The sequence below is a fragment of the Faecalimonas hominis genome (genome assembly GCF_054660755.1).
In genome coordinates, this window is sequence record NZ_BAAHSH010000053.1 from 1 (window position 1) to 46114 (window position 46114).

The following is a 46114-nucleotide window of genomic DNA, read 5'->3' on the forward strand; positions in this document are numbered from 1 at the left end:
TTTCATTTTTTTGAATTTTATTTTTCTCAGTTGTTTTTTCAAAGCGGAGAAAGAGGGATTTGAACCCTCGCGCCGGTTACCCGACCTATACCCTTAGCAGGGGCACCTCTTCAGCCTCTTGAGTATTTCTCCTGAAGTGTTTTTCAATATGATATACACTTGTTGTTCACAGTGCATTATTGATTATACTAGAGGTTTTATAACTTGTCAATGTTTTTTTTACATATTTTTTACTTCTATTTTATTCTTCTCTTTCTACAACTTTTGCAATACGTTTTTTTACTTCAATTGCTATCTCAGTTGTCTTCATATCTTTGTATTCTTCATATAACATAGGTTTTAAAAAATGTACTTCCACATTGACAGGTTTAATTGAATTTGTATCAAACGGTTTAAATGAATTTACAAGTGCAACCGGGACAATAGGACATTTTGCTTTTGTAGCCGCCTTAAAACTTCCGCCCTTGAAGTCTAATAATTTATTTCCCAGTTTGGAGCGTGTACCCTCCGCAAAGATTAGGTAGTTTCTTCCTGATGCCACTTCTTTTGATACGTCGATGATTATCTGCATGGATTGTCTTACGTCATCTCTGTCAATCAGATACGCTTTCATACAGGCAAATACCTGCTTTAAAAACTGAATATTTCCCACTTCTTTTTTAGCCACAACAGAAAAAGGTACATCACATGCCTCAACTATTGCAAGTACATCATACAATCCCTGATGGTTTGGGTAGAACATAAATCCATTTTCTTTTGGAATGTTTTCTTTTCCGAAAACATCAATATGCACATTTCCGCCTTTGTTTGCGCGAAAAACAATAAATCGTAACATATCATATCTCTTCTGCTCCGAATATTTCTCTACATGTGAAGCGTAATAACACAATTTGCACCACATATACGGAACTAATATAATATTTCTGAACACCATTAATAAAATTCTTTTCATTTTATTTATCCTTCTTTATATTCTTCTATTGCCATTTCATACAGATTATTTCCCTCGCTGTCAATTACAACGATAACAGGAAAGTCCTCTACTTCTAATCGTCTGATTGCTTCTGTTCCTAAATCATCGTAAGCGATTACTTCTGACTTTTTGATACATTTTGACAATAACGCTCCGGCTCCGCCTACTGCCGCAAAATATACCCCTTCATTCCTTATAATTGCATCTATAACCTCTTGACTTCTCTTCCCTTTACCTATCATTCCCGAAAGTCCTAAATCCATTAATCTGGGAGCATATTTATCCATTCTGCTCGCAGTTGTAGGACCTGCCGAGCCGATTACTTTTCCTTCTCTGGCAGGAGAAGGCCCCATATAATAAATAATTTTATCTTTTATATTAACAGGCAATTCTTCTTTTCTGTCTAATGTCTCATTCATTCTTTTATGCGCAGCATCTCTTGCCGTATAAATTTCGCCCGTAAGATAAACATAATCTCCTGCTTTTAATTCCCGAATAATTTCTTTTTGAATTGGTATTTGTATCTGCTTTTTCATTTTAAACCTCCCGAATAATATGTCTGTTTACATGACAACAAATATTAACTGCCACCGGAAGCCCTGCGATATGAGTAGGGTATGTGTTAATATGAACTGCAAGTGCCGTAGACGTTCCGCCAAGTCCTCCCGGTCCTATTCCCAACCGGTTAATTTTCTTAAGCATTTCTTCTTCCAATTCTTTTACATATGGTATTTCAGAATGCACTCCTGTTTCTCGTGTCAATGCTTCTTTTGCCATCAAGGCACATTTTTCAAATGTACCGCCAATTCCAACGCCAACTACCATTGGAGGACAGGCATTAGGTCCCGCATCTTTTACTGCTGTCAGTATTGCATTTTTTACCCCTTCTAAACTGTCTGCAGGTTTAAGCATAAATACGCGACTCATATTTTCACTTCCAAATCCTTTTGGGGCAACTTTTATCTTTACTTTGTTTCCCTCTACCATTTTATAGTGAATAACCGCAGGCGTATTATCTTTTGTATTTTCACGGATAATCGGGTCATTTACTACTGATTTTCTCAAAAATCCTTCCTGATATCCCTGACGCACTCCTTCATTTACCGCATCTTCTAATAAACCGCCTTTAAAATGAACATCTTGTCCTATTTCCAAAAAAACTACCGCCATTCCCGTATCTTGACAAATGGGAATCATCTCTTCTCCTGCAATTTCTAAATTTTCCTGTAACTGCTCTAAAATCTGTTTTCCAAGAGGTGAGCGTTCTGTATTTTTTGCATTTTCCATTGCACAAACCATATCCGATGATAGAAAATGATTTGCTTCAATGCACATTTCTTTTATTTGTTTTGTAATTTCATTTACATCTATCGTCCGTACCATATTTGCCTCCTGCTTTTTAATCTATTTAATTTTAATCATAGCATATGTACTTTAAATATAAAAGTCACTTCCTTATTTTAAAAATAATTTGCCTCTATTTACCACGCCATGATAAAATTTGATATAGGAATAAATTTTAAACTTTATTTTATAGGAGGATTTTATTATGACAACAAATATAGATATGCAGGCGTTAAGAAACGATGCTGTTGAAATTTTTAATCATGGATTTGCCTGTTCTGAGTCTGTTATTTACGCAATAAAAAAACATTTTGACTTGGATTTATCCGACGATGCCATTGCAATGAGTTCCGGTTTTCCATGGGGTCTCGGCGGAGGTGGCTGTATTTGCGGTGCTCTTGCCGGCAGCACAATGTGCATTGGCTATTTTTTTGGCAGACGTACGCCTAATGATCCTGCAATTCAGAAGTGTTTTGAATTAACAAATGAATTGCACGATTACTTTAAACAAACCTGTGGCGCTACCTGCTGTAGGATTTTAACTAAAGGATTAGAAAAAAATTCGCCGGAAAGAAAGGCGCAGTGCACACGATTTGTTGCGGATATAGTTCAAAAAACTGCTGAAATCATATTGAGAGAATTGTAAAAAGGGACAGGGTAAAACTTAATTGGGGACGTAGTGTTTTTGAATTTTACTACGTCCCTGTTCACATTTATTCCACAATTTCTCCGCAGGCTATTTTCATTCCTGCGTTTCCCGATGGCTGTGTTTTGAAATCATCTGCCATACCATGTATGATTACTGTTTTACCGACAACTTCTTCAGGGTAAAACCTATCCGTATATACGGCACTCCACGCTATTCCTTCATTTGCTAATAAAGGCGGTAAATCTCCCCTATGTTTTGGGTGTTCCGTTTTGTCCGGATTATAGTGCGCTCCTGCATTTTTAAAGGAATCTTCCATGTCTCCCGTACAATATTCCCCTTCATGTATATGGAATCCGTAAAAATTTCCGTTATCTTTTTCCTCTGTATTTGGCAAACCATAAATTTCCGCAACAACAAGTGTGCCATTATACATTCCGTAAAAATATACATTTCCATATATTTTGGAGTGTGCTGCATCTCCTCTAACCTGTGCGTATGCGTCCGGCATACCGTTTATATTTCGCATCATATTATTCCCTCCCTTATCAGTATATTCTTTAACTATTGATTTGCTAAAAGTTTTTTACCTGCAAAAAGGGACAGGGTAAAACGCAATTGGGGACGTAGTGAAATTTAAAAACACTACGTCCCCAATTGCTATTTATTCTCATTCTCTTTATTTTTTTTATCGTCATATTCGGCTTTACTTATCTTATAACCTCTTACCACACTAAATACAATTAGTACTACGCCAATAACTGCAAATGCAATCATTGCCACAAACAATACGAGTTGTTCTGAACCCGCACTGTCTGATAAGCCTTTAAAGATACTATATGCCATATAAAGAATATAAAGTCCGGCCATGCCATAAATTGCCAGCCTTCCTTTTTCTCTTGCTTTGTCGCTCATAACTTCTCCTATTTACGAACAAGGTATTTTCTCATATCGATTGCACAAGCAACTAAGATAATTAAACCTTTGATTACATACTGTAAGTTCTGGTTGATTGATAAGAAGTTCAATGCTACGAAGATGATACGAAGGATAAATACACCCATTACAACGCCACGGATTTTACCAGTACCACCTACGAAAGATACACCACCGATAACGCAGGCTGCGATAGCATCACATTCATAGTTAAGACCTGTATTTGCCTGGTTTGAACCGATACGTGCTGCTTCAATGAAACCTGTTACAGCATACATTGCACCAGCTAATGTATGTACTAAAATAATTGTTTTTGCAACGTTTACACCAGATACGTTTGCTGCTTCCTGGTTTGAACCAACAGCGAACATGTTTTTACCAAATGAAGTTTTATTCCAAATAAACCACATTAAAATAACAATGATACAAGCGTACCAAACGTAGTTTGGAATCGGAACACCATCAATCTTTAATACACTACCTGTTACAAAGTCTTTGAAAGACTGGTCTAAACCTGATAATGGCTGTCCGTTGTTTCCGTTTAACATAATGTACATTAACAGAACACCATATACGATCAACTGAGTTGCCAATGTAACAATAAATGGGTGTAACTGGAAGTGAGCTACGAAGAAACCGTTAACTACACCGACAATCGCACCAACTAACACTACGATTAAAATAACGAGTGGAATTGGTAATACCGGTAAATCCGGGAAAATTTTTGTTGGATAATCAACAGCCTGTAACAATGATGCTGAAATACATGCTGTAAGACCAACTACACGACCTGCTGAAAGGTCAGTACCTGTAAGTACGATACACCCCGCAATACCAACAGCGATTGGAATATTTGCTGCTGAAAGTGAAATAATATTTACGATAGATGATGTACTAACAAATTTAGGGTTCTGTACTGCAGTGTAAATAACTGCAACGATAATTAAGAAATATAACGCATTGTTTAACGCAAATTCCTTCCAATATGTTCTTTTATCTTTGCTGTCTAAGGCTTTGTAACTTGCCTGACGTTCTTTTATATTTGCAACTAATCTCATAAAAACGCTCCTCCTCTATACAAATTTTGCCGCAAGGGTCATAATCTCTTCCTGTGTCGTCTCTTTTGCATCTACTTCTCCTGCAAGGCGTCCGCCTGACATAACAAGAATTCTATCACAAATTCCAAGTAATTCCGGCATCTCCGAAGAAACTACCATAACGACTTTTCCTTTATTTGCTAAATCAAGTATTAACTGATAGATTTCATATTTAGCACCAACGTCAATACCACGTGTCGGTTCATCAAGAAGAAGAACTTCCGGTTCTGTTAGAAGCCATCTTCCAAGAATAACTTTCTGTTGGTTACCACCTGACAGAGAACGGATTTTCGTTTCCTGAGTAGGTGTCTTTGTATGCATTGCATCAATAGACCATTGTGTATCCTTTTTCATTGATTTCTCACTTAAGTAAACACCGGCCTTTTTATGTTTTTTCAAACTTGAAATAACTGTGTTTTCACGAATACTTAAAATTCCAAAAATACCTGTTGCACGTCTTTCCTCTGTTAATAATGCAAAACCATTTTTAATTGATTCTCTTGAATTACGATTTTTAACTACTTTACCATCTAATTTAATTGTACCTGAATGTCTTGTAGCGATACCGAAAATATTTTCCAATGTTTCTGTACGTCCACTTCCATCTAGTCCGGCAAGACCTACAATTTCTCCTTTTCTTACATTAAAGGAAACATCTTTTAATGAAGAATACTGCGCTGTTAAGCCTTCTACCTCTAATGCAATTTCTCCCGGTTTATTTGTTTTTGGCGGGAACTGGTTTGTCAATTCACGACCTACCATTAATCTGATGATATCGTCCATAGATAATTCATCAGCAGGTTTTGTTGCAACCCATGTACCATCACGCATGATAGTAATTTCATCAGAAATTCTCTTAATTTCTGCCATTTTATGCGAAATATAAATAATACCTACTCCGCGGTCTCTTAACATATTGATAATCTTAAATAAATGTTCTACTTCTTCTTCTGTAAGTGAGGAAGTAGGCTCATCAAATACGATTACTTTTGAATTAAATGAAACTGCTTTTGCAATTTCAACCATCTGTCTCTGCGAAACCGGCATTGTGCTCATAACTCTTCTTGGATCTACGTCAATTTCCAACTCTTTGAAAATATCCATTGTATCCTGATAAATTTTCTTTTCATTTACCATGAGACCGGCAACTTTCGGATAACGTCCAAGCCAGATATTATCCATTACGTTACGTTTCAGAGCCTGGTTCAATTCCTGATGCACCATTGCTACACCGTTTTCCAATGCCTCTTTAGAATTTTTAAAATCTACTTCTTTTCCTTCTAGTTTAATTGTTCCGCCATCTTTTTTGTACATTCCAAACAGACATTTCATCAGTGTCGATTTTCCTGCACCATTTTCACCCATAAGTGCGTGTACAGTTCCCTTTTTTACAGTAAGGGAAACATCATTAAGTGCCTTAACACCCGGAAATTCTTTACTGATATGACTCATCTGCAAAAGAACATCGTTTGCCATGACCATTCCTCCATTCTTTTAGATTTTAGACTTTAGACTTTAAGAAAGCAGCCGTCAACTTTTGGCAGCTGCTTTCAATATTTGTTATTTTACAGTCCCGATTATTTACCTTCACCTGTGTAGATTCCGTATGGAATGTAGATTTTTGTACTAACTTCTTTAGATTTGTTGTATGAATCTGTTCCTTCCATTAAATCTTTTCCTTCAGATGCGTTCTTTGTTAAGTCAGCGATACATTTAGCCATACCTTCAGCGTCCTGTTTGATTGTACCAACCATTTTTCCGTCAGCGATTAATTTCTTAGCTGCGTCTGTAGCGTCTACACCAAATACAGGAATTGTTTTAGCTGCATCACCTTTGTTCCAACCTTTATCGTTTAATGCTGCGATAGCACCTTCTGCCATACCGTCGTTGTTACAGATAACAAGTTCGATCATGTTGTTGTTACCTTCATTGTACTGTGAAAGGTTTGTTGTCATGTAGTTGTTTGCTGCTCCAGCACTCCAGTTACCATCTTGGTCAACCTGGTATTTGTCTTTGTTAGATGCATCAAAGAACTGTAATTCTGGTTTTCCTGCTTCAACTAATTTTTTGTTAGCATCTTCTACAGCGTACTGTGTACGGTAAATTGCTTCAACATTTCCTAACTGTCCCATGAACATAGCGTAAGAAATTTTTCCATCTTTGTTAAGGTCTACTTTGTCATAGTTTTTAACTAAGTAATCACCAATCATTTCACCCTGCATATGTCCTGCTTCAGGAGCGTCTGTTCCAACGAATGCACATTTGTCATATGTGTTAAGAACTACACCTTCTTTTCCCTTAGGATCTTCTACTGCACGGTTGAAGAAGATTACAGGTACGTCTGCTGCTTTTGCTTTTTCAATTACCTGTGTAGAAGCATCATTTGAACCTGATGTTACGATGTTTACGATTAATAAGTTTGTTCCTGACTGAATTGCTGTATCAATCTGTTCGTTCTGTGTTGTCTGGTTACTGTTTCCATCATAATCCTGGTAATCAACACCCATGTCATCTAATTGTTTGTCAAGTGCTGTACGAACTGATGAAATATAAGTATCAGCATATGTGTAATAGAATACACCTACTTTTAAGTCTGATTTCTTTCCTCCATCTTTTTTACCATCGTCAGATGAACCACAACCAACGAGTGTTGCTGCTACCATTGCCACGCAAAGAACAGCTGCTAATAGTTTCTTTTTCATGATTGTTTCCTCCCTTTGCTAATCATTGATGAGGTTATTATAACACGAACTTGTACTTATTCCTATTAAATTATTTATTTTTTTTGTATGATTTTTTACGATTTTTATCAAATTTACTCAAATGCGAACAATGTTTTTTGATATTCGTCATCATACATATTCTCTCGTGTGGCACAAATTGTCTCCGTATCCACCTGTTTCCCCTTTATCGGAATTTCATTTAACAGGTTATATGCACTCTCCACTCCTAAGTATCCCATAGCATATGGATTCTGTACAATCAGTGCATCTACCTCACCTGTTTCCAACATTCCTACGGAGATGACATTATTATCAAAGGCGACTACCTGTATTTTGTCCTGTAGTCCCAATTCTCTGACCGCATATCCTACACCCAAACTTGTCCATTCATTGAAAGTCACAAGTACGTTCATTTCCTGATGTTCTTCCAAAAATTCTTTTGTCTGATTCTTCGCCTGTTCCACTGTAGAGATAACATTGATTGTTTCTACATTTTTCACACGATTGTCTTTTTTAACAAAGTCCTTAAAACCTCTTTCTCTCTCCTGACCGTTTCTTGAATTCTTATCAAAGTTTACAATCCCGATATTTAACTCTTCAGATTTGTTTTCCAATACGGCCTGACCTGCCATTTTACCTGCCTTATAGTTGTTTGTGCTGATTCTGCAATTTACCTTTTTACTGTTTACATCGCTGTCAATGACAATTGTTTTGATTCCCGCATGAGCGGCTTTATCTATCGCCTCAGCATTTGCATTATAGTCTACTGCCGAAAATACAATTGCATCATATTCTTCCTGAATTGCCTGCTCAATCATTTTATTTTGTGTCTTATAATCTTCCTCGTTTTTGGGACCTTCAAATAAAATCTCCATATTGTACGCCGTTCCGGCAGCATTTGCTCCCAAACTTACCGCTTTAAAAAAAGCAGAATCCGTTGATTTCATGATGACGGCAACTTTTCTTTTTTGTATATTTTCACTGTTTTCCATACCGCAGCCGGATATGAATAACATACAAATACAGAAAAAGGCAATTACTTTTTTCTTATTTTTCTCCATAATCGTTCTCCGTTATTTTTGGCATACTAATGGTTACTCTTGTTCCCTCGTCCAGTTCACTCTGTATAGTTAAACCATATTCCTCGCCAAAATAAATTTTGATTCGGTCATTTACATTTTTGATTCCGATTCCCACTCTGTCACCCGCATCTTTGTGTAAAATTTCTTCACACTGTTCTTCTGTCATTCCGACACCGTTATCCTCTACCGTAAAAATAATCCTATCGCCTTTTTGATGAATGCCGATATTTATTTTTCCTTCATCTACCATTCTGTCTATTCCGTGATAAATGGCATTTTCAATAATCGGCTGCAATGTAATTTTGTTACAGAGATAATTTAAACATTCCTCATCTACATCAAACGAATAGGTAAATTGATTTTTGTAACGGAAATTTTGGATTTTCAGGTAACTTTTTGCATGCTGCATTTCCTTTTCGATCGTAATCAGTTCATGTCCTCTGCTTATACTGATTCTAAACAGTTTTGCAAGAGAATTCACCATCTCAACAGCATCTTTATGCCGTTCTTCCTCACACAGCCATGCTATTGCGTCTAACGTGTTATAAAGAAAATGTGGATTAATCTGTGCCTGAAGAGCCTTCAATTCTGTTTTTCTTAACGTAACCTCTTCCTGTCTTACCTTCTCAACCAGTTCTTTAATTTGTACAACCATATGTTCAAAAGATTCTGTAAGGGAAGTGATTTCCGCCGTTCCCTCTATTGATTTGAACTCAAAATTATTTGTATCTTTTTCAAATTCCTGCATGGCATTTGCAAGTTCTCGGGCAGGATTGGAAAAAAGTTTAGAAAAGAAACGGATAATGAGTACCGTAAGTAAAACAACTATAAGAAAAATAACAGACAGTGTCTTCATGATGTGATTGACTTTATTTGTAATCATTTCATCAATATAACAGACACCTATAATTTTCCACTCGCAATTATCAAGCGACCGTACAGAATAAATTGCATCTTTCTCAACATGAGAACCGTCCTTTAAATAATTATATTCCTCTTCTTTTAATCCTGAATAAATCAACTGTTGCTGTGGGTGATAAATAATATCGCCCTTCTTGTCGGCAATGTAGCAATATCCGTGCTGGCCGATTCCTACATCGTCCATATAATTTGCAATCTGCGAAAACTGAATATCCAGCGCCACCTGAATAGTCTCTCCTTCAGAGTTCTTCATGTATTCTGAAATCGTAACAACCCACGGATAATAATCTTTAAACAGAGATTCCACATGCGGTTTTGTAACGTTTAGCATTTCCTCTTTCTCTTTTGGAACATTTGGATTAAAAGAAAGGTTTTCAACAATATTTTCTTTTAATTTTCCTCTGTCAGACCATGCTTTTAATAAATTTCCCTGTTCATCATATGTTGTAATTGCCACGATATCCTTTCGGATACTGATTAAGTTTTTCAGATACGTATCTGTATTTTCTTTTCCCCGGCTAATATTTTTCTGAATCATCTCCATCAAAATTTCCATGTCTTCAGTATAATTTTCCACCGTATTCTTTACCTGTAAAACAGCCTGTTCACTACTTGTAACTACATTTTCTTCCGTTGTGTTTTTGTAAATATTAACGAATGCAAAGAAGAACGTTACAGTCAGTACAAGCACAATCATGACAACAATCCCCGTCAGCATTTGCGAAAGAGAAATTTTTTTCATTATATTTCGTTTATTCTTTATTCTCTTCATAATTTCTCCTGCAGACATTCGGTGACATTCCCGTATACTTTTTGAAACAATAACTGAAGTAGTGCTGGTCGTTATATCCGCATTTTTCCGCTATTTCTCTTATTTTCATTGATGTACAGAAAAGCAATTCCTGTGCTTTTTCAATTCTTTTCTTTGTCAGCAAATCTTTAAATGTACTTCCGTTTTCTCTTTTGATTACCGCACTTAAATAGTTCGGACTTACCGAATTCTCACTGCTGACGTCCGACAAAGATAAATTTGGATCCATATATTGCTCATTGATAATGCGAATTGTATTTTCACATAACACTTCACTGCTCTTTTTTCGCTGTTCCGAGATAATGTTTCTCGCCATTAAACAGATTTCTTCGTAATATTTTAAAGTGGATTTTGTACTTCCGGATAAAACCGGCATACTGTAAAATGCAAAATTTTTCTGTATTCTCTGTACTGCGTCATTTCCGGCAACCGCATATACAACCTGAAAAACAGATGCAATCAGTTGTACAAATATGAAATTAATTGCCACCTTTGTAACCTTCCTCTGTTCGATCAACTTTCCAAAAGAAACAAAATATTCCTGAATTTCTTCCTGACTTCCACTTCTGATCAGATTTTCAATATCCTGAATCGTCTGCTGTACCAGTTCCTGATCCAGCGTATTCATTCTCTCCTCGTCACCGATAAAGTGAATATTTCTTCGGTTTTTCTTAGAATAACTTATGGCATTCATTGCCTCCAAATAGCACTCGTGGATACAGGACAAATCCTCACCCACACGGCTTACACCTATTGTACAGTTTAATTCCATAATACGTTCGACACTCTGGCTGATGTCCTCCACGATAATATGCAAATATTTATTAAATCCCGTTTTTGTCGCACTGAGAAGAGAAACTACTTTTCCATGCATATATACACTGGAATGTTTGACATATTTCTTTAAAATTGAATCAATGGCATTTACGCTTGTCCTGTCCGTACACACTTCCCCATCTTCATTTAAAATTCGTGTGACAAGAACAACATATTTCAGCACATCTAAATTTCCCGGTTCCAATACACCGCATTCCACTGCTTTTTCTACCAATCTCTTTTTTTCTTCCTCAGAGCGTTCTTTCTGAAAACTGTCCAACAATAAAGGCATTAAAAATTCTGATTTTTCCATTTTTTCAGAACTTGGCGTCTTCGTAGCAAACTCTTCAAATTTTCTTTCAATTTTTAATTTGATATTTTTCAGTTCTTTTGTAATGTCCCCCGATGAGATTGGCTTTAACATATAACTTACGATATTGTATTGAATTGCCTGCTGTGCATACGAAAAATCATCATATCCGCTTAAAAATGCAATCTGAATTGTCGGTCTGATTTCCCTTACCTGTCTTGCAAGTTCAATTCCCGATATAAACGGCATCTTTACGTCCGTAAGCAATAAATCCGGTTCCAGTTTTTCCACAAGTTCTAATGCATCTTCGCCGTTTCCGGCCTCTCCCACAACTTTAAACCCAATACTCTCCCAATCAATCTTTCTAATCAGAGAACGTCTGATTTCTTCTTCATCATCTGCAATGATTACTGTATACATTCATTCTTTCCTTTCTTTTTAGGCTGATAAATTTCTGAGCCTATCGCCCCCACAACGATAATAACTGCACCTGCTATCTGTAAAAAAGTCAGATGTTCATGGAAAATAAAAAATCCTACAAGTGTTCCGACTACAACTTCCAGTGCAGAAAGAATACTTGTTGTCGAAGCCTCCACATACTGTGTAGATTTTACACAGGCTGCATTTGCCACCATTGTACATAAAATTCCAATTCCAAATAAATCCCATATTAAATTTGTCATTGGCGTATTTGAAATATGTTCGGCAACCGAACCGAAATCCATTCCAAAAAGCAGTACAGATGCTGCTCCCAAAAATCCATAAACAAGTAACGTATCTCTATCATACTCTTTTGCGAAAAATTTAGGAAGTAAAATTTGCAATGCAACTCCAATTCCGTTAATAATTCCTGCTAAAATTCCTATGGCGTCCAGTTTTATCTCTCCTCCGCCGATAAGATTTGCCACAAGAATTGCACCTATAAAGCAGATGACAATCGTAACTATCTTACTTTTCTGTAATTTTTCCTTAAACATCACCGTTCCTAAAATCACAACCCAAATCGGGCTCATAAACATTAAGACAGTTGCCACTCCAACAGGAATGCGCGACACTGATACGCTATAACTTACAAAACTGATACTGTATGCGACCGCACCGTATAAAACACAGATGACAAGTCCTTTTATGTTAACTTTAAGTGCCGACGGTTTTGTCAGTAACAAGAAGATAAAATACGCTGCCCCCGCCAACGCACATCTAAAAAATGAAATTTCAATATTGGTAAATTGATTGTGAGATAAATCTCTCACAAAAATTCCCATAATCCCCCACATTACGGCAGTTGTGACCGCCAAAACAATTCCTTTACTCCGCTGATTCATTTGTATCTTCCCCATTTTTGTAAATTACTTTATTTTCTTTAATTGTCATCAGTACTTTTATGTCGGCAAGATTTTCTTTCTCTGTCTCCAGGGGATTTTTATCTAAAACAACAAAGTCAGCATATTTTCCTTTTTCGATTGTTCCCTTGTCATTTTCTTCAAAATATTGGTACGCACCGTAACTTGTAATTGCTTTTAGCGCCTCCAAAACGGAAATTCTCTGATTTTCTCCAATACTCTGTCCTGTTCTTGACACTCTGTTTACCGCACAGGAAACTGTACGCATCATATCCGGCGGAACAACCGGTGTATCCTGATGAAATGTATATTTCATTTTCAATTCCACGGCATCTTTTACCGGTGAAATCCGGCTTCCTCTTTTCTCACCAAAATTTTTCAGATGAATGTCCCCCCAGTAATATGTGTGGGCAACGAAGAAACTTGGTATCATTCCCATATCGGCCATTCTCTCTAACTGGTCTTTTCTTACAAGTTGTGCATGAACCATAACCGCACGATAAATATTTTTTTCTTTTCGCTCTCTTAATGCCTGCTCAAACATTGAAATATACTGTTCCGCAGCCGCATCGCCATTACAGTGAGCAAGCAACTGCTGTTTTTTATCTAACGCAAGGCAAATATATTTTTTCAGTTCGTCATTACCGTGAATCGGATAACCTTTATATTCTTTTTCATTCTCATACGGTTTTGTAAGCCACGCTGTTTTTCCCTGGGGTGAACCGTCCAAAAATACTTTAAATCCGCCTAACTTAAAATGATTTTTATACTTTCCGATATACTCCGGTTCTTCTTCAACTAAATCAGATGCCGTCATAATATCTGCATAACCGACTACATCTAACTGCAGTTTTCCCGTAGAGGAAACATATTTCAAAAGTTCAAATAACGGTTTGCCAACCATTCCGTCCTGAACGGTTGTCACCCCATAACCCGCATACATTTTCTGTGTGTCCTGAATACATGAAAGTAATGTTTCAACGGACTGCATCGGAAGTTTAGACTGAAATGTTAAAAACGCTTTTTCCTCCATATAGCCGTCAGGAATATTAGTTCCCTCTACTCTTCCATATCTTCCCCCTGCACAATCTTCTGTTTTCTCATCTATTTGCTGTATCTCCAAACCTTTACTGTTTGTAACTCCCATGTGGGAAGATGCATGGATTAAAAGAATAGGATTTACTTCACTAATCTGATCTAATACATCTTTGTCCGGGTGTCGTCCCTCTTCCAGAAAATTTTGGTCATAATTGCTGCCTATGATCCACGATTCATCAGACAGTTTTCTTTTTTCCTTAAATGCTCTCATTGTCTGAATAATGTCATCAAAATTTTTACAGAAAGATAAGTCACATTGTGTCATTGCATTTGCTGCCCCTACGAAATGTGAATGCGCATCTATGAATCCCGGAAGCATTGTCTTTCCTTGTAAGTCAATCACTTCGTCCGGTTCTTCCTGCAATTTTATAATCTCATTGTACTCTCCAACAGAAACAATACGTCCATTTTCTACACATACCGCCTCCGCATACAAATTTGACTCATTCATCGTAATAATTTTTCCGTTTACATAAAAAGTTTTCATATTCCCTCCGCAGTTCGTTATAGCAGAAAATCAGAGCAGATATAGAAATGTCTTTCTTATCCCCTCTGATTTTTATTTTTTATTCCACTGTTTCCTCTGCGTTTTCTTCCAACTCAGAAGAAGCTTCCCTTACTTTTGCAATACTTGCAACTTTTTCATCGTCATGTAAATTAATCAGTTTTACACCTGAAGTAATACGTCCCAGAACAGAAATGCTGTTACATTCCATACGGATAATAATTCCCTCCGTGTTAATAATCATTATTTCATTGTCTTCACTGACTGCCTTAACACCGACTACATTTCCTGTTTTTTCTGTAATCTTGTAGCATTTCACACCTTTACCGCCACGGTTCTGGCTTGTAAATTCGCTCATTTCCGTACGTTTTCCCATACCTTTTTCAGATACGATCAAAAGATGTTCTCCCTGTGTGTTTAACTGCATTCCAACAACTTCATCTCTGTCTCCCAAGTTCATTCCGCGAACCCCCATAGAAGTTCTGCCTGTTGAACGAACATCTTTTTCATTGAAACGGATACACTGACCGTATTTTGTCACTAAAATAATATCTTTTTCATTGTCTGTCGCTTTTACTTCGATTAATTCATCTTCTTCTCGAAGAGTGATTGCCGCAAGACCTGTTTTTCTTACATTTGCATAGTCTGTAATAGGTGTTTTCTTCACAAGACCTTTTTTCGTTGCCATAAACAGATATTCACCCTGCACATATTCTTTGATTGGGATAATGGCAGTAATTTTTTCTTCCGGCATTAACTGAAGCAGATTAATAATTGCCGTTCCCCTTGCAGTTCTGCCTGCCTCCGGAATCTCATATGCCTTCAGCCTATACACACGTCCCGTATTTGTAAAGAACATAACATAGTGGTGGGTACTTGTCATAAATAAATCCTCAATGTAGTCCTCCTCAAGAGTCTGCATTCCCTTTATGCCTTTTCCTCCTCTGTTCTGGCTCTTAAATGTATCTACCGTCATGCGTTTAATATAACCGAGTTTTGTCATTGTAATTACGACATCTTCTCTTGGAATTAAATCTTCCATGGAAATATCATACTCGTCAAATCCGATAGCCGTTCTTCTCTCATCACCGTATTTATCGCGGATAACAATGATTTCTTCTTTGATCACGCCCAATAATAATTTTCTGTCTGCAAGAATTGCTTTCAACTCTCCGATACGCTTCATCAGTTCGGCATACTCTGTTTCCAGTTTTTCTCTTTCCAAACCTGTCAGAGCACGCAGTCTCATATCGACAATTGCCTGTGCCTGCACTTCCGTTAAATCAAATGCTGCAATCAATCCTTCTTTGGCAATCTGTGTTGTCTTGGAACCTCTTATGATCCTGATAACTTCATCAATGTTATCGAGGGCAATCAATAATCCCTGTAAAATGTGGGCGCGTTCTTCCGCCTTATTTAATTCATATTTCGTTCTTCTTGTCACGACCTCCTCCTGATGTTTCAGGTAGTGGTTTAACATATCAAGAAGATTCATTACTCTCGGCTCATTATTTACTAAGGCAAGCATAATTACACCAAAAGTATCCTGCATCTGTGTATGTTTATATAACTGATTTAAAATGACATTCGCATTTGCGTCACGGCGAAGTTCAATACAGATTCTCATTCCTTCGCGGTTTGACTGGTCACTTAAATCCGTAATACCGTCAATTTTCTTATCACGCACAAGTTCTGCAATCTTTTCAATCAGTCTTGCTTTATTTACCATGTACGGAAGTTCCGTCACAACAATACGGCTCTTACCGTTCTGCATCGGTTCGATGTCCGTCACTGCCCGAACGCGGATTTTTCCCCGTCCCGTACGGTACGCTTCCTCAATCCCTCTTGTGCCGAGGATTGTAGCGCCTGTCGGAAAATCAGGACCTTTCACAATCTGTAAAATATCTTCGATTGTCGTTTCTCCCGTTTCTTCAATCTGGTCATCAATAATTTTTACAACCGCATTGATGACTTCTTTTAAGTTGTGTGGCGGAATATTTGTCGCCATACCGACAGCGATTCCCGATGTTCCGTTTACAAGAAGATTAGGAAATCTTGCCGGAAGAACGGCAGGTTCTTTTTCCGTCTCATCAAAGTTTGGTACAAAATCAACAGTATCTTTATTGATGTCCGCTGTCAGTTCCATGGAAATCTTACTTAAACGTGCCTCTGTGTAACGCATTGCGGCCGCACCGTCACCGTCCACTGAACCAAAGTTTCCATGTCCGTCTACAAGCGGATATCTCGTTGACCATTCCTGCGCCATATTAACTAACGCACCATAGATGGAACTGTCACCGTGCGGGTGATATTTACCCATTGTATCACCGACGATACGGGCACATTTACGATGTGGTTTGTCCGGACCGTTGTTCAACTCTATCATTGAATATAAAATTCTTCTTTGTACAGGTTTTAATCCGTCTCTGACGTCAGGCAATGCACGGGAAGCGATAACACTCATGGCATAATCGATATATGAACTTTCCATTGTCTTTTTCAGGTCAACATCATGAACCTTATCAAAAATATTATCTTCCATTTTTCTTTTCTCCTTCTGATTATCCTAGACGTCTAGGTTCTGGACATATTTTGCATTTTCCTCAATGAATTCTCGTCTTGGCTCTACTTTATCGCCCATCAGCGTTGTAAATGTCAAATCAAGTTCTGAAGATGTTTCCTCGTCCATTGTAACGCGCAGCAATACTCTGTGTTCCGGCGACATTGTTGTCTCCCACAACTGCTCTGCGTCCATCTCTCCAAGACCTTTATATCTCTGAATCTTATTGTTGCCGTCTCTTCCCACTTCTGTAAGAATTTGATTTAATTCATCATCACTGTATGCATACCATACTTTTTTGTTTTTCTCCAATTTGTAAAGAGGCGGCTGTGCCAGATACACATAACCCTCTTTAATTAAATCCGGCATGAAGCGGTATAAGAACGTGAGCAATAACGTACTGATATGTGCACCGTCCACATCGGCATCGGTCATGATAATGATTTTATGGTAACGCAGTTTTGAAATATCAAAATCATCATGGATTCCCGTACCAAATGCAGTAATCATCGCTTTAATTTCCGCATTGGCATAAATCTTATCTAATCTCGCTTTTTCTACATTCAAAATTTTTCCGCGAAGTGGCAGAATTGCCTGTGTCGCCCTGTCTCTCGCAGTCTTTGCAGATCCGCCGGCAGAATCACCCTCTACAATGTAGATTTCACAGTTTGCCGGATCTTTATCCGAGCAGTCTGCCAATTTTCCCGGAAGTGACATCGTCTCAAGAGCAGATTTTCTTCTCGTCAAATCTCTCGCTTTTCTTGCGGCTTCTCTGGCACGCTGTGCCATAACGGATTTTTCTACCGTCATTTTTGCAACGCTTGGATTTTGCTCTAAAAATATCTGTAACTGTGTGCTAACAATGTTGTCTACCGCACCTCTCGCTTCACTGTTGCCCAATTTCTGCTTTGTCTGACCTTCAAACTGAGGATCTCCAATCTTTACACTGACAATGGCAGTAAGACCTTCTCTTATATCTTCTCCTGAAAGATTAGGTTCACTGTCTTTTAACAGTTTGTTCTTTCTCGCATAATCATTAAATGTTTTTGTAAGGGCGTTTCTGAATCCGACTATGTGAGTTCCGCCTTCCGGAGTTGTAATGTTATTTACAAATCCATATGTGTTGTCGCTGTAAGAATCATTGTGCTGCATGGCAACTTCCACAGCCACACCGTCCTTTTCTCCCTCACAGTAAATAATCTGCTCGTATAATGGAGTTTTGCTTTTATTTAAGTATGACACAAACTCCTTAATACCGCCTTCATAGTGAAATGTTTTCTCGATACGCTCCTCAGGACGTTCGTCCGCAAGAATAATTTTAAGATTTCTTGTTAAGAATGCCATCTCTCTAAAGCGCTGTTTCAATGTATCATAATCAAAAATTGTCTCTTCAAAGATTTCTTTATCCGGTAAAAATGTTACTTTCGTTCCCGTTTTTTCCGGCTCGCAAGTGCCTGTAACTTCCAGTTTGTACATTACATGGCCTCTCTCATAACGCTGTTTATAAATCTTTCCGTCCTTGTAAATCTCTACTTCAAGCCATTCTGAAAGTGCATTTACAACTGACGCACCTACACCGTGAAGTCCTCCGGATACTTTGTATCCTCCTCCACCAAATTTTCCGCCTGCATGAAGGACCGTAAACACGACTTCAACTGCCGGAAGTCCCGCTTTGTGATTGATTCCAACAGGGATACCACGCCCATTATCTATAACCGTAATGGAATTATCTTTGTTAATAGATACATAAATTGTATCACAATACCCTGCAAGCGCCTCATCAACCGCATTGTCTACAATTTCGTACACCAGATGGTGAAGTCCTCTTACCGATGTACTTCCAATGTACATTCCCGGTCTTTTTCTTACCGCTTCCAATCCTTCCAGTATTTGAATCTGATCTGCACCATATTCTGTACTCATATTAATCCTCCTAATTTTCTTTCTTTACCTGTCCGCCATTAACATGAAATATTTTATTTATTAAAAAGCGTCTGTTGACAAATTCGTCCACACCTGTGCAGGTGACGATTGTCTGTATATTGCTTATGCTGTCCAGTAAATAATTCTGCCTATTTTTATCCAACTCCGATAACACATCATCAAGTAACAAAATAGGGGTATCGTTAATTAACAGTTTTACCAATTCTATTTCTGAAAGTTTTAAAGACAATGCCGCTGTGCGCTGTTGACCTTGCGAACCGAATTTCCTGATATCGAGATCCCCTGCCTTAAAACATATATCATCTCTGTGCGGACCGACAGATGTACTTTTCATTCGTATATCTCTCTCTCTGTTCTTTAAAATTGCCTCAGAAAAATCCGCATCTCCAATACTTTTTTCATAAAATAAATTCAATTTTTCTTTGCCGCCGGTCAATTTTCCATGCACGTTCTCAATAATTCCATTAATCTGTGCAATAAATTTTGCCCGCCTCTGCATAACCCTGTCTCCATAGTGTGCCATCTGCATATCCCATATATCGAGAGTGGAAATCAGGTCTTCCCTGCCGTAAATGTCTTTCAGCAGTTTATTTCTCTGGTTAATAATACGATTATAATTTGCCAAATCATTTAAGTACACCTTATCCAGTTGGGAAAGTTCCATATCGATAAATCTTCTTCTCTCCGCAGGACCGTTTTTGATGATATTCAAATCTTCCGGTGAAAAAAATACAAGGTGAATTACGCCAAACAGTTCACTTGCCTTTCTGATTGGCATTTTATTGATGGCAATACCTTTCGGGCTGTTCTTCTTCAAATGAATGTCTGTCTTAAACTCTATTCCCTTTTTCTCAATAACAGTTTCAATGTGGGACTCTTCCTGACCGAACCGTATCATATCCCTGTCTTTTGTTCCTCTGTGTGATTTTGTTGTCCCTGACAAATAGATTGCCTCCAAAATATTTGTCTTTCCCTGGGCATTATCACCGTAAAGGATATTGGTTGCAGAATCAAAATCAAGATTTAGCAAATCATAATTTCTAAAATTTTTTAATTTCAAAGATTTAATAATCATTTCTCTATCTGAATTTCTTCTCCGTCAAAAAAGACTACATCTCCGTCATACAGTTTTCTTCCGCGTCTTGTATCAATTTCACCGTTTACCTGCACGAGACCGTCCTGAATGACTTCCTTTGCCTCAACGCCGGACTCAACAAGTCCGGCAGCCTTTAACGCCTGTCCCAATTTAATAAATTCTTCTCTTAATTTTATTTTTTCCATCTTCTACACCACCGCATTAAAATTTACCGGTAAAATCAGGTAAATATAACTTTCTTTCTCATCTCTGATAAAGCATGGCGCTTTCGCGTTCGTCAGATAAATCTGAATCTCCTCATCTTCGATAACACGAAGTGCGTCCATCAAAAATTTAGGGTTAAATCCAATCAATAAATCTTTTCCCTCTTTTGTAATCAAAATATCTTCATTCATTGAACCGAGTTGAGACTGAATCTTTAATTCCATCGCCTCATCGCCGATGTTAATGATAATCGGTTTTTTATCTCCCTCTTTTACAAGGAGCATCGCTCTGTCAATACAACTTAACAATTCTTTTTTGTTCACTCTTACTTTCGTCTCATAATCACTTGAAAGCATCTGATCAATCTTAAAATATTCCCCTTCAATCAAACGTGATACAACAACCGTCTGATCAAATTCAAACACAATATGGTTAGGGGTAAAGTAAATGTTGGCTTTACTCTCCACTTCACCCGAAAGGATTTTACTTACTTCAATAAGTGTTTTTCCCGGAACGATTACTTTCTTCGATGCATAATTATTCATCAGTTCTACTTTTCTGATGGAAATACGGTGTCCGTCCAGGGCAACCACTTTCAGAATATTTTCATTTATTTCAAACAATTCCCCTGTCATCAATTTGTTGCTGTCATGGTCAGAGATAGTAAAAATAGTCTGTCTTATAATTTCTTTCAAAGTAAACTGAGATAATTCCACCGGTTCTTCTTTCTCAATATAAGGCAGATAAGAAAATTCTTCTCCTGATTTTCCCGAAATATTAAATTTTGCTTTTTCACAGGTAATCAATGTCTGCAGATTGGAATCTGTTTCAATGACAACTTCATTATCAGGTAATTTTCTAACAATTTCGGAAAAGATTTTTGCATCGATGGCAATTAAACCTTTCTCAATAATGTCACCTTCAATAATTGTTTCGATACCAAGTTCCATATCGTTCGCTGTCAACTTAATAATATCTGTTGTTGCATCTATCAGAATACATTCAAGTATAGGCATTGTTGTTTTTGAAGGTACTGCCTTGGAAACAATGCTTACACCTTTAACTAAATTCGATTTTGTACAAATAATTTTCATGTGTTGTTAACTCCTTTCAGAATCCCCATAGGGAGTAAATAATATAAAAGATATCCGCCTTATTAGCCGTAGGGGCTGGGGATATGTGGATAACTCCCCTTAAACCTGTAAATAAAAGCATTCTAAGGTTGGATAAGTATGTTCATATCAGCTTTATAATGTGTGTAACTTTTAAGGATAACTTTTAAACCGGGTTTAATTTTTTCTTAATGATGTCGATTGTATTGTTAAGTGTGTCATTTGTTTTCAACTCTGCCTTAATCTTATCCACACCGTGGTTAATAGTGGAGTGGTCGCGGCCGCCAAGAATGATTCCTATTGATTTTAAAGGCGTATCTATCATTGTTCGGCAAAGATACATTGCAATCTGTCTTGGCATAACGATTTCAGAGTTACGTTTTCCGCTTTTTAAGTCGGCAACGGACACATTAAAATGTTCCGCAACAACATCTATAATTAAGTCAATAGTAATAGTACGGTTTTCATTCGGAGAAATTATATCCTTCAAAGCTTCTGCAGCAAGAGGAATATCAATTTCTTTGGAAGAGTTATAATTTAATTTATAAAGAGCAATCAATTTATTTAAAGAGCCTTCCAATTCACGAATATTTGATTTAACGTTGTTGGCAATATATTCAACAACATCATCAGGAATATGATAAACATCTAAATTATCCAGTTCGATTTTCTTCTGAAGAATAGCCATTCTTGTCTCGTAATCCGGTGAGGAAATATCCGCAATAAGTCCCCATTCAAAGCGGGTACGAAGGCGCGCTTCTAAAGTTTCAAAGTCTTTTGGCGGTTTATCACTGGAAAGGATAATCTGTTTTCCTGATACATGAAGGTGGTTAAAAGTATGGAAAAATTCTTCCTGTGTACTTTCTTTACCAATAATAAATTGAACGTCGTCGATTAAAAGCACGTCAATATTACGGTACTTTTCCCTAAATGAAGTCATTGTTGACTCGTTTCCTGTGCGACCGCTTTTGATTGCTTCAATCAGTTCATTTGTAAATGTTTCGCTGGTAACGTATAACACCTTTTTTGTCGGATCTTCTTCTAATATGAAGTGGGCAATTGAGTGCATAAGGTGGGTTTTACCCAATCCAACACCCCCGTATAAAAAGAGAGGGTTGTACACTTCACCCGGAGATTCGGCAACAGCCAGAGAAGCGGCATGGGCAAACTGGTTGTTGTTACCTACGACAAAAGTATCAAAGGTGTATTTGTGATTTAGGTTGGCTTGTTCAATAATGGTCTTAATTTTCTGGTTTTCTTCTTTTGTTTCGGTTTGTTTAATATCGTCTTCACAAATAAAAGCCACATTAAATTCCTCATCTGTTACTTCGGCGATACAAACACGCAAAGGAAGTTCGTATTTATGCTTAATGTGGTCGATACTTGCTTTTAACTCACATAGAAGAAAAACGGTATTGTCTTTTACTTCATGCACTTTTAAAGGTTTTATCCACGTATTAAAAGACACATTTGAAAGCCCATATTCAATTCTTAATTTTTCAATAATTTCACTCCACTTTTCCTTGACGATATTCATACTAACGACTCCTAATTCTTGCATTTGTGCATAGTACACCTACTATACCTATACTATAATACAGTATATTTTACATCAAAATTGATATTTAAGCAATGAAAAATCATGTGGATAACTTTATAAACATGGAAAATTCCAGTAAAATAGGGGAAAACTGTCGAGGAAAAATCAAAAATACACATAAAAATAACAGTATATCCCCGAGATATCCACAAGTTATCCACACAATGTGGATAATGTGGAGAAATGAAAAAAATAGTACAAAATTGTAGGTTTTGCTTGACGAAATACTGTTTTATAACTATAATTAAAAGCGATGTCTTTAAAAAAATAATATACTTATATATATGTATAGGTTTGAGTTTAAGGAGGTGGATATCAATGAAAATGACATTCCAACCAAAAAAGAGATCCAGAGCAAAAGTTCACGGATTCAGAGCAAGAATGAGCACAGCAGGTGGAAGAAAAGTTTTAGCTGCTAGAAGAGCAAAAGGAAGAAAGAAATTATCAGCGTAGGCCGCATATATGTGGCCTTTTCTTCTATAAAAAATGGGAGATGAAAAATGCAATTTTCCGAATCTTTAAAGAAAAACAGAGATTTTCAAATCGTATATAAACGTGGAAAATCATATGCGAATAAATATTTAGTTATGTATAAGAAGCCAAACGGCTTAAATAAAAACAGAATAGGAATTTCGGTAAGTAAAAAGGTAGGGAACAGTGTAGTAAGACACAGACTGACTCGTTTAATAAGAGAAAGTTATCGACTACAAGAAAGTAAAATGCAATGTGGATATGATATAGTTGTGATTGTGAGGGCTTCAGCAAACGGTAAATCATATGGAGAAATGGACAGTGCCCTAATCCACTTGGCAAAACTTCATCATATATATAATCCGATGGAAAAGAAAAATGGAGATGGAATAAGTGAAGAAACTGCTTATAATGCTAATTAAATTTTATAGAAAGTATTTATCCGGATTGAAAGTAAGAACACACTGTATTTATATACCAACCTGTTCAGAATATGGGTTGGAGGCAATTGAAAAATATGGTGCCTTTAAGGGAAGTCTTCTTACGATATGGAGAATTATGCGTTGCAATCCATTTTCAAAAGGGGGATATGACCCCGTACCTTAAAGTGCAGTAGGAGGAAAAAATATGACTGGTACATTATTGACACAGGCAACTACGCCGATTATTGGACAGATAGCATGGTTGCTCGGAAAATTAATGGACGGTATCTTTAATGTGATGAGTAATTTATTCGGTATTGAGAATATCGGTATCTGTATTATCATCTTTACAATTATTATTTATACATTATTAATACCGTTGACAATTAAGCAGCAGAAATTTTCAAAGATGTCTGCGGCAATGAACCCTGAAATTCAGGCAATTCAGAAGAAATATAAAGGTAAAAGAGATCAGACATCTGTTCTTAAAATGCAGGAAGAGACACAGATGGTCTATGATAAATACGGAACGTCGCCAACCGGTGGCTGTGGTTCGCTTTTAATTCAATTTCCGATTTTGCTCGGACTTTGGCAGGTAATCCAGAATATTCCTGCATATGTAGGCGGAGTTAAAGATGCGTATTTACCGCTTGTAAATTCCGTTATGGCAACAGACGGGTATCAGAAAATCATGGAAGGAATTGGAAAAGCCTCTCCTATTTTAATTGACCCGAAACATTTTGACTACACAAAAACAAATACAATTATTGACGTATTATATAAATTTCAGGATAGTACATGGGATACATTGGCGGATAAATTCAGCAACTTACAGCCGATTATCCAGAGTACACAGGAAAATGTAAAACATTTGAACAGTTTCCTCGGAATTAACCTTGCGGAAACACCGAAGACAATGTTTATGGACGGGGTTAAAACAGGTGCAATCGCATTAATAATTGTTGCATTAATTATTCCTATTTTATCAGGTCTTACACAGTGGATAAGTATTAAGTTAACATCAACAGCATCTGCAACACAGACAGCGGATAATCCGATGGCAAGTCAGATGAAGATGATGAATGTTATGATGCCGATGTTATCAGTATTTATGTGTTTCACATTCCAGGCAGGTTTAGGTTTGTACTGGATTGCCAGTGCGGTTGTCCGATGTGTGCAGCAGTTGATTATTAATAAACATTTGGAAAAAATATCCGTAGATGATTTGATTGCACAGAATGTAGAGAAAGTTAAGAAGAAACGTGAGAAAAAGGGAGCTTCTGCTAAGAATATCAATGAGATGGCACAGAGAAATGTAAGAAATATTCAGGAGCCAAGCATGAAAAAGATGACAGATGCAGAAAAAGAAGCACGTTTAAAGAAAGCAGCGGAAGCGAATAAAAACGCAAAAGCGGGAAGCCTTGCATCTAAAGCAAACATGGTAAAGAATTTTAATGAGAATAACTAAGGGGGTTTCATTATGAATGAAATTACAGTATCGGCAAAAACATTGGACGATGCGATTACAGAAGCTCTTATTCAATTAGGTGCGACAAGCGATCAGGTTGAGTATGATGTAATTGAAAAAGGGAGTGCCGGATTTCTTGGAATAGGAAGTAAACAGGCAGTCATTAAAGCATGGAGAAAAGTTGAAACACCTGTTGTAGAAGAAATTAAAGAAGAAATCAAGCAAGAGATAAGAGAAGAAAAAGAACTTGTTGAGAAGAAAGTTGAAGAAGAACACCGTTCAAAAGAACATAAACTTGGAGCAGTGGAGAATACAACAATAACGGCTTGTGAAACATTTTTACATGATGTACTAAAAACAATGGGAATGGAAGTAGAGATTACTTCTCAGGTTGACGAAGAAGGTGCGTTAAATATTGATATGAAGGGTGAAAATATGGGAATCCTCATCGGAAAAAGAGGACAGACATTAGATTCCCTTCAGTATTTAACAAATCGTGTTGCCAATAAATCACAGGAAGAATATGTTCGTGTGAAATTAGACACGGAAAATTATCGTCAGAGAAGAAAAGAAACATTGGAAAATCTTGCAAAGAATATTGCATATAAAGTGAAGAGAACGAAAAAACCGATTTCTCTTGAGCCGATGAATCCTTACGAGAGAAGAGTAATTCATTCAGCATTACAGGGTGACAAATATGTATCTACGCACAGTGAAGGTGAAGAACCATACAGACGCGTAGTTGTAACATTGGCAAGAAGATATTAAGAATAAAGGCGGCATCTTTTATAAAGAGGCTGCCTTTTTTGAAAGGAAGATTTCTTATGAAAAAAGATACGATTGCAGCAATCGCAACGGCAATGTCCAGTGCGGGAATCGGTATTGTCAGAATCAGCGGAAGAGAAGCGATAGAGATTATTCAGAAGATATTCAGAGGAAAAAAAGAGAAAAACTTTGCGGAGGAAAAGACATACACAATTCATTACGGATATATTGCTGACGGGGAAGAAATCATTGATGAAGTATTAGTTATGTTAATGAAAGCCCCACACAGTTATACCGGGGAAGATACGGTAGAAATAGATTGTCACGGCGGAATATATGTTGTGAAAAAAATTATGGAAACAGTTATAAAATACGGTGCAAGACCAGCTGAACCGGGAGAATTTACAAAGAGAGCATTTTTGAATGGAAAGATGGATTTATCGCAGGCGGAAGCGGTTATTGATATTATTGATTCAAAAAATGAATATGCCCTAAAAAGTTCTGTGAGCCAGTTAAAAGGTTCAGTACAGAAAAAAATCGGTGAAATTCGGGAAGAGATTTTATATCACACAGCATTTATTGAAACGGCATTAGATGATCCGGAGCATATAAGTGTAGACGGTTATGGGGAAACATTAAAGAAAGTTGTGGATAACCTACTGGAAGAAATCAGGCGGTTGCTGATAAGTGCAGATAATGGTAGAATAATTAAGGAAGGAATAAAGACGGTTATTGTCGGTAAACCAAACGCCGGAAAATCCTCCTTATTGAATGTTCTTGTAGGCGAAGAACGCGCCATTGTCACGGATATAGAGGGGACGACAAGAGACGTTTTGGAAGAAAATATTCAACTCCAAGGCGTAAGTCTTAACATTATGGACACGGCAGGAATACGGGAAACAAAAGACGTTGTGGAGAAGATTGGAGTAGATAAAGCCAAAAACCATGCAAATGAAGCGGATTTGATTATTTATGTGGCTGACGCCTCCAGACCTCTAGATGATAATGATGAGGAAATCATTGAGATGATTAGGGACAAGCAGGCGATTGTTTTGTTAAATAAATCCGATTTGGATATGGTTGTGACGAAAGAAGAACTGCAGGAAAAACTGAACAAACCGATGATCGTCATCTCTGCAAAAGAAGAACAGGGGATAAAAGAACTGGAAGAAACATTAAAAGAGATGTTTTTCCACGGCGATATTTCTTTCAATGACGAAGTGTATATTACAAATATCAGACATAAAACAGCGTTGCAAGATGCGGCTGAAAGTCTGGAAAAAGTGCTAATCAGCATAGAAAATGGAATGCCCGAAGATTTCTATTCGATTGATTTGTTGGACGCGTATGAATCACTCGGAAGTATTACGGGAGAAACGATAGGAGAAGATTTGGTAAATGAAATATTCAGCAAATTCTGTATGGGAAAATAAAGATGAATATGATGTTGTCGTAATTGGCGCGGGACATGCAGGCTGTGAAGCAGGACTTGCAACGGCAAGATTGGGACTGAAGACAATTGTATTTACGGTCAGTATAAACAGCGTTGCCCTAATGCCCTGCAATCCAAATATAGGCGGAACATCAAAGGGACATTTAGTAAGAGAAATTGACGCTTTAGGCGGAGAAATGGGGAAAGTAATTGATAAAACTTTCATACAGTCTAAAATGTTAAATAAGTCAAAAGGGCCTGCCGTGCATTCCTTAAGAGCGCAGGCAGATAAGGCACAGTATAGCAAAACGATGCGATGTGTGTTGGAAAATCAGGAAAATCTGGAATTAAAACAGGCGGAAGTGACCGATATTTTAGTGGAGGACGGAAAGATAACGGGAGTGCAGACCTATTCAGGTGCGGTATACCACTGTAAAGCGGTTATTTTATGTACCGGGACATACTTAAAATCGAGATGTATTTACGGAGAAATCAGCAACGAAACAGGTCCGGACGGCCTGCAGGCGGCAAATTACCTGACAGATTCCCTGAAACGTCTGGGAATCGAAATGTACCGCTTTAAGACCGGAACACCTGCGAGAATTGATAAAAACTCTATTGATTTCAGTAAAATGGAAGAGCAGTTTGGCGATGAGAGAGTTGTTCCGTTTTCATTCACAACAAATCCGGAGGACGTACAGATTGAGCAGGCTTCATGCTGGCTCACATATACAAATGAAAAAACGCACGAAATTATTCGTCAAAATTTGGACCGATCACCGTTATTTTCGGGAATGATTGAGGGAACGGGACCTCGATATTGTCCGTCTATAGAGGACAAAGTTGTTAAATTCGCGGACAAAAACAGACATCAGGTATTTATCGAGCCGGAAGGGTTGGATACAAATGAGATGTATATCGGTGGAATGTCAAGTTCTCTTCCGGAAGATGTGCAATATGAGATGTACAGAAGTGTTCCGGGGCTGGAAAATGCGCGTATAATGCGAAATGCCTATGCCATAGAGTATGACTGTATAGATGCAAGACAACTTTACCCTACATTGGAGTTTAAGAAAATCGAAGGACTCTACAGCGGAGGACAGTTTAATGGAAGTTCAGGATATGAGGAAGCGGCGGCACAGGGACTGATTGCAGGAATCAATGCGGCGTTAAAACTTCTTGGACGGGAACAGATTGTTATAGACCGCTCAGAGGGGTATATCGGTGTTTTAATTGATGATTTGGTAACAAAAGAAAGCCATGAACCTTACCGTATGATGACTTCCCGCGCGGAATATCGTTTACTGTTACGTCAGGATAATGCGGATCAAAGATTAACGGAAATAGGTTACAAAGTGGGGCTAATTTCAAATGATAGGTATTCTCATTTAAAAGAAAAAGAGAGACAGATTGAGCAAGAAGTCGAGAGAGTGAAACATACAAATATAGGAGCAAATGGAAAAGTACAGGAAGTTTTGGAAAAGTACGGAAGTACACCGCTTAACTCGGGGACAACTTTGGCAGAATTAATTAGAAGACCGGAATTAAATTATGAGGCGCTTGCACCTATTGATGTAAAAAGAGAAAAATTAAGCGATGAAGTGATTGAGCAGGTAAATATCAGCATTAAATATGAAGGATATATTACACGGCAGATGAAGCAGGTAGAGCAGTTTAAAAAGTTAGAAACGAAAAGAATACCGGACGAAATTGATTATGATGATGTGAAGAGTCTAAGAATTGAGGCGGTGCAGAAATTAAAACAGTATCGTCCTATTTCCATAGGACAGGCATCGAGAATTTCGGGTGTTTCGCCTGCAGATATTTCCGTACTTCTCGTATATATGGAACAGTGGGGAAGATAAGATGAGCAAAATATTTGAAGAAAAATTAGCACATTTGGGTATAGTACTAAATGATACGCAAAAAGAACAGTTTCATCAGTTCTATGAAATACTTGTGGAATGGAACTCGTTTATGAATTTAACGGGAATTACAGAGTATGAGGAAGTGAATGAAAAACATTTTGTGGACAGCGTATCTCTCATAAAGGCGGTAGATTTATCTAAAGTGAAAACGGTGATAGATGTGGGAACCGGAGCAGGTTTTCCGGGAATACCGTTAAAAATAGCATTTCCTCATTTAGAAATTGTTCTTTTGGATTCATTAAATAAAAGAGTAAAATTTTTAAATGAAGTGATTGAACAACTGGGATTGACAGGAATAAGAGCAATTCACGGAAGAGCGGAAGATTATGCGAAGCAAAAGGAGTATAGAGAGCAATTTGATCTCTGTGTTTCACGTGCCGTGGCAAATCTGTCCACTCTGTCAGAGTATTGTATTCCATATGTGAATGTGGGAGGAATGTTTATTCCATACAAGTCGGGAGAAATTGATGAAGAAGTCGAAACATCGAAGAAAGCCATTCACATTCTGGGAGGCAAATTGTCGGAAGTAGTTAAATTCCGCTTACCCGGAACAGATATCGGACGTTCCTTTGTAAAAATTGAAAAGTTACAGAATACAAGTAAAAAATACCCAAGAAAAGCCGGATTACCGGCAAAAGAGCCACTTTTATAAAGTGGCTCTTTTGTTATTCTGTTTCCAGTAAAATTTGTAATTGTTCTGTAAATAATTCTGCCTGTTCAATGTGAGGGGCAAGTAAAGATTTTTGAATATGTACAACTTCTATGGAAGGAAGTTTCTCCTGATACTGTTTTCCAATACATTTACATTCATCTATATGTTCGTCACCGGAAATAACAAAAATGCTGTTATTCAAAGATTGTAATGAATTTAATACGTTTGCATTTAAGTAGCGACCTTTTATACTTGCAAAAACATATTTTGATGCGGAATTGCAAGTGTGAGCAGATTCATAATAATTCTGAATCAGTTCCTCAGATACTTTATTATTGTTGTAATAATATTCGTTTTCTAATAAAGAAGTAATGTTTTTGCGTGTGAAAATAAGATTGTAAACTAAAGTACCGACAATATGTGTATTTAAAAGTATTTTTAATGCTTTACTGTTTCTGTTTGGTGATTTGTTTAATGACGTAAAGGAATGAGGGGCAACCATAACAACTTTGTTGATAATATTATTGTCCATATGACATGCCATTAAAACAAAAGAAGAAGATAAGCCGCTTGAAACTACGTCTGTCTTTTTGCCAATCACCTGCTTGATGAAATCAGAAATTAGTTGTACATATAAATAATTAGTATATGTGATATTTGGTTTTTCTGAACGGCCACAGCCGAGCAAATCTATTGTGTAAACGGTATTTGTTTTGGATAACTGTTTTACAATTTTATTCCACTCATACCCCGAACCCATGGAAGTAGTATCATGAATAAGCAGAACGGGTTTTCCGGTTCCATGTTTTGTATAAAATATCTTGCCGAAACGCCATTCATAATAATTTCCTTTAATTTTGTCTAAGACATTTTCAACAGTAGAGATAAAATAAATCAGTTTATTGATAATAAACATAACAAATGTAGTTATACCTATAAACAAGGCACAGTTCATTATTTTTTTCTTCCAGTTCATAAAATCACCCCTAGCCTTTTTACTTTTATTATACTACAGAATAAAAGACAAGGGAAGAAAATGTTTCACGTGAAACATTTTCTATAAAAATATTAAAAAATGATAATGTTTCACGTGAAACATTGTAGATTTAAAAATAAAAAAATGTTATAATTGGAAAGTGATAGAAAGGGGACTATACAATGGGAAGAATAATAGCGATTGCTAATCAGAAAGGTGGAGTTGGAAAAACAACGACATCTATTAATTTGTCCGCTTGTTTGAGTGCTTTAGGAAAAAAAGTTTTAGCAATAGACATGGATCCACAGGGGAATATGACCAGTGGATTGGGAATAGATAAAGACAATGTGGAATATACTGTATATGATTTGATTATTGGTGAAACTGAAATTGAAAAAGTTATCTGCAAGGATACTTTGGAAAATTTGGACGTTTTGCCGACAAATATTGACTTATCAGCGGCAGAAATTGAGTTGATAGGAGTAGACAATAAAGAATATATTATTAGAGATGCGGTGGACACAGTAAAGGAAATGTATGATTTTATTATTATTGATTGTCCTCCGTCGTTGAGCATGCTGACAATTAATGCGATGACGACAGCAGATACAGTTCTTGTTCCAATTCAATGTGAGTATTATGCACTTGAGGGTTTGAGTCAATTGATACATACAATAGATTTAGTAAAAGAACGGTTAAATCCTAAATTGGAAATGGAAGGCGTTGTCTTTACAATGTATGATGCCAGAACAAACTTATCCCTTCAAGTCGTGGAAAATGTAAAAGAAAATCTGAATAAAGCAATCTATAAAACAATTATTCCAAGAAATATACGTTTAGCAGAAGCACCAAGTCATGGATTACCAATCAATTTGTATGACCCGAAATCAGCAGGTGCAGAAAGTTATATGTTGTTAGCAGAAGAGGTAATTAATAAAGGAGAAGAATAATGGCGGTAAAACGTGGTGGTTTGGGAAAAGGACTGGACAGCCTGATTCCTGAGAAGAAAGAAACAAAAACAAAACAGGAAAAGCCTGCCAAAGCAGGAGAACAGATGATAAAACTATCATTAATCGAGCCGAACCGGGAACAGCCAAGAAGAATGTTTGAGGAAGACTCTCTCTTAGAGTTGGCAGACTCGATTAAACAATACGGTGTATTACAACCGTTACTTGTACAAAAGAAAGATGATTTTTATGAAATTATTGCAGGGGAAAGACGCTGGAGAGCGGCAAAACTTGCAGGAATAAAAGAAGTTCCTGTTATTGTAAGAAAGTATACAGAGCAGGAAATGGTGGAAATTGCTCTGATTGAAAATATTCAGAGAGAAAACTTAAATCCAATTGAAGAGGCGATGGCATTTAAAAGGCTGCTGACGGAATTTTCACTGAAACAGGACGAAGTGGCGGAGAGAGTTTCCAAAAGCAGAACAGCAGTGACGAACTCTATGCGTCTGCTCAAGTTAAATGAAAAAGTACAGCAGATGATTATTGACGATATGATTTCCACCGGTCATGCAAGAGCGTTACTTGCCATTGATGACGAAGAACAACAATATATTCTTGCAAACAAAATTTTTGATGAAAAGTTAAGTGTGCGTGAGACAGAAAAATTAATTAAAGAATTAAAAAATCCTAAAAAGGAAAAAAAGAAAAAAATTGTGGAAAATGATTTCATTTACAGAGACAGCGAAGAAAGAATGAAATCGCTTATGGGAACAAAAGTCAGCATCAATCAGAAGGCAAACGGTAAAGGAAAAATAGAGATAGAATATTATTCGGAAAAAGATTTTGAACGCATATACGACCTGATTATGAGTATAGAAAAAGGAGATGCGTAAAATGAACAGTAAGATATTAGAAAGTATTGGGATTGATCCGTTTTATATTTTGGTTGTGATGCTGCTGTTGATTATACTGCTGTTTGTACTTGTTATTGGCATTAACATGAAATATAATCGGTTGAAGGCAAGTTATAATTCCTTTATGCGTGGAAAAGACGGAAAAACATTGGAAAAAAGTATTTTGTCTAAATTTAAAGAGATAGATACAATTTCATCTATGACAAAGAAAACAAGACAGGAAGTAAAAGAGTTAAGCCAGAAAATGGCAGGCTCTTATCAGAAAGTAGGAATTGTAAAATATGACGCATTCAATGAAATGGGTGGAAAATTAAGTTTTGCGCTTACACTGTTAGACGGAAATGACAGTGGGTATATTATTAATGCGATGCACAGCAGAGAAGGCTGTTATCTCTATATAAAAGAAATTGTTAAGGGAGAAAGTTATATAGAACTTGCCGAGGAAGAGGCAGAATCATTAGAAAGAGCAATTTATGAGGAAACATACGGGCTAGATGTTTAATGGAAAAATAAGGAGGAAGATAGTATGTTAGATATTAAATTTTTAAGAAGTAATCCGGAGATTGTAAAACAGAATATTAAAAACAAATTTCAGGACGCAAAATTACCTTTAGTCGATGAGGTTATCGAATTAGATAAGAGAAACAGAGAAATTAAACAGGAAGTAGAAGCGTTAAGAGCAAATAAAAATCAGATTTCTAAAAAAATCGGTGCATGCATGGCTCAGGGCAAAAAAGAAGAGGCAGAAGAATATAAGAGACAGGTGGCACAAAATGCAGGAAGAACAGAAGAGTTATCAGCAGAGGAAAAAGAAGTAGAAGAAAAAATCAAAACAATTATGATGACAATTCCAAATATCATCGATCCGTCAGTACCAATCGGAAAAGATGACAGTGAGAATGTAGAATTAGAAAAATTTGGTGAACCGGTTGTGCCTGATTTTGAAGTTCCATATCATACAGAAATCATGGACAAATTTAATGGAATTGACTTGGAAGCAGCCGGAAAAGTTGCGGGACAGGGATTTTACTATTTAATGGGTGATATTGCAAGATTACACTCAGCGGTTATCTCATATGCACGTGATTTTATGATTGACAGAGGATTTACTTACTGTATTCCTCCATACATGATTCGCAGCAATGTTGTTACGGGTGTAATGAGTTTTGCGGAAATGGATTCTATGATGTACAAGATCGAAGGAGAAGATTTATATCTTATCGGTACAAGTGAGCATTCCATGATTGGAAAATTCATTGATACATTGAACGATGAGGAAAAACTCCCATACACATTGACAAGTTACTCACCATGCTTCCGTAAAGAAAAAGGATCACACGGTATTGAGGAACGTGGAGTATATAGAATTCATCAGTTTGAAAAGCAGGAAATGATTGTTGTTTGTAAGCCGGAAGAAAGTATGGAATGGTATGAGAAAATGTGGAAAAACACAGTAGATTTATTCCGTTCCCTTGATATTCCTGTTCGTACATTGGAATGTTGTTCAGGTGATTTGGCAGATTTAAAAGTAAAATCTGTAGATGTAGAAGCGTGGTCACCAAGACAGCAAAAATATTTTGAAGTGGGAAGTTGTTCAAATCTTGGAGATGCACAGGCGAGAAGACTTGGTATCCGTGTAAAAGGAAAAGACGGAAAATATTTTGCCCACACATTGAATAATACGGTAGTTGCTCCACCTAGAATGTTAATTGCATTTTTGGAAAATAACTTACAGGCAGATGGAAGTGTAAAAATTCCGGAAGCGCTGAGACCATACATGGGTGGAAAAGCAGAAATCAGATAATACAAAGGTGGAAATAAGGTGCACGAATTTTTAAAAGCAATCGGATTTTCAGATTTAAAAACAAAAAAAGAATTGAAAGAAATATTGTCGGATATAGAAAAAGACTTTTCTGCCCAGCAGACAATTACTGTGGAAGAAAATGTGGATTATTCTGAGAGAAAAAAGGAATTTGGGGATAACATAGGAATAACAATCTGTGGAGAACTAAATGAAGAAGGAAACTTTGAAAGAGAGTATTACTTCCCGTATTTTGAAGGAACAGGAGTAACCACTTATTCCGACGTTATATTAGAGAAGCGTATGGAAAGAGAAATGTATGCCGGAGTCTGCGAGGAAATGAAAGTGGGAGTCAGTCTTATTTTTCATTTGCAGAATATGGCGGAATATAGAAGAGAGAAAAGGCTCGGACATATTAAGAAAAATTCTGTTTCCGTTACGCTATCCGCACTTGCGGAAGGCGGAACAATTTTGTTCCCTATTCAGAAAGATGAGTTTCAGGAGCAGAAAAGTCAGGAAGATGCGAGAAATAGAATGATGTTGATGAGCGCCGCTAAAAGTGGTGACCAACAGGCGATTGAGAGTCTTACATTAGATGATATTGATATTTATTCTCAAGTATCTAAGAGACTAATTACAGAAGATGTATTTAGTATTGTAGACACATATTTTATGCCATATGGTGTAGAATGTGACAGATATTCCATTATGGGAACAATTTTGGACATAAAAGAGATACATAATTTTTATACAAATGAGGAATTATATATATTTACGTTGGAAGTAAATGAGTTGGTATTTGATGTCTGTGTGCCAAAGAAAAGCGTAATGGGAGAACCAGAAATCAGAAGGCGATTTAAAGGTAATATATGGTTGCAAGGTCGCATTAATTTCGGTATAATATAAAAGATGAGAAGAAATCGGAAGATTTCTTCTCAAATTGAGTTCCCTTAGTTAAATGGATATAACAAGTGCCTCCTAAGAGAAAGCCGAGGCATTCCCCAAAGGGAAAAAATGAAAAACAACTTTCAGTTCGAATCTATTCTGAAAAATGCTAATGGTGACAACAAAGCATTCCCCAATTTGGGGAACGTTCTAATGTTACCAAAGTAAAAAAATTGTAGATTGACAACTCGAAAAAGAGTTGATAATCTTATATATGGCCGAAGGGAAAAATCCCAGAAACCCAGTAAAATCAAGGGTTTGCGGCATGAGTCGTCATAGCTCAGCTGGATAGAGCACTCGCCTCCTAAGCGGTAGATGGTTCGAGTCTAAATCTTGCATAAAACTTAATATTTTGATAAATGTCCATGTAGCTCAGCTGGATAGAGCACACGCCTCCTAAGCGTGGGGTCGGAGGTTCAAATCCTCTCATGGACGCCAGCGAACAACGCTGCAAGCCTTTATTCATAAGGGTTTGCAGCTTTTTTTGTTCAGCCGCAGCCTTTTGTTAAAACCATCTACCAGGGTTGGAGGGTTACTTTTTTGTTTATGCGTTACAATGAATTTTTTGCTAATTGGAAACGAACTAAAATGGAGAGCTTGCTAAGAAAAATGGACTTCTTGCTAATTTGAGATTTTAGCCAGCCTTTTGAGCGGTAAGCAATGCTGCCAGGGTGCTTGCAAGCTCCGGGGATTTTTGGAGCTGTTCCACCAATGCCGCCAGGTCTAAGGTTTGTGCTTGAGGCTGTTCCGGCTCCTGGGGAGGCTTTACATTCCGCAGATCAGGATTAGCATAAAAGGCACTCTCAAACTTCTGGGCATTGATCTTACGGTCCTCGTCGAGGATGTGGGCGTACACTTTTGTAATCATATCAATTTCAGCGTGGCCCGTGTCCCCCTGGGTGGCTTTCAGATCGCCGTGGTTGAGTTTCAGCTTATAAGTAGTGCTGGAATGTCTGAGAGAGTGGAACACCACATTAGGCAATCCGGCTTTTTCTTTCAGCAGAGAAAATTCTTTCTCAATAATCCGGTTCTCACATGGCCTGCCATTAGGCAGGGCAACCACTAAATCATAATCTTGGTATTCCTCACCGAGGAAGCTCTTTAGCTCATCCTGTGCTTTTTTCCATTCACGGAGGATATAAGCAACGGTTTTCGGCAGCCAGACTTTTCTCTCACTTGATTTTGTTTTCGGTTTTTTCAAGATCAGCCGTGTGCTGGTGTTAGGCATAAGCGGAGTGAAGATATGGAAAATATCTTTTTCTCCTATCATTTCAATCGCCTGTTTGGAAGCCCTTATCAGCTCTGCCTCAATGTAAACATAGGCATTATCCGCCGCTATGTTTTCATCCTCAATGTGGACATTCTTCCAGGTCAGACCAAGAATTTCTCCCATCCGCAAAGAACACGCAAATGCAAGGTTCATAGCAACATACAATTTGCTGTCAGTACACTGGTCCAGAGCGATACGGATGGTATCGGCGTCCCAGATGTCACGTTTCTTGTACTCTGTTTTCGGTAATACGGTATTCTCAAAGGGATTTTTTGCAATCAGCTCCCAGCGGACAGCCTGCTTAAAGGCACAGCGGAGAAGTTTGATGATCTTCTCAATGTTCTGATTGGAAATAAACTCTGTTTTCGGTTTTCGGTTCCTCTTACAAACAGGAGGGGTCTTTTGGAGAGTCTGAATGTATTTATCTACCACACGGGGAGTAATTGCCTGAACCTCCATATCACCGATAATCGGATTGATGTAGTTGGCGATCAGGGCGGTTTGACTGTCATACATGGACACGCCCCATTGTTTTGCCCCATAGGTGGAAACAAAATCATACAGAAAATCAGATACTTTCTGATTGTTGGGAGGAAGAAAAGTACCGGTGTTGATCTGGTTCTCAACCTCCGCTTTCCGTTTTAGAGCCTCTTTATGGGTATGCCAGGTTTCCCACTTTTGTTTCGTTTCTCCATTTTCGTCTATGTAGTTGTAAACAACAGAATATGCTTTTTTTCGTTTGATGATGGATGCCATGATCGATCTTCCTTTCTTTGTCCGTTAGAACGCCTGAGCGTCTAACCATTCGTCAAATGATTTTTTGGAAATTCGTATGGCATTACCAACTCGAACGGTTTTGAAATGTCCCTCTTTCACAAGGTTATATGCAGAAGTACGGCCGATATTTAACATCACGGCTATATCTTCAACCTTGTAAGTTCTCTGTTCGGGGACATTGCCAGGTGTACGATTTTCGGCCTGGTTCATAATGTCCTCCTTTCAGCAGCCGATCAATCATACAAAACATAACTTCTATCATCATTATGCCGCGCTTTATATGAATTGTCAGCTGCTAATAAAAAGTTTTCGATTTATCCATATTAAAAAGGACAAAACAGACGGCCATTAGCATGGCTCCACGGGAATTTCACCCCCGCATGGTTCTCATCCGGCCCTACCCATTGCTTGCGACGCTATCAACGCTCGAACTGATGGCTGTAAGGGAGTATCATTGTCCTCTTTGGGTATCATGGCCCACAGCCTGCCAAAGCTGTTTTGTGGCATGGTATTGATCGCTCGCTTAAAAAGGTCATGGCGCACCTGCCAGATGGCTCCACCGAAAGAGAATGTATCTGCCTGTCCTATGCTGTCACGGAGTTATCGTCCGGACTTTCTTTGTCAAGGTGCATTTATGGCTCCGATCCGGTTCAAATACCAGGCGAGGAAAGAGAGGACAAAACACGCCTGTAATATGTACCTTAGACCGGCAGAACCTTGAAACCTGTTACAATGCTATACAGCAGTTTAGCCTCCAGGCGAAGCCTCATATCTTCGTCCACATAGAGGTGTTCGTTGCCATATTCATCTTTCATAGGTCTCATGGCGAGGAAACGAATATAGCCCTTGTAATGATTGAGTACAGCATTTAAGGCTCTCTCGTCACCCTCTGAGGCTGCCAGGATCACTGGCAGCGGTATGGGCTCTCTTATGTTTCGGGCCATTCAAATCCCTCCTTTTCCAAATACTCACGCAGTTCTTTGAGGATACCGCTGCGCCGTTTACTGATAGCCTGACGAACCACATTAAGCTGTTCGCTTATTTCACGGTCCGTCATTCCCAGGAAGTAGGACAGCAGGATTACATCCCGCTTGTCCTCCGGCAACTGTGACAGAGCCTCTGCCAGCAGATCACCGACCACAAACACTTTCTGCCCAAGCACTTCAAAGACATATTCGTCCTGAAAATACTTGTCATAGGAGGCGGCCTGTGCCAGCTCGTCCGGCGATAGTTCATCCAGAGATTTCTCGCGGTCACGCTGCCTTGCGTATTCATTCAGAATACGGTTGGCCTCGTTCTTCAAAACCCTGGTACAAAAACCGCCAAACTGATTTTGAACACGCTGCTCATAGGAGTTTTTCATTTTCTCACCTCCCTTCGCAGCCGCAAAGGCGGGTGATAGTTCTCCTCCCTTTCGCAGGGGTAATCATGGAAACCGCAATTTGGCAACCAAGATCGGAGAAAAATTTTATAAAAGGCCCTGCTATTTTGCGAAGTCCCGAATAAACAGAAAAAAGCGCCTGACTGCAAGACGCAGACAGACGCAAAGGAATTAACAGCAGTATTTAGATGATTTAAAAGTTCATATTCAGGGGTAGAAACATCCCCGGTGGTAGTCGGGCTTTTTTTGATAAGTCAAAGAATGTAAGAATTTGTTGATATGGTTTATAGCTCATGGCGGCTTCCTCCTATAGCCGCCGCTTTTACCAGTGGTACCGCGTCATTTCTTGAGAAGATAAAAAGAAACAGCGGCTTTGATTTTGTCAAAACCGCCGTTTGGCTTTTTCTTTATTGCATTAAAATTTTGCTGCCCACACAACGGTTTTTTTATTAACCGCAAGCAGCTTTTTTCATTTTAATCATGTCGTTTTAATGTAATAATAGCATGGCATATTAAACCGAATACAAGGGCAAAGCAAAAACCTCCAAATAGTGACGCTCCCCAGCCTGTACCGGACATTGTCATCAGACCACCCACAAAGAAAATACCAATGCCGATAAAGATACCAACTGCGTAAAATAATCCGATTGCTATATCATACTTATTAAACGGTCGTTTTGTTTTTTCCATATTTGTTTCCATTTTTATGATTACCTCCTTCGCAAGATCATCCATGTGGACTCCAAAAAGAAAGCAGATTTTTTTCAACGTATTTATATCGGGTTCATTGACATCCCTCTCCCAATTCGATAGCGCCTGCCGGGTAACATTTAATTCCCCGGCTAATTCCTCTTGTGTCATTCCCGATTGTGTCCGCAGATGACGTATTTGCTTTCCTGTTGTAATATCTGTCTGTTCCTTGTTCAAAATAGTTCCTCCTCTCTGCTACTGATTCTATCAATGATATTCCGCAATAGCCAGCAATGAACGCTTGCATTGCGCAAGACCTTACATGATCTTCTGAAACATATGACGAACCTTATCCAGCCGGCTATTGGGGCGGCGGGGCTGTACTGCAGGTTCCCCTGAAGTTTCCTGATACCCTTTCAATTCCGTCAGGCAAACACTTCTTCCATTTGTGTAGAAATTCAGATCGCTTTTGTATTCCCCAATCCGTCTTGCCGGTATTTCTCCAGTTAAGATCGCTTCATTATTTTTTATTGAAGTTGTTTCAATTACCGCATCGTATTTCACAGCATCATGATAAGCCCGTGAAAGATATTCCTGCGGTGCAAACAGGGTAAAAGAAAGATAGGGTTCTAAAACCTGTGTTCCTGCTTTTTTTAATGCCAGTTCCAGCACAATGGGCGCAAGAAAGCGGAAATCTGACGGAGTACTGACTGGGCTGTAATAAATTCCGTATTCAAAACAGATCCTGCAATCTGTCACCTCCCATCCATACACTCCCTGCTCCAATCCATACTGAATCCCTTCCATAACTGCGTTTTGAAAACTTTGGTTTAAATAACCAAGTGACACCTTGCTTTCATATTCTGTTCCGCTCCCAGCAGGAAGGGGAGTGACTGCCAGACCAATCGACGCCCAAAAGGGATTTGGCGGCACTTCAATATGAATTGTATAATGCTCCTCTTTTCGTGGTCTTTCCAGATAAATGACCGTAGGCTCTTTTACCTCTGCCTCGATGCAATATTTTTCATTCAATAAAGAACAAACAACTTCTAACTGTACTTTCCCCAAAAAGGAAAGAATGATTTCATGAGTGACAGGATCAATCACAAAGCGCAGAAGCGGATCAGTATCCGCAATCTCTGTAAGGGCATCCAGCAACACTTCCCTTTGCTCTGCTTTGGCTGGCTCTATCGTTGTCCTAAGAAGCGGCAGGGGATTATCCGTCCATGCCTTGCGTGGCAACAGTTTTTCGTCTCCCAGAATATCATTTAACTTTAATGTGTTGTCAGACAAAATAACAATCTCCCCGGAATCAGCAGTATCTGTCTGGACAATTTCTCCCTTAAATGGAATTGACATCTCTGTAATCTTAATCTTTTCCTTTTTTTGCAAAAAAATCGTTTCCCGTAAGCAAAGCGTACCACTATACAGCCTTACATAGCACCGTCGTTTTTTCTGCTCGGTATATTCAATTTTAAAAACGTACCCGCACAGTTCCGATTGACAGTTATCCGTTTTCGATGAAAAAATATCTGTGATTACATCAAGCAATTCTTTTGTCCCGATATTCTCTTTTGCGCTTCCATGATATACCGGAAAAAAAGTTCCCTGCTGTACCCTTCGCTTTATTTCTTCCTGAAGTTCCCGCAATGTCAAAGGCGCTCCTGAAAGATATTTTTCTAAAAGATCATCATTCCCGGCAATCACAGCATCCCACTTTTCAAAATCCGCAACGTCGGAAAGTGTTAGTTCTGAAAATAAATGAACTTCCTGCATAACCATCATATCTTCTGTCAATTTTTCTCTGATATTTTGATAAGTCTGTGCAGGAACAAAGCCTTCCTGATCGATTTTATTGATAAAAATAATGGTTGGTATCTTCATCTTCCTCAGCGCATGGAACAGCACTCTGGTCTGTGCCTGTACGCCATCTTTTGCAGACACTACTAAAATCGCTCCGTCCAGAACTGATAAAGAACGGTACACTTCTGTCAAAAAATCCATGTGTCCCGGTGTATCTACAAGATTCACTTTGTACTCTTTCCAGTGAAAAGACGTAACGGCAGCCTGAATGGTAATTCCCCTTTGACGTTCCAAAGCCATAGAATCCGTTCTTGTTGTGCCTTTATCTACACTGCCCGGTTCTATGATTGCCCCGCTTGTATACAGCAGGCTTTCTGTCAGTGTTGTTTTTCCTGCATCAACGTGTGCAAGAATGCCAATATTGATTATTTTCATGTGTCATCCTCCATTCACAGCCAAAAAAAGGCATAAAAATCCCCAGCAGCAAAATACTCTTACCGCTGGGGATTTAATCTTTGGACATACACATAAAAGACATACGCCAACAGACGCTTGTCACTTGTCTTGCTATGTCAATATATAAGGCAAAAGTATTCTTAAATAGGCACAAAAAACCAAGCCCTTGTTCCAAAGGACATCCCAAAGTTTTTTGTTCCCACTATTTGGTTATAGTTTTATTTAAGAATACCCTGCCGCATATTTTTTAACTCCTTTTTGGAAATATCATGATTATAACACATCCGCACCCGAAAAGCAAGCATGAAATAAATCTTTCAATCATCACAATTCTAATCTCATAGAAATGACCTCCTGAAATCCGGCTATGCGGGAGCAAAATCCTTTGGGATTTCTTCCAAACTCGACAAATCCAGCCTGTTCATACATAGAAACGGCTCTTTCGTTTTCAGCAACCACATTAAGTTCAAGCTGGCTATAGCCCGCTGCTTTAGCACATTCGATACATGAAGCCAGCAAAGCCTTACCAATTCCAAGCCCCCAATATTTTTTCGCAACGCTGATGCCAAATTCTGCCCGATGCCGTACCTTATACTTTGTACCGATTGCCTCGATTCCTGCTGTTCCTGTAATGACACCGTCAACTATGGCAATCAGTTCAATCTCCCTTTCACTCTCAGCCTTTTCTTTCAGGAACTGGCTTTCCTGTTCGGCATTAAAACTGTTTTCATCTGGATATGTAAGCAAATAATCGGTTTCGCTATGTGTCAGATTGAAATTATCCAATACAAGCTGACCATCACTTTCTGTTCCATTCCTCAAACAACATTCCACACCATTACTTAACATTATTGTTTTATTATATCTCATGCCTGCCCCTTCACTGACAACCGCCCTTAAAGTCAGCTTCTTCATCTATGCAATATCCTAAACAGAAAAATATTTTCTCATTTCATATTGTTTAACAAATACACGAAACTTCATTTTCTTCAAAAATATGTTTAATGCCTGATCTCGCTCATCCACGTTTATTACTTTCATCTCTAAACTCTTTGTTTGTTTCGATAAATCCAACAAAATCTCTGTGGCAACTCCCATTCTGCGATATTGAGGATGTACCGCTAACTGCACAATATCTCCTTTTATTTTGTCCACAATACCATAGCCGATCAGGTTTCCGTCAAATTTAACAATCGTATAAGAAAAGGATCTGGCGATTGCGCATACAGCATCTTTTGCGTTTTGCCATGAAGGTGGATACGTCCAAAAATCCTTGACTATTGTCCATTGAGCTTCTTGTATTTTTTCTGGATGTTCCAGTTTCCACGCTTTATATATGCCTGGTTCTTTTATCCCACCTGTCAGTTGGTAACAATTCAATACTCTGTCAACTTGAAATCCCTGCTTTTTATATAAAGTAAGCGCCTTCTCATTATCCTGAATCACTTCCAGCTGATACACTCTGATTTTATTTTTTATACATATAGCACTGACCAGATTCAATAATTCCCCCATGATTCCTGTTCTGCGAAAATCAGGGATAACTCCTGTTCCGAGGTCATAGACTGTTTTTTCATTATCCCACTCTCTCACTCCATTCAAGATAAAAGCGACAAGCGTTTTATCTACAAAGGCTCCAACTGAAACCGCAGGCATAAATCCATTTCTTTTCAACATTGTCTCAAAGGATTTAAAAGACATATCAACTGAAACCTGATAATCAGAAAATGCCTGTGTAAACGCTTCGTATATACAAATGGAATCTATGTTTTCCAATGTCCGGTATTCCATATTTTCTCCTACTAAAATGTCATATTTACTCTATTGGAAGATTGTGCTGTTTCAAAAATGAGAGTTTATCCCAATAGCCTCGTTGGAATAAAATCTTTCCGTTCACCACCTGAAAAAAGCCACATCCCCGTAACCCCAATGGATCACGCCATTCAAGGATTGCCCATTGCCCATCCTCAAAAATATTTTCTACGATAGCTGTCATATCCGCTGTTGAAAATTCGGCTGTAAACATGGTACGGATTGCTTCAATGCCTACTACTGGCTCATTCGCTACTTGGTGATTTGTCGCATTTTCATGATAAAGAGCTGTAATTGCTTCCACATCATGGTTATTGAATGCATCTACCCATAACTGAACAACTTCTTTCGGTCTTAACATGGTAGTAATCCTCTCCTTGTAATTTCATAATTTTTCTTGTTTGTGCTATTGTATTTGATAAGCAAATGGTTTTTTCTTGCCATTCATATGATTATACCTTGTCATGTCAAGAATATCAAGCCGAAATCATGAATTATTTTGGCTTATGTTGGGAATTGTGTAGACATATTCAATGAGAAAAAGGAACTGTAAAATGTAATCGGGTGAATGAATATGGCAAAAAGACCTGTAGAAAAAATCGACTTTGGCCCCTATGGGTCAGCAATTAAGGCGGCGAGGACAGGACAGAAGGAGTCTCGTAACAAAGTAGGTGATGAGATGTATCTTTCTCCCCGCTATCTCGCCAATATTGAGAATAAGGGACAACATCCGAGCCTCCAAATCTTTTTTGAGCTCATGTCCCGCTATCATATCTCCGTGGATCAATTTCTTTTTGGGGATACGACATATGGGAAAACTACGTTGCGCCGACAGCTTGACGCTCTGGCAGATGAATTGACCGATCGGGAAATCGGAATTATCATTGCCACCGTACAAGCCGTGTTGGATGCCAGAGAAAAAGGGGAGTAACCATGCTCCTGACACAACTGGACAGAGAATGAGAAACGCTATGAACGAATGAAGTTTGTAGCGCTTTTTCTTTGCATTTTCGGTAGCCAAACGGAGGTTTTCGGGATTACCTAAGTACGAAGAACTAAAGAACAGCAAGCACAGCAAACGAGTACCCGTTTGCGATTTTTCTAATTTTCAGGTCCTTTGCCCGAAAATGAAAAATGCTTGTTGGGATAATCCCAAACCCTTAGAAGAACGGAGGAAACCGATGGCGAACCGAAAGAGAAATATTCAGATGAAGTTTTGGGTGACAGCCGAGGAAAAAGGGCTGATAGATGAAAAGATGAAACTGCTCCCCACACAACGGTATGGGGCTTATCTGCGGAAGATGGCGATTGACGGATATATCATCTACACTGACACCACGGACATAAGTGAAATCAATAGGGGACTCATGGGAGAGAACATCGAAGACGATCATGTGGCGGGTGTCAGGGTCAAAACGCTCCAGAGCCATAATGTCATGGCCGGCCAGTTTCTCCGCCCCGGACTTCTGCCTTGCCTCTGCAAGCATTTCCCCGATGGTTCGGGCTTTCCCCGGCAGGCGGTAATTCTTCTGAACATCATTTACCAGAGCCATACACTCCTTGTCAGAGAGCAGACGCAGTTTTGACAAAAGGCTTTCTGCGGTCTGCCGGATTTCCGGGTTTGGGGCATATCGCTTATTCATGGCGATCTCGTTCAGAATGGCTGCCTGGCAGGTGCTTTCTACTTGGTAAACCATTCTCTTTTCATTTTCAGTTAAATTCATGGGATAGGCTCCTTTCTGAAAAATGGGTATAAAAAAACGCCATAGGAAGTTGAGAGCCTATGGCGTTGAGGGACTGTATTCTGTTATATTTCAAGGTTTGACATAAGGCATACTATGCAGTAATATAGACCTATAAGTAGTTGATAATCGTTGGTGGGGAACCAAAGCGATAGACCTTGCCTTGCTAAGAGTTTGCTAATTGGACGGTTTAATCTTAGCAAATTTAAGGTGTTATGGAGTATCACGATATAACAAGCTAATCGTTGAAAAACCTTGATTTTACAAGGGTTATACGGTATCAGAAGTTATGTTAGGCTACCGTGTATGAGGTGGTAAGCCATAGGACTTTAAGTTCATAT

At 38.2% G+C, this 46114-nt stretch carries 44 protein-coding genes, 2 tRNA genes and 2 pseudogenes; 17 read left to right on the forward strand and 31 right to left on the reverse strand.

What is annotated here, in order from left to right:
• Positions 1-44 precede the first annotated feature (44 nt).
• The 4 genes from ACYQ35_RS09850 to ACYQ35_RS09865 form a co-directional block, all read right to left on the reverse strand.
• Positions 45-132, reverse strand: a tRNA-Ser gene (locus ACYQ35_RS09850).
• A gap of 109 nt (positions 133-241) precedes the next feature.
• On the reverse strand, positions 242-952 hold the full coding sequence (locus ACYQ35_RS09855) for a lysophospholipid acyltransferase family protein (protein ID WP_459832931.1): 711 nt from the start codon (positions 950-952) through the stop codon (positions 242-244).
• 5 nt (positions 953-957) lie between these two features.
• Positions 958-1509 carry a Fe-S-containing hydro-lyase gene (locus ACYQ35_RS09860; RefSeq protein WP_459832934.1) on the reverse strand — a complete coding sequence of 184 codons (552 nt, stop codon included), beginning with the start codon at positions 1507-1509 and terminating at the stop codon, positions 958-960.
• 1 nt (position 1510) lies between these two features.
• A complete protein-coding gene (locus tag ACYQ35_RS09865) occupies positions 1511-2356 on the reverse strand; it encodes a fumarate hydratase (RefSeq protein ID WP_459832937.1) in 846 nt (281 codons plus the stop codon).
• A 166-nt stretch (positions 2357-2522) separates the two neighbouring features.
• Here ACYQ35_RS09865 and ACYQ35_RS09870 point away from each other — a divergent pair, with 166 nt between their 5' ends.
• Positions 2523-2963 carry a C-GCAxxG-C-C family (seleno)protein gene (locus ACYQ35_RS09870; RefSeq protein WP_009461933.1) on the forward strand — a complete coding sequence of 147 codons (441 nt, stop codon included), beginning with the start codon at positions 2523-2525 and terminating at the stop codon, positions 2961-2963.
• 67 nt (positions 2964-3030) lie between these two features.
• Here the strand turns inward: ACYQ35_RS09870 and ACYQ35_RS09875 are convergent, their stop codons facing one another.
• The 16 genes from ACYQ35_RS09875 to dnaA form a co-directional block, all read right to left on the reverse strand.
• On the reverse strand, positions 3031-3495 hold the full coding sequence (locus ACYQ35_RS09875) for a superoxide dismutase family protein (protein ID WP_009461931.1): 465 nt from the start codon (positions 3493-3495) through the stop codon (positions 3031-3033).
• A 128-nt stretch (positions 3496-3623) separates the two neighbouring features.
• A complete protein-coding gene (locus ACYQ35_RS09880) occupies positions 3624-3878 on the reverse strand; it encodes a hypothetical protein (RefSeq protein WP_459832945.1) in 255 nt (84 codons plus the stop codon).
• Between the two features lie 8 nt (positions 3879-3886).
• A complete protein-coding gene (locus ACYQ35_RS09885; protein WP_009461928.1) occupies positions 3887-4957 on the reverse strand; it encodes a galactose/methyl galactoside ABC transporter permease MglC in 1071 nt (356 codons plus the stop codon).
• A 15-nt stretch (positions 4958-4972) separates the two neighbouring features.
• Positions 4973-6472, reverse strand: a complete 1500-nt coding sequence (locus tag ACYQ35_RS09890) for a sugar ABC transporter ATP-binding protein (RefSeq protein WP_009461927.1) — start codon at positions 6470-6472, stop codon at positions 4973-4975.
• A gap of 101 nt (positions 6473-6573) precedes the next feature.
• Positions 6574-7698 (reverse strand): galactose ABC transporter substrate-binding protein, encoded by a 1125-nt coding sequence (locus ACYQ35_RS09895; protein ID WP_009461926.1) that lies wholly within the window; start codon positions 7696-7698, stop codon positions 6574-6576.
• 113 nt (positions 7699-7811) lie between these two features.
• Entirely contained in the window at positions 7812-8780 is a 969-nt protein-coding gene (locus ACYQ35_RS09900; RefSeq protein ID WP_009461925.1) for a substrate-binding domain-containing protein, read from the reverse strand.
• A complete protein-coding gene (locus ACYQ35_RS09905; protein ID WP_459832955.1) occupies positions 8767-10494 on the reverse strand; it encodes a cache domain-containing sensor histidine kinase in 1728 nt (575 codons plus the stop codon). The genes ACYQ35_RS09900 and ACYQ35_RS09905 overlap by 14 nt, the downstream gene beginning before the upstream one ends.
• Entirely contained in the window at positions 10475-12079 is a 1605-nt protein-coding gene (locus ACYQ35_RS09910; RefSeq protein ID WP_009461923.1) for a response regulator transcription factor, read from the reverse strand. The genes ACYQ35_RS09905 and ACYQ35_RS09910 overlap by 20 nt, the downstream gene beginning before the upstream one ends.
• Positions 12067-12984, reverse strand: a complete 918-nt coding sequence (locus tag ACYQ35_RS09915) for a DMT family transporter (protein ID WP_459832960.1) — start codon at positions 12982-12984, stop codon at positions 12067-12069. Before ACYQ35_RS09915 ends, ACYQ35_RS09910 begins: the two co-directional genes overlap by 13 nt.
• Positions 12968-14587, reverse strand: a complete 1620-nt coding sequence (locus ACYQ35_RS09920; protein WP_009461921.1) for an amidohydrolase — start codon at positions 14585-14587, stop codon at positions 12968-12970. The genes ACYQ35_RS09915 and ACYQ35_RS09920 overlap by 17 nt, the downstream gene beginning before the upstream one ends.
• A 79-nt stretch (positions 14588-14666) precedes the next feature.
• On the reverse strand, positions 14667-17147 hold the full coding sequence (gene gyrA, locus ACYQ35_RS09925; protein WP_009461920.1) for a DNA gyrase subunit A: 2481 nt from the start codon (positions 17145-17147) through the stop codon (positions 14667-14669).
• 24 nt (positions 17148-17171) lie between these two features.
• A complete protein-coding gene (gene gyrB, locus ACYQ35_RS09930; protein WP_009461919.1) occupies positions 17172-19088 on the reverse strand; it encodes a DNA topoisomerase (ATP-hydrolyzing) subunit B in 1917 nt (638 codons plus the stop codon).
• A gap of 10 nt (positions 19089-19098) precedes the next feature.
• Positions 19099-20184, reverse strand: a complete 1086-nt coding sequence (recF, locus tag ACYQ35_RS09935; RefSeq protein WP_009461918.1) for a DNA replication/repair protein RecF — start codon at positions 20182-20184, stop codon at positions 19099-19101.
• Complete coding sequence (locus tag ACYQ35_RS09940; protein ID WP_459832969.1) at positions 20181-20390, reverse strand: RNA-binding S4 domain-containing protein; 210 nt, start codon at positions 20388-20390, stop codon at positions 20181-20183. Before ACYQ35_RS09940 ends, recF begins: the two co-directional genes overlap by 4 nt.
• Positions 20391-20393: 3 nt before the next feature.
• Entirely contained in the window at positions 20394-21503 is a 1110-nt protein-coding gene (gene dnaN, locus ACYQ35_RS09945) for a DNA polymerase III subunit beta (RefSeq protein WP_009461916.1), read from the reverse strand.
• Between the two features lie 184 nt (positions 21504-21687).
• The gene (gene dnaA / locus ACYQ35_RS09950) at positions 21688-23058 is read right to left on the reverse strand and encodes a chromosomal replication initiator protein DnaA (protein ID WP_009461915.1); all 1371 of its coding nucleotides are present in this window, start codon (positions 23056-23058) and stop codon (positions 21688-21690) included.
• A gap of 381 nt (positions 23059-23439) precedes the next feature.
• Between dnaA and rpmH the strand changes: the two genes are divergently transcribed.
• Genes rpmH through rsmG form a run of 8 tightly spaced genes read left to right on the forward strand, consistent with a single transcriptional unit; the run spans position 23440 to position 30259 of the window.
• Positions 23440-23574, forward strand: coding sequence for a 50S ribosomal protein L34 (rpmH, locus tag ACYQ35_RS09955; RefSeq protein WP_009461914.1), 135 nt, complete (start codon positions 23440-23442; stop codon positions 23572-23574).
• Positions 23575-23621: 47 nt separating this feature from the next.
• A complete protein-coding gene (gene rnpA / locus ACYQ35_RS09960; protein ID WP_009461913.1) occupies positions 23622-24014 on the forward strand; it encodes a ribonuclease P protein component in 393 nt (130 codons plus the stop codon).
• On the forward strand, positions 24004-24198 hold the full coding sequence (gene yidD / locus ACYQ35_RS09965; protein WP_459832976.1) for a membrane protein insertion efficiency factor YidD: 195 nt from the start codon (positions 24004-24006) through the stop codon (positions 24196-24198). Before rnpA ends, yidD begins: the two co-directional genes overlap by 11 nt.
• Positions 24199-24219: 21 nt before the next feature.
• The gene (locus tag ACYQ35_RS09970; RefSeq protein WP_459832979.1) at positions 24220-25482 is read left to right on the forward strand and encodes a YidC/Oxa1 family membrane protein insertase; all 1263 of its coding nucleotides are present in this window, start codon (positions 24220-24222) and stop codon (positions 25480-25482) included.
• 12 nt (positions 25483-25494) lie between these two features.
• Complete coding sequence (gene jag, locus ACYQ35_RS09975; protein WP_009461910.1) at positions 25495-26250, forward strand: RNA-binding cell elongation regulator Jag/EloR; 756 nt, start codon at positions 25495-25497, stop codon at positions 26248-26250.
• Between the two features lie 56 nt (positions 26251-26306).
• Entirely contained in the window at positions 26307-27680 is a 1374-nt protein-coding gene (mnmE, locus tag ACYQ35_RS09980; protein WP_459832984.1) for a tRNA uridine-5-carboxymethylaminomethyl(34) synthesis GTPase MnmE, read from the forward strand.
• Positions 27646-29544, forward strand: coding sequence for a tRNA uridine-5-carboxymethylaminomethyl(34) synthesis enzyme MnmG (mnmG, locus tag ACYQ35_RS09985; RefSeq protein WP_009461908.1), 1899 nt, complete (start codon positions 27646-27648; stop codon positions 29542-29544). Before mnmE ends, mnmG begins: the two co-directional genes overlap by 35 nt.
• Position 29545: 1 nt before the next feature.
• Positions 29546-30259 (forward strand): 16S rRNA (guanine(527)-N(7))-methyltransferase RsmG, encoded by a 714-nt coding sequence (gene rsmG, locus ACYQ35_RS09990; RefSeq protein WP_459832988.1) that lies wholly within the window; start codon positions 29546-29548, stop codon positions 30257-30259.
• Positions 30260-30272: 13 nt separating this feature from the next.
• On the opposite strand, the gene ACYQ35_RS09995 is transcribed toward rsmG, so the two are convergent.
• Positions 30273-31235, reverse strand: a complete 963-nt coding sequence (locus ACYQ35_RS09995; protein ID WP_459832991.1) for an alpha/beta fold hydrolase — start codon at positions 31233-31235, stop codon at positions 30273-30275.
• Positions 31236-31417: 182 nt separating this feature from the next.
• Here ACYQ35_RS09995 and ACYQ35_RS10000 point away from each other — a divergent pair, with 182 nt between their 5' ends.
• The 6 genes from ACYQ35_RS10000 (at position 31418) to ACYQ35_RS10025 (ending at position 36280) form a co-directional block, all read left to right on the forward strand.
• Positions 31418-32185 (forward strand): ParA family protein, encoded by a 768-nt coding sequence (locus tag ACYQ35_RS10000; protein ID WP_009461905.1) that lies wholly within the window; start codon positions 31418-31420, stop codon positions 32183-32185.
• Positions 32185-33075 carry a ParB/RepB/Spo0J family partition protein gene (locus ACYQ35_RS10005; protein WP_009461904.1) on the forward strand — a complete coding sequence of 297 codons (891 nt, stop codon included), beginning with the start codon at positions 32185-32187 and terminating at the stop codon, positions 33073-33075. The genes ACYQ35_RS10000 and ACYQ35_RS10005 overlap by 1 nt, the downstream gene beginning before the upstream one ends.
• Before the next feature lies 1 nt (position 33076).
• Entirely contained in the window at positions 33077-33598 is a 522-nt protein-coding gene (locus ACYQ35_RS10010) for a DUF4446 family protein (protein WP_459832996.1), read from the forward strand.
• 24 nt (positions 33599-33622) lie between these two features.
• Complete coding sequence (gene serS, locus ACYQ35_RS10015) at positions 33623-34900, forward strand: serine--tRNA ligase (RefSeq protein WP_009461902.1); 1278 nt, start codon at positions 33623-33625, stop codon at positions 34898-34900.
• Between the two features lie 18 nt (positions 34901-34918).
• A complete protein-coding gene (locus tag ACYQ35_RS10020; RefSeq protein ID WP_459833001.1) occupies positions 34919-35803 on the forward strand; it encodes a DUF3881 family protein in 885 nt (294 codons plus the stop codon).
• A gap of 400 nt (positions 35804-36203) precedes the next feature.
• Positions 36204-36280 (forward strand) — tRNA-Arg (locus tag ACYQ35_RS10025).
• A gap of 196 nt (positions 36281-36476) precedes the next feature.
• On the opposite strand, the gene ACYQ35_RS10030 is transcribed toward ACYQ35_RS10025, so the two are convergent.
• From ACYQ35_RS10030 to ACYQ35_RS10070, 9 genes are all read right to left on the reverse strand, one after another.
• Positions 36477-37868 carry a site-specific integrase gene (locus ACYQ35_RS10030; protein WP_166462229.1) on the reverse strand — a complete coding sequence of 464 codons (1392 nt, stop codon included), beginning with the start codon at positions 37866-37868 and terminating at the stop codon, positions 36477-36479.
• 24 nt (positions 37869-37892) lie between these two features.
• Positions 37893-38099 carry a helix-turn-helix domain-containing protein gene (locus ACYQ35_RS10035; RefSeq protein WP_105310303.1) on the reverse strand — a complete coding sequence of 69 codons (207 nt, stop codon included), beginning with the start codon at positions 38097-38099 and terminating at the stop codon, positions 37893-37895.
• A gap of 491 nt (positions 38100-38590) precedes the next feature.
• The gene (locus tag ACYQ35_RS10040) at positions 38591-38833 is read right to left on the reverse strand and encodes a helix-turn-helix domain-containing protein (RefSeq protein ID WP_118213098.1); all 243 of its coding nucleotides are present in this window, start codon (positions 38831-38833) and stop codon (positions 38591-38593) included.
• A complete protein-coding gene (locus tag ACYQ35_RS10045) occupies positions 38818-39252 on the reverse strand; it encodes an RNA polymerase sigma factor (protein ID WP_105310305.1) in 435 nt (144 codons plus the stop codon). The genes ACYQ35_RS10040 and ACYQ35_RS10045 overlap by 16 nt, the downstream gene beginning before the upstream one ends.
• A 492-nt stretch (positions 39253-39744) precedes the next feature.
• Entirely contained in the window at positions 39745-40197 is a 453-nt protein-coding gene (locus tag ACYQ35_RS10050) for a helix-turn-helix domain-containing protein (protein WP_105310306.1), read from the reverse strand.
• Positions 40198-40278: 81 nt separating this feature from the next.
• Positions 40279-42198 carry a TetM/TetW/TetO/TetS family tetracycline resistance ribosomal protection protein gene (gene tet / locus ACYQ35_RS10055; RefSeq protein WP_119225074.1) on the reverse strand — a complete coding sequence of 640 codons (1920 nt, stop codon included), beginning with the start codon at positions 42196-42198 and terminating at the stop codon, positions 40279-40281.
• A gap of 345 nt (positions 42199-42543) precedes the next feature.
• On the reverse strand, positions 42544-43089 hold the full coding sequence (locus ACYQ35_RS10060) for a GNAT family N-acetyltransferase (protein ID WP_166462290.1): 546 nt from the start codon (positions 43087-43089) through the stop codon (positions 42544-42546).
• A 57-nt stretch (positions 43090-43146) separates the two neighbouring features.
• Complete coding sequence (locus tag ACYQ35_RS10065; protein ID WP_105310309.1) at positions 43147-44010, reverse strand: GNAT family N-acetyltransferase; 864 nt, start codon at positions 44008-44010, stop codon at positions 43147-43149.
• A 25-nt stretch (positions 44011-44035) separates the two neighbouring features.
• Positions 44036-44392, reverse strand: coding sequence for a nuclear transport factor 2 family protein (locus ACYQ35_RS10070; protein WP_074924845.1), 357 nt, complete (start codon positions 44390-44392; stop codon positions 44036-44038).
• 213 nt (positions 44393-44605) lie between these two features.
• On the opposite strand from ACYQ35_RS10070, the gene ACYQ35_RS10075 reads away from it, so the two are divergent.
• Both ACYQ35_RS10075 and ACYQ35_RS10080 read left to right on the forward strand, forming a co-directional pair.
• Positions 44606-44962, forward strand: coding sequence for a helix-turn-helix transcriptional regulator (locus tag ACYQ35_RS10075; RefSeq protein ID WP_158683094.1), 357 nt, complete (start codon positions 44606-44608; stop codon positions 44960-44962).
• Positions 44963-45239: 277 nt separating this feature from the next.
• A pseudogene (locus tag ACYQ35_RS10080) lies at positions 45240-45338 on the forward strand (plasmid mobilization relaxosome protein MobC); the annotation flags it as partial.
• A 108-nt stretch (positions 45339-45446) separates the two neighbouring features.
• Here ACYQ35_RS10080 and ACYQ35_RS10085 read toward each other — a convergent pair.
• Positions 45447-45755, reverse strand: a pseudogene (locus ACYQ35_RS10085) (DUF5720 family protein); the annotation flags it as partial.
• Between the last annotated feature and the right edge of the window lie 359 nt (positions 45756-46114).

Bases quoted from the DNA above. Each gene is read 5' to 3' on its own strand.
- ACYQ35_RS10010 (WP_459832996.1), top strand. From the start codon at position 33,077: ATGAACAGTAAGATATTAGAAAGTATTGGGATTGATCCGTTTTATATT.
- ACYQ35_RS10075 (WP_158683094.1), top strand. From the start codon at position 44,606: ATGGCAAAAAGACCTGTAGAAAAAATCGACTTTGGCCCCTATGGGTCA.
- serS (WP_009461902.1), top strand. From the start codon at position 33,623: ATGTTAGATATTAAATTTTTAAGAAGTAATCCGGAGATTGTAAAACAG.
- ACYQ35_RS09910 (WP_009461923.1), bottom strand. From the start codon at position 12,079: ATGTATACAGTAATCATTGCAGATGATGAAGAAGAAATCAGACGTTCT.
- ACYQ35_RS09940 (WP_459832969.1), bottom strand. From the start codon at position 20,390: ATGGAAAAAATAAAATTAAGAGAAGAATTTATTAAATTGGGACAGGCG.
- ACYQ35_RS09970 (WP_459832979.1), top strand. From the start codon at position 24,220: ATGACTGGTACATTATTGACACAGGCAACTACGCCGATTATTGGACAG.
- mnmG (WP_009461908.1), top strand. From the start codon at position 27,646: ATGAAATATTCAGCAAATTCTGTATGGGAAAATAAAGATGAATATGAT.
- ACYQ35_RS09920 (WP_009461921.1), bottom strand. From the start codon at position 14,587: ATGAAAACTTTTTATGTAAACGGAAAAATTATTACGATGAATGAGTCA.
- ACYQ35_RS10065 (WP_105310309.1), bottom strand. From the start codon at position 44,010: ATGGAATACCGGACATTGGAAAACATAGATTCCATTTGTATATACGAA.
- ACYQ35_RS10030 (WP_166462229.1), bottom strand. From the start codon at position 37,868: ATGGCATCCATCATCAAACGAAAAAAAGCATATTCTGTTGTTTACAAC.
- ACYQ35_RS10045 (WP_105310305.1), bottom strand. From the start codon at position 39,252: ATGAAAAACTCCTATGAGCAGCGTGTTCAAAATCAGTTTGGCGGTTTT.
- jag (WP_009461910.1), top strand. From the start codon at position 25,495: ATGAATGAAATTACAGTATCGGCAAAAACATTGGACGATGCGATTACA.
- gyrB (WP_009461919.1), bottom strand. From the start codon at position 19,088: ATGAGTACAGAATATGGTGCAGATCAGATTCAAATACTGGAAGGATTG.
- ACYQ35_RS09865 (WP_459832937.1), bottom strand. From the start codon at position 2,356: ATGGTACGGACGATAGATGTAAATGAAATTACAAAACAAATAAAAGAA.
- ACYQ35_RS09880 (WP_459832945.1), bottom strand. From the start codon at position 3,878: ATGAGCGACAAAGCAAGAGAAAAAGGAAGGCTGGCAATTTATGGCATG.
- rsmG (WP_459832988.1), top strand. From the start codon at position 29,546: ATGAGCAAAATATTTGAAGAAAAATTAGCACATTTGGGTATAGTACTA.
- ACYQ35_RS09915 (WP_459832960.1), bottom strand. From the start codon at position 12,984: ATGAATCAGCGGAGTAAAGGAATTGTTTTGGCGGTCACAACTGCCGTA.
- ACYQ35_RS09895 (WP_009461926.1), bottom strand. From the start codon at position 7,698: ATGAAAAAGAAACTATTAGCAGCTGTTCTTTGCGTGGCAATGGTAGCA.
- ACYQ35_RS10000 (WP_009461905.1), top strand. From the start codon at position 31,418: ATGGGAAGAATAATAGCGATTGCTAATCAGAAAGGTGGAGTTGGAAAA.
- dnaN (WP_009461916.1), bottom strand. From the start codon at position 21,503: ATGAAAATTATTTGTACAAAATCGAATTTAGTTAAAGGTGTAAGCATT.
- ACYQ35_RS09900 (WP_009461925.1), bottom strand. From the start codon at position 8,780: ATGGAGAAAAATAAGAAAAAAGTAATTGCCTTTTTCTGTATTTGTATG.
- ACYQ35_RS09885 (WP_009461928.1), bottom strand. From the start codon at position 4,957: ATGAGATTAGTTGCAAATATAAAAGAACGTCAGGCAAGTTACAAAGCC.
- recF (WP_009461918.1), bottom strand. From the start codon at position 20,184: ATGATTATTAAATCTTTGAAATTAAAAAATTTTAGAAATTATGATTTG.
- ACYQ35_RS09890 (WP_009461927.1), bottom strand. From the start codon at position 6,472: ATGGCAAACGATGTTCTTTTGCAGATGAGTCATATCAGTAAAGAATTT.
- tet (WP_119225074.1), bottom strand. From the start codon at position 42,198: ATGAAAATAATCAATATTGGCATTCTTGCACACGTTGATGCAGGAAAA.
- ACYQ35_RS09995 (WP_459832991.1), bottom strand. From the start codon at position 31,235: ATGAACTGGAAGAAAAAAATAATGAACTGTGCCTTGTTTATAGGTATA.
- dnaA (WP_009461915.1), bottom strand. From the start codon at position 23,058: ATGAATATCGTCAAGGAAAAGTGGAGTGAAATTATTGAAAAATTAAGA.
- mnmE (WP_459832984.1), top strand. From the start codon at position 26,307: ATGAAAAAAGATACGATTGCAGCAATCGCAACGGCAATGTCCAGTGCG.
- ACYQ35_RS09905 (WP_459832955.1), bottom strand. From the start codon at position 10,494: ATGAAGAGAATAAAGAATAAACGAAATATAATGAAAAAAATTTCTCTT.
- rpmH (WP_009461914.1), top strand. From the start codon at position 23,440: ATGAAAATGACATTCCAACCAAAAAAGAGATCCAGAGCAAAAGTTCAC.
- ACYQ35_RS09875 (WP_009461931.1), bottom strand. From the start codon at position 3,495: ATGATGCGAAATATAAACGGTATGCCGGACGCATACGCACAGGTTAGA.
- ACYQ35_RS10070 (WP_074924845.1), bottom strand. From the start codon at position 44,392: ATGTTAAGACCGAAAGAAGTTGTTCAGTTATGGGTAGATGCATTCAAT.
- ACYQ35_RS09870 (WP_009461933.1), top strand. From the start codon at position 2,523: ATGACAACAAATATAGATATGCAGGCGTTAAGAAACGATGCTGTTGAA.
- gyrA (WP_009461920.1), bottom strand. From the start codon at position 17,147: ATGGAAGATAATATTTTTGATAAGGTTCATGATGTTGACCTGAAAAAG.
- ACYQ35_RS10005 (WP_009461904.1), top strand. From the start codon at position 32,185: ATGGCGGTAAAACGTGGTGGTTTGGGAAAAGGACTGGACAGCCTGATT.
- ACYQ35_RS09855 (WP_459832931.1), bottom strand. From the start codon at position 952: ATGAAAAGAATTTTATTAATGGTGTTCAGAAATATTATATTAGTTCCG.
- rnpA (WP_009461913.1), top strand. From the start codon at position 23,622: ATGCAATTTTCCGAATCTTTAAAGAAAAACAGAGATTTTCAAATCGTA.
- yidD (WP_459832976.1), top strand. From the start codon at position 24,004: ATGCTAATTAAATTTTATAGAAAGTATTTATCCGGATTGAAAGTAAGA.
- ACYQ35_RS09860 (WP_459832934.1), bottom strand. From the start codon at position 1,509: ATGAAAAAGCAGATACAAATACCAATTCAAAAAGAAATTATTCGGGAA.
- ACYQ35_RS10060 (WP_166462290.1), bottom strand. From the start codon at position 43,089: ATGAGATATAATAAAACAATAATGTTAAGTAATGGTGTGGAATGTTGT.
- ACYQ35_RS10040 (WP_118213098.1), bottom strand. From the start codon at position 38,833: ATGGCCCGAAACATAAGAGAGCCCATACCGCTGCCAGTGATCCTGGCA.
- ACYQ35_RS10035 (WP_105310303.1), bottom strand. From the start codon at position 38,099: ATGAACCAGGCCGAAAATCGTACACCTGGCAATGTCCCCGAACAGAGA.